General features: G+C 63.7%; 55 protein-coding genes, 1 other RNA gene and 1 pseudogene (2 of these 57 running past the window's edge). 20 read left to right on the forward strand and 37 right to left on the reverse strand.

The features are described from left to right. Together I6L39_RS12750 and I6L39_RS12755 are read left to right on the forward strand one after the other, a co-directional pair. A protein-coding gene (locus I6L39_RS12750; RefSeq protein WP_216989844.1) for a GNAT family N-acetyltransferase crosses the window boundary here: on the forward strand, positions 1-398 show its 3' end. 550 nt of this gene lie to the left of the window's left edge; 398 of the gene's 948 nt are visible here — the last part of the coding sequence; its start codon lies off the left edge, out of view; its stop codon occupies positions 396-398. Positions 399-489: 91 nt separating this feature from the next. Further along, the gene (locus I6L39_RS12755; protein ID WP_209793489.1) at positions 490-996 is read left to right on the forward strand and encodes a GNAT family N-acetyltransferase; all 507 of its coding nucleotides are present in this window, start codon (positions 490-492) and stop codon (positions 994-996) included. A 72-nt stretch (positions 997-1068) separates the two neighbouring features. Here the strand turns inward: I6L39_RS12755 and I6L39_RS12760 are convergent, their stop codons facing one another. Continuing rightward, the gene (locus I6L39_RS12760) at positions 1069-1569 is read right to left on the reverse strand and encodes an SRPBCC domain-containing protein (RefSeq protein WP_042076887.1); all 501 of its coding nucleotides are present in this window, start codon (positions 1567-1569) and stop codon (positions 1069-1071) included. 182 nt (positions 1570-1751) lie between these two features. Here I6L39_RS12760 and I6L39_RS12765 point away from each other — a divergent pair, with 182 nt between their 5' ends. Next, entirely contained in the window at positions 1752-2186 is a 435-nt protein-coding gene (locus I6L39_RS12765) for a GNAT family N-acetyltransferase (RefSeq protein WP_216989845.1), read from the forward strand. Positions 2187-2325: 139 nt separating this feature from the next. Here the strand turns inward: I6L39_RS12765 and ssrA are convergent. Beyond that, positions 2326-2685: a transfer-messenger RNA gene (ssrA, locus tag I6L39_RS12770) on the reverse strand. Between the two features lie 106 nt (positions 2686-2791). After that, complete coding sequence (smpB, locus tag I6L39_RS12775; protein WP_042076889.1) at positions 2792-3280, reverse strand: SsrA-binding protein SmpB; 489 nt, start codon at positions 3278-3280, stop codon at positions 2792-2794. Between the two features lie 169 nt (positions 3281-3449). On the opposite strand from smpB, the gene I6L39_RS12780 reads away from it, so the two are divergent. Together I6L39_RS12780 and I6L39_RS12785 are read left to right on the forward strand one after the other, a co-directional pair. Beyond that, positions 3450-3884: an SRPBCC family protein gene (locus I6L39_RS12780; RefSeq protein WP_042076890.1), complete on the forward strand. Its 435-nt coding sequence runs from the start codon at positions 3450-3452 to the stop codon at positions 3882-3884. Next, positions 3877-4236 carry an RnfH family protein gene (locus I6L39_RS12785; protein ID WP_209793491.1) on the forward strand — a complete coding sequence of 120 codons (360 nt, stop codon included), beginning with the start codon at positions 3877-3879 and terminating at the stop codon, positions 4234-4236. Before I6L39_RS12780 ends, I6L39_RS12785 begins: the two co-directional genes overlap by 8 nt. Before the next feature lie 69 nt (positions 4237-4305). Here the strand turns inward: I6L39_RS12785 and I6L39_RS12790 are convergent, their stop codons facing one another. From I6L39_RS12790 to I6L39_RS12805, 4 genes and pseudogenes are all read right to left on the reverse strand, one after another. Beyond that, positions 4306-4941, reverse strand: coding sequence for an NAD(P)H-binding protein (locus tag I6L39_RS12790; RefSeq protein WP_216989846.1), 636 nt, complete (start codon positions 4939-4941; stop codon positions 4306-4308). A gap of 113 nt (positions 4942-5054) precedes the next feature. Then, entirely contained in the window at positions 5055-5393 is a 339-nt protein-coding gene (locus tag I6L39_RS12795; RefSeq protein WP_005325779.1) for an outer membrane protein assembly factor BamE, read from the reverse strand. A 121-nt stretch (positions 5394-5514) separates the two neighbouring features. Further along, positions 5515-5912: pseudogene (locus tag I6L39_RS12800) on the reverse strand (iron-containing alcohol dehydrogenase); the annotation flags it as partial. 137 nt (positions 5913-6049) lie between these two features. Further along, entirely contained in the window at positions 6050-6904 is an 855-nt protein-coding gene (locus tag I6L39_RS12805) for a hypothetical protein (protein WP_167335708.1), read from the reverse strand. Positions 6905-7658: 754 nt separating this feature from the next. Here I6L39_RS12805 and udp point away from each other — a divergent pair. After that, entirely contained in the window at positions 7659-8414 is a 756-nt protein-coding gene (udp, locus tag I6L39_RS12810; RefSeq protein WP_042076893.1) for a uridine phosphorylase, read from the forward strand. 97 nt (positions 8415-8511) lie between these two features. Here the strand turns inward: udp and I6L39_RS12815 are convergent, their stop codons facing one another. Then, positions 8512-9276, reverse strand: coding sequence for an RluA family pseudouridine synthase (locus I6L39_RS12815; protein ID WP_216989847.1), 765 nt, complete (start codon positions 9274-9276; stop codon positions 8512-8514). A 159-nt stretch (positions 9277-9435) separates the two neighbouring features. Here I6L39_RS12815 and rihA point away from each other — a divergent pair, with 159 nt between their 5' ends. Continuing rightward, complete coding sequence (gene rihA, locus I6L39_RS12820) at positions 9436-10371, forward strand: pyrimidine-specific ribonucleoside hydrolase RihA (protein ID WP_216989848.1); 936 nt, start codon at positions 9436-9438, stop codon at positions 10369-10371. Positions 10372-10400: 29 nt separating this feature from the next. Next, positions 10401-10877 carry a hypothetical protein gene (locus tag I6L39_RS12825; RefSeq protein ID WP_042076899.1) on the forward strand — a complete coding sequence of 159 codons (477 nt, stop codon included), beginning with the start codon at positions 10401-10403 and terminating at the stop codon, positions 10875-10877. A gap of 98 nt (positions 10878-10975) precedes the next feature. On the opposite strand, the gene I6L39_RS12830 is transcribed toward I6L39_RS12825, so the two are convergent. The 3 genes from I6L39_RS12830 to I6L39_RS12840 all read right to left on the reverse strand — a co-directional run bounded on the left by I6L39_RS12830 (position 10976) and on the right by I6L39_RS12840 (position 13580). Then, positions 10976-11272: a helix-turn-helix domain-containing protein gene (locus I6L39_RS12830; RefSeq protein WP_216989849.1), complete on the reverse strand. Its 297-nt coding sequence runs from the start codon at positions 11270-11272 to the stop codon at positions 10976-10978. Beyond that, positions 11269-11799, reverse strand: a complete 531-nt coding sequence (locus tag I6L39_RS12835) for a DUF1523 family protein (protein WP_042076902.1) — start codon at positions 11797-11799, stop codon at positions 11269-11271. The genes I6L39_RS12830 and I6L39_RS12835 overlap by 4 nt, the downstream gene beginning before the upstream one ends. 158 nt (positions 11800-11957) lie before the next feature. After that, positions 11958-13580, reverse strand: coding sequence for a methyl-accepting chemotaxis protein (locus I6L39_RS12840; protein ID WP_209793499.1), 1623 nt, complete (start codon positions 13578-13580; stop codon positions 11958-11960). A 163-nt stretch (positions 13581-13743) separates the two neighbouring features. Between I6L39_RS12840 and I6L39_RS12845 the strand changes: the two genes are divergently transcribed. Continuing rightward, the gene (locus I6L39_RS12845; protein ID WP_216989850.1) at positions 13744-14376 is read left to right on the forward strand and encodes a LysE family translocator; all 633 of its coding nucleotides are present in this window, start codon (positions 13744-13746) and stop codon (positions 14374-14376) included. Positions 14377-14449: 73 nt separating this feature from the next. Here the strand turns inward: I6L39_RS12845 and I6L39_RS12850 are convergent, their stop codons facing one another. From I6L39_RS12850 to asnS, 10 genes are all read right to left on the reverse strand, one after another. After that, entirely contained in the window at positions 14450-15553 is a 1104-nt protein-coding gene (locus I6L39_RS12850) for a beta-N-acetylglucosaminidase domain-containing protein (protein WP_216989851.1), read from the reverse strand. Between the two features lie 45 nt (positions 15554-15598). After that, positions 15599-17326 (reverse strand): potassium/proton antiporter, encoded by a 1728-nt coding sequence (locus I6L39_RS12855; protein ID WP_216989852.1) that lies wholly within the window; start codon positions 17324-17326, stop codon positions 15599-15601. Between the two features lie 270 nt (positions 17327-17596). Continuing rightward, on the reverse strand, positions 17597-17743 hold the full coding sequence (locus tag I6L39_RS12860; RefSeq protein ID WP_084202797.1) for a hypothetical protein: 147 nt from the start codon (positions 17741-17743) through the stop codon (positions 17597-17599). Continuing rightward, entirely contained in the window at positions 17743-18429 is a 687-nt protein-coding gene (locus tag I6L39_RS12865) for a M15 family metallopeptidase (RefSeq protein WP_216989853.1), read from the reverse strand. Before I6L39_RS12865 ends, I6L39_RS12860 begins: the two co-directional genes overlap by 1 nt. A gap of 49 nt (positions 18430-18478) precedes the next feature. Beyond that, on the reverse strand, positions 18479-19606 hold the full coding sequence (gene dapE / locus I6L39_RS12870; protein ID WP_216989854.1) for a succinyl-diaminopimelate desuccinylase: 1128 nt from the start codon (positions 19604-19606) through the stop codon (positions 18479-18481). Between the two features lie 9 nt (positions 19607-19615). Further along, the gene (locus I6L39_RS12875; protein ID WP_209793504.1) at positions 19616-19966 is read right to left on the reverse strand and encodes an ArsC family reductase; all 351 of its coding nucleotides are present in this window, start codon (positions 19964-19966) and stop codon (positions 19616-19618) included. Between the two features lie 200 nt (positions 19967-20166). Continuing rightward, positions 20167-20481 carry a hypothetical protein gene (locus I6L39_RS12880; RefSeq protein WP_042077263.1) on the reverse strand — a complete coding sequence of 105 codons (315 nt, stop codon included), beginning with the start codon at positions 20479-20481 and terminating at the stop codon, positions 20167-20169. Between the two features lie 339 nt (positions 20482-20820). After that, complete coding sequence (locus I6L39_RS12885) at positions 20821-21477, reverse strand: adenine nucleotide alpha hydrolase (RefSeq protein ID WP_216989855.1); 657 nt, start codon at positions 21475-21477, stop codon at positions 20821-20823. Between the two features lie 126 nt (positions 21478-21603). Further along, positions 21604-22947 (reverse strand): anaerobic C4-dicarboxylate transporter, encoded by a 1344-nt coding sequence (locus tag I6L39_RS12890; protein ID WP_143237313.1) that lies wholly within the window; start codon positions 22945-22947, stop codon positions 21604-21606. 296 nt (positions 22948-23243) lie between these two features. After that, positions 23244-24644, reverse strand: a complete 1401-nt coding sequence (asnS, locus tag I6L39_RS12895; protein WP_216989856.1) for an asparagine--tRNA ligase — start codon at positions 24642-24644, stop codon at positions 23244-23246. A gap of 240 nt (positions 24645-24884) precedes the next feature. On the opposite strand from asnS, the gene I6L39_RS12900 reads away from it, so the two are divergent. Continuing rightward, positions 24885-25187 (forward strand): hypothetical protein, encoded by a 303-nt coding sequence (locus I6L39_RS12900; protein ID WP_254203778.1) that lies wholly within the window; start codon positions 24885-24887, stop codon positions 25185-25187. Positions 25188-25309: 122 nt separating this feature from the next. Here I6L39_RS12900 and I6L39_RS12905 read toward each other — a convergent pair whose 3' ends face one another. Beyond that, positions 25310-26131 carry a HAMP domain-containing protein gene (locus I6L39_RS12905; protein WP_216989857.1) on the reverse strand — a complete coding sequence of 274 codons (822 nt, stop codon included), beginning with the start codon at positions 26129-26131 and terminating at the stop codon, positions 25310-25312. Between the two features lie 156 nt (positions 26132-26287). Beyond that, positions 26288-27562 (reverse strand): adenosylmethionine--8-amino-7-oxononanoate transaminase, encoded by a 1275-nt coding sequence (gene bioA / locus I6L39_RS12910; RefSeq protein ID WP_216989858.1) that lies wholly within the window; start codon positions 27560-27562, stop codon positions 26288-26290. 192 nt (positions 27563-27754) lie between these two features. Between bioA and bioB the strand changes: the two genes are divergently transcribed. The 5 genes from bioB to htpX all read left to right on the forward strand — a co-directional run bounded on the left by bioB (position 27755) and on the right by htpX (position 32616). After that, complete coding sequence (bioB, locus tag I6L39_RS12915; protein WP_216989859.1) at positions 27755-28843, forward strand: biotin synthase BioB; 1089 nt, start codon at positions 27755-27757, stop codon at positions 28841-28843. After that, on the forward strand, positions 28840-30036 hold the full coding sequence (gene bioF, locus I6L39_RS12920; RefSeq protein WP_216989860.1) for an 8-amino-7-oxononanoate synthase: 1197 nt from the start codon (positions 28840-28842) through the stop codon (positions 30034-30036). Before bioB ends, bioF begins: the two co-directional genes overlap by 4 nt. Beyond that, positions 30026-30829: a malonyl-ACP O-methyltransferase BioC gene (gene bioC, locus I6L39_RS12925; RefSeq protein WP_216989861.1), complete on the forward strand. Its 804-nt coding sequence runs from the start codon at positions 30026-30028 to the stop codon at positions 30827-30829. Before bioF ends, bioC begins: the two co-directional genes overlap by 11 nt. A 120-nt stretch (positions 30830-30949) precedes the next feature. Next, positions 30950-31630: a dethiobiotin synthase gene (gene bioD / locus I6L39_RS12930; protein WP_216989862.1), complete on the forward strand. Its 681-nt coding sequence runs from the start codon at positions 30950-30952 to the stop codon at positions 31628-31630. A 113-nt stretch (positions 31631-31743) separates the two neighbouring features. Next, complete coding sequence (gene htpX, locus I6L39_RS12935) at positions 31744-32616, forward strand: protease HtpX (RefSeq protein ID WP_025326323.1); 873 nt, start codon at positions 31744-31746, stop codon at positions 32614-32616. A gap of 81 nt (positions 32617-32697) precedes the next feature. Here htpX and I6L39_RS12940 read toward each other — a convergent pair whose 3' ends face one another. Beyond that, positions 32698-34512: an MOSC N-terminal beta barrel domain-containing protein gene (locus I6L39_RS12940; protein WP_216989863.1), complete on the reverse strand. Its 1815-nt coding sequence runs from the start codon at positions 34510-34512 to the stop codon at positions 32698-32700. 337 nt (positions 34513-34849) lie between these two features. Here I6L39_RS12940 and I6L39_RS12945 point away from each other — a divergent pair, with 337 nt between their 5' ends. From I6L39_RS12945 to I6L39_RS12955, 3 genes are all read left to right on the forward strand, one after another. Continuing rightward, complete coding sequence (locus I6L39_RS12945) at positions 34850-36496, forward strand: NAD(P)-binding protein (protein ID WP_216989864.1); 1647 nt, start codon at positions 34850-34852, stop codon at positions 36494-36496. Continuing rightward, positions 36493-40098 (forward strand): pyruvate:ferredoxin (flavodoxin) oxidoreductase, encoded by a 3606-nt coding sequence (gene nifJ, locus I6L39_RS12950; protein WP_216989865.1) that lies wholly within the window; start codon positions 36493-36495, stop codon positions 40096-40098. The genes I6L39_RS12945 and nifJ overlap by 4 nt, the downstream gene beginning before the upstream one ends. Positions 40099-40347: 249 nt before the next feature. Next, positions 40348-41670, forward strand: coding sequence for a hypothetical protein (locus I6L39_RS12955; RefSeq protein ID WP_216989866.1), 1323 nt, complete (start codon positions 40348-40350; stop codon positions 41668-41670). Between the two features lie 316 nt (positions 41671-41986). On the opposite strand, the gene I6L39_RS12960 is transcribed toward I6L39_RS12955, so the two are convergent. From I6L39_RS12960 to I6L39_RS12990, 7 genes are all read right to left on the reverse strand, one after another. Beyond that, positions 41987-43027: an IS481-like element ISAs19 family transposase gene (locus tag I6L39_RS12960; protein WP_216989867.1), complete on the reverse strand. Its 1041-nt coding sequence runs from the start codon at positions 43025-43027 to the stop codon at positions 41987-41989. Between the two features lie 232 nt (positions 43028-43259). Further along, positions 43260-43475, reverse strand: a complete 216-nt coding sequence (locus I6L39_RS12965; protein WP_042077281.1) for a DUF465 domain-containing protein — start codon at positions 43473-43475, stop codon at positions 43260-43262. A gap of 276 nt (positions 43476-43751) precedes the next feature. Beyond that, positions 43752-44342: a hypothetical protein gene (locus tag I6L39_RS12970; RefSeq protein WP_209793516.1), complete on the reverse strand. Its 591-nt coding sequence runs from the start codon at positions 44340-44342 to the stop codon at positions 43752-43754. An 11-nt stretch (positions 44343-44353) separates the two neighbouring features. Continuing rightward, the gene (locus tag I6L39_RS12975; protein WP_161653425.1) at positions 44354-45700 is read right to left on the reverse strand and encodes an MATE family efflux transporter; all 1347 of its coding nucleotides are present in this window, start codon (positions 45698-45700) and stop codon (positions 44354-44356) included. 138 nt (positions 45701-45838) lie between these two features. Continuing rightward, the gene (locus I6L39_RS12980; RefSeq protein ID WP_216989868.1) at positions 45839-47662 is read right to left on the reverse strand and encodes a SulP family inorganic anion transporter; all 1824 of its coding nucleotides are present in this window, start codon (positions 47660-47662) and stop codon (positions 45839-45841) included. Positions 47663-47732: 70 nt separating this feature from the next. Then, entirely contained in the window at positions 47733-48317 is a 585-nt protein-coding gene (locus tag I6L39_RS12985) for a nucleotidyltransferase family protein (protein ID WP_216989869.1), read from the reverse strand. Continuing rightward, complete coding sequence (locus I6L39_RS12990) at positions 48307-48564, reverse strand: GNAT family N-acetyltransferase (protein ID WP_216989870.1); 258 nt, start codon at positions 48562-48564, stop codon at positions 48307-48309. Before I6L39_RS12990 ends, I6L39_RS12985 begins: the two co-directional genes overlap by 11 nt. Before the next feature lie 153 nt (positions 48565-48717). On the opposite strand from I6L39_RS12990, the gene cysM reads away from it, so the two are divergent. Next, the gene (gene cysM / locus I6L39_RS12995) at positions 48718-49608 is read left to right on the forward strand and encodes a cysteine synthase CysM (protein WP_216989871.1); all 891 of its coding nucleotides are present in this window, start codon (positions 48718-48720) and stop codon (positions 49606-49608) included. 6 nt (positions 49609-49614) lie between these two features. On the opposite strand, the gene I6L39_RS13000 is transcribed toward cysM, so the two are convergent. The 4 genes from I6L39_RS13000 to I6L39_RS13015 are packed head-to-tail and all read right to left on the reverse strand — an operon-like array spanning position 49615 to position 53336. Next, entirely contained in the window at positions 49615-50799 is a 1185-nt protein-coding gene (locus I6L39_RS13000; RefSeq protein ID WP_216989872.1) for an iron-containing alcohol dehydrogenase, read from the reverse strand. Between the two features lie 17 nt (positions 50800-50816). After that, positions 50817-51323, reverse strand: coding sequence for an SCP2 sterol-binding domain-containing protein (locus I6L39_RS13005; protein ID WP_216989873.1), 507 nt, complete (start codon positions 51321-51323; stop codon positions 50817-50819). After that, a complete protein-coding gene (locus tag I6L39_RS13010) occupies positions 51313-51903 on the reverse strand; it encodes a TetR/AcrR family transcriptional regulator (RefSeq protein ID WP_216989874.1) in 591 nt (196 codons plus the stop codon). The genes I6L39_RS13005 and I6L39_RS13010 overlap by 11 nt, the downstream gene beginning before the upstream one ends. 8 nt (positions 51904-51911) lie before the next feature. Continuing rightward, positions 51912-53336, reverse strand: a complete 1425-nt coding sequence (locus I6L39_RS13015; protein WP_216989875.1) for a coniferyl aldehyde dehydrogenase — start codon at positions 53334-53336, stop codon at positions 51912-51914. A gap of 213 nt (positions 53337-53549) precedes the next feature. Between I6L39_RS13015 and I6L39_RS13020 the strand changes: the two genes are divergently transcribed. Further along, positions 53550-53843, forward strand: coding sequence for a hypothetical protein (locus I6L39_RS13020; RefSeq protein ID WP_042077302.1), 294 nt, complete (start codon positions 53550-53552; stop codon positions 53841-53843). Positions 53844-53894: 51 nt separating this feature from the next. Here the strand turns inward: I6L39_RS13020 and I6L39_RS13025 are convergent, their stop codons facing one another. Together I6L39_RS13025 and I6L39_RS13030 are read right to left on the reverse strand one after the other, a co-directional pair. Further along, positions 53895-54344 carry a C40 family peptidase gene (locus tag I6L39_RS13025; protein ID WP_042077303.1) on the reverse strand — a complete coding sequence of 150 codons (450 nt, stop codon included), beginning with the start codon at positions 54342-54344 and terminating at the stop codon, positions 53895-53897. A gap of 115 nt (positions 54345-54459) precedes the next feature. Next, positions 54460-54526 carry the 3' portion of a hydrogen peroxide-inducible genes activator gene (locus I6L39_RS13030; RefSeq protein ID WP_042077305.1) on the reverse strand. 848 nt of this gene lie beyond the right edge of the window, so 67 of the gene's 915 nt are visible here — the last part of the coding sequence; its start codon lies off the right edge, out of view; its stop codon occupies positions 54460-54462.

Here is a 54526-nt window from a genome sequence, read left to right on the forward strand (position 1 = left end):
GCGGGCGCAAGGCGGCCCTCGGGCTGGGGCGAACCTGGGCCCTGACACTGCCGCAGGGGCGCGAAGACGAGCCCGCTCCCCTGGTCGGCACCCTCTCCCTGCACTGGCACGGGGAGCTGGCCTGGTGGGTGGGCGTGCCCTGGCAGAACCGGGGGCTGGCCACGCGCGCCGGGTTGCTGATCAGGGCGTTCGCGTTCGACCGGCTCCACCTGGCTGCCCTGACCGCCCGCCACCTGCCGGGCAACCTCGCCTCCGCCCGGGTGATGGCCAAGCTCGGCATGCGCCACTGCGGGCGGTGGCCCGACTCGGCTCGCCAGCCCCTGGTACTCGATCACTGGCGACTAGACAGGGAGCCCTCCCTGTCGGCGGCCAGGACGCATTCTCGCCCCTTTTCCTGAGTCCGTCCTCCCATTTTCAGACAAAGGCACTCAAGCCGGATGCCACTTCTGTGGAATAATGGCCGCCCTGCTGTACGAGGAGTAACTCTGTATGTTGAGAACCGAGCGTCCCGGCGACATGCTGCCAGTCTATGAGCTGGTGAGCGCCGCCTTTGGCCGTCCCGACGAGGCCGAACTGGTCAACCGCCTGCGCGAGTGTGGGGCTGCCGTGGTCACCATGGTCGAAGAGGAAGAGTACGAGTTCATGGGGCACCTGATGCTGAGCCCGATCACCATTGACGGGCAGGAAGGACCCTGGCTCGGACTGGCTCCCGTGGCCGTCCATCCCGACTGGCAGGGGCAGGGCATCGGCTCGGACCTGGTGCGGGAGGGGCTGGATACCGCCCTGGAGATGGACTGGAAGGCGGTGGTGGTGCTCGGCGATCCCGCCTACTACGGCCGTTTCGGCTTTCGGCCCGCCAGTGACTTCGGCCTGCACTGTATCTACGAGGTGCCCTCGGAGTGCTTCATGGCGATGGAGCTGCAGCCCGGCGGGCTAGACGGCGTGCGGGGCGAAGTGCTCTACCACCCCCTGTTCGATGAGGAGCCGGTGGCGTGACCGCCTGCCCATCCACGAAAAAGGACCCTGAGCGGGTCCTTTTTCGTGCCATGCCCATCGCTTGAATGGACGTCACTGGGCCAGGGATTTCAGCTGCTGCTTGCCCGGTGGATTGCTCCAGTCGATGGGGCCATGGGTGAAGCGGTACTGCAGCCTCGGCAGGCTGAGCTCCAGCCACTCCTCCCGGAAGTAGGCATAACCCTGATCCCAATCCGGGTCATTGGCCCAGCCGGTCTGGAGGAAGTGGAGCCGGGTGCCCTGACCTTCCGGCACGAAGCGCAGGCTGACCTGGGTCTTCTGCTGGCGGATATGGGGAAACTGGGGCGGAAAATTCCAGCTGAAGCTGAGCAGGTCATGGGGCATGACCGCCATCACCCTGCACCCCTCGCTGCCGCGCTCTCCCAGCGGGGCATCGGGTCTGAAATAGATTTCGAACGGTCCGTTGGGTTCCGGCACCATGAGGCATTCCGGCGCCAGGAAACTGCGCAGCCCGCTCTCCGTGGTCCAGGCGCGCCAGACATCGTCAATGTGGGCGGGTACCAGAATACTGCCTTCTATTTGCTTGTTATCCATAAATCAGTGAACCTCAAACCAGTCATGGACGGGACCTCGGCAGTATAGCCCGTCGGGCGATAAAATAGGCAGCCCTGTGTCACACCGTCATGTATTCAAGAGGGTCCAGATTGCCGATTTGACAGCACGGCAGGATCCATCGAGAGTGGGAAACCGTGAGAACCTAATTCAAGGATGGCACCATGATCAGAATGATGAGAGATGCCGACGAATCCCAGCTGGCACAGCTGTTTCTCAAGGGGAGGCGTCAGGCTTTTCACTGGGTCGATCCCTCCCTGTTCCGGCTGGAGGATTTTGCCGAGCAGACCCGGGGTGAGCGGATCTGGGTGGCGGAGAAGGGGGGCAACCCTTGCGGATTCGTCTCCATCTGGGGTGAAGACAGCTTCGTGCATCACCTCTACGTGGTGGCCGACTGGCACGGGCAGGGCATGGGGCGTGCCTTGCTGGCGGCAGGGTTGGCCGGATACCCGTCACCGGCCTCCCTCAAGGTGGCCACCCGCAACACCACGGCGATGGCCTTCTACCACCGCCTGGGCTGGCAGAACACGGACGAGACCGGCCACTGCGACATCACGGGGCCCTGGCGCAGGCTCATTCTGGAGTCAGGCCCGGCATGAGGGAACCCGACAGGCAACGCCATCTCCCCGCAGCCCGCGCCCCATGGTGGTGCCATGTCTGCGGCGACTGACAGGCCCTGTTTCCGACTACAGGCAGAAAAAAGGGCCACCTCTTGCGAGGTGGCCCTTTCCAAACGTTTGGTGGAGCTGGGGGGATTTGAACCCCCGTCCAAAATTACTACATCCTTGGCACTACATGCTTAGTCACTCTTTACATTCGCCAACCCGCTGCGGAGAGACACGCCACGCATTGACTAGCTCGATTGGTTTTAATGCTTCCGCCCCGAGCAGGACTTCCACACGATCCTGTGAAGGATGACCTTCCATTTCCCTAGGACACAGGCAAGCTAGGGGAGAAGGGCTCAGCGCAGGTTATTAAGCTGCGAGTGCGTAGTTTTCGTCGTTTGCGACTATTTTTTTGCGGTTTATTAACGAGGCCTACCGCACCTCGGCATGCACCTTGGGTTTCGTGAATCTTGTCGAATCCAGAATCAGCCCCAAGTTGTTAAGAGGGATTGTACGCAAAAAACCTGCCATGGCAAGGCGTTGATGGCAATCGACCGGCCTGGGCCGGTCGATTGCTGGTTTATTGGGCGTCTGGCGCATCAGCCGCGGTGCTTGTTCTTCATGATGCGGGCCTTCTCCCTATCCCATTCGCGGGCCTTGGTGTCCTCGCGCTTGTCGTGTTCCTTCTTGCCCTTCACCAGGCCGATCTCGACCTTGACCCAGCACTGCTTCCAGTAGAGGGCGAGCGGTACCACAGTGTAGCCCTGGCGGGCGATCAGGCTCTCGAGCTTGTCGAGCTCGCGGCGGCTCAGCAGCAGTTTGCGGGTGCGGGTCGGGTCGCACACCACGTGGCTGGAGGCTGCCTGCAGCGGCAGGAAGCTGGATCCGAACAGATAGGCTTCGCCATCACGGAAGATGACGTAGGCTTCGCTGATGTTGGCCTTGCCCGCCCGCAGGGATTTGACTTCCCACCCTTGCAGGGACAGGCCCGCTTCGATCTTCTCTTCGATGAAGTACTCGTGGCGCGCGGTTCTGTTGAGTGCAATGGTGTTGGACCCGGCTTTGTTTTTACTGTTTTTTTTGCTCATGACGGGCGATTTCCGGCAATGACTGGGAGGTTCGTATTATACGTAGGCAGGGACGGCTGTAAAACGCGCAGCGGCTCGAGTGGCGGCTTTGTGAGCAGTTTGACCGAGGTTTTACCTCCACAAGCCGAAACATGGTGATAAAATCGCGGCGATTGGATGAGGAAAACCCATGCCCCGTATTACTCGCAGTGCCCTGGTGATGTTCAGCGCGGAACAGATGTTCCGGCTGGTCAATGATGTTCACGCTTATCCCGAGTTTCTGCCCGGCTGCGTCGGCAGCCGCGTTCACGAGTCGGGAGAGGACTACATGATGGCGTCGGTCGATGTGGCCAAGGCGGGGATTGCCAAGACCTTTACCACGCGCAACCGGCTCGATGCCAACCGCGCCATCAAGATGGAGCTGGTGGAGGGCCCCTTCAGCAAGCTGGCAGGCTGGTGGACCTTTACCCCCCTCGACGAGGATGCCTGCAAGGTGGAGTTCGATCTCGACTTCGAGTTCACCTCCAAGCTGATCGAACTGGCGTTCGGCCAGATCTTCCGTGAACTGGTGAGCTCCATGGTGCTCGCCTTCTCCAATCGTGCCAAGGTGGTGTACGGTGTCTGAACTGCTCAATATCGAAGTGGCCTATGCCTTGCCCGAGCGGCAAACCGTGCTCAGCCTGCGCGTCGCCCCGGGTACCAGCGTGCTGGCGGCCATCGAGGCGTCCGGCATAGTGCAGAAGCACCCGGAGATCGATCTGGCGGTCAACAAGTTCGGCGTCTACAGTCGCCCGGTCAAGGGGAGCGAGCCGGTGCAGGACGGGGATCGCATCGAGATTTACCGCCCCCTCATCGCCGATCCCAAGGAGATGCGCAAGAAGCGGGCGGAGAAGGCCAAGGAAGAGGGGCGGGCCGATGTGGTCACCGGCGGGCGACCCGACGTCCACCGCAAGCGGGACGACGGCGAATCGGCCTGACGAAGGATGCAATGACAAGGGGCGCTGCGGCGCCCCTTGTTGATCCCGCACTCTGATGCCGAAGGCCGCTTACAGCGTGAGCAGGCGCTCGTTCTCCACCGTCTCGATGCCGCGCTCCTGCCGGGCGAGCATCGCCATTGCGTGGGCTACCTGGCTGGCCTCTATGGCCCGCCAGCGCCTGAGAGGGCCGCGCAGCAGGGGCTTTATCAGCGGATAGACAGCCTGGGCTAGCTGCTCAGACAGGCGAGGTGGCTGGCGATAGCCGAGCAGCATGGCGGGGCGCAGGATGACGAGTCGCTGCCACTCCTGTGCCAGCAGGGCCTGCTCCATCTCCCCCTTGGTGCGGGGATAGAGGGCGGGAGCGCGCGGATTGGCCCCCAGGCTGGAGATCACCAGCAGGCGCCGACAGCCGTGGCGGCGGGCCAGATCGGCAAAGGCCAGCACATAGTCGAGGTCGACCCGGCGAAATCCTTGCGCCGAGCCGGCCTCCTTGCGGGTGGTGCCGAGGCAGCAGAAGGCGAGATCGATGGGGGTGGGCAGCGCGACCTCGTCGAGGTGCTCGAAGTCTACCGGCAGCCAGTGTCGACCGGGGGCCGGCTCGCCCGGCTTGCGGCAGAGCAGGGTCAGCGAGTGCGCCGGGCTCAACTCGCGGACTAGGGCCTGGCCAATCAGACCGGTTGCCCCCGCGATCAGGATCTGGCTCATGATGATCTCCTTGGTGGGTCCTGTGTCTTTGAGCATGGCCCGGCGGGGGCGCCTTGGTCGTTTTCCCGGTCCTGACAAGACAAAACCGGCCTTGGCCGGTTTTGTGATGCAATCTAGAGCGGTGTGGTGAAGGCGGCAGGTAGGGGGAAATCGCCCGTGGCGGTGGCCAGCCTGTCCCCCACGAAGTTCAGGGTCAGCTCCTTGCGCTCCTTGTCGCCCCGACCGGGCTGGAACTCGTAGAGGTAGTACCAGGTGTTGGGGTCGAAGCCGTCGCGCAGCATGGGGGAGCCCAGCACGAACTCGACCTGTTCGCGGGTCATGCCCTGGCGCAGCTTGTCGACCTGCTTTTGTTCCACGTAGTTGCCCTGGGGAATATCGATGCGATAGACCAGGCTGCAACCGGACAGGGTGAGGGCGGTCAGGGCCGCGGCAATCAGGTGTTTCATCCGCATATCGGGTTCAGATCATCCATACAGTCTTTTTAGCTCGGCAAATCATACCCACTCCCCGGGCGGAAGTAAAAAGCCATTGATCCATCAGCCAATAAAAAGGGCAGGACGGCGGTCCTGGCAACGCCTGCTTGGGGTTGGTGAAGCCGCAGGCATCTTTCAGGGCGTTCTCGGCCAGCACGTCGAAGTCATCGGCCCAGATCCCGAGCTGCGCCAGCCCGGCCGGGATCGCCACGTCACGGGTCAGCTGCCGGATGCGGCAATGGCTGCGGCCCCTTGCTCGTCGTTCATGGCGCTCACCTGGGCGTTGTATGCCTGGACATGGGGCTGCGGCACGGCGTTGCAGACCCCGTGGGGCTGGTCGTAGAAGCCGCCGGGCTGGTGCGCCATGGCGTGCACGTAACCCAGGCTCGCGTTGTTGAAGGTCATGCCGGCCAGGAACTGGGCGTAGGCCATCTGCTCGCGGGCGTGCAGATCATCCCCCCGGTCGACGGCGGTACGCAGGTGTCTGGCAATCAGCTGGTTCACCCGGAGACGGCGTGACGGGTGGGGAAGGGAATGGAAGACGGCGGGAAAATCCGCGGCTTTTCATATATCGTGACCGTCTTATTATGCTTCGTTAATCTAAACGACGGCCCTATCAGTCCGTGGGGGTTAGATTAGGGTTTTTCGGTGTGAAAAGAATAGAGATCCATTAGTTTAACTGCTCTGGGTTTTGAGTAATAAAATCCCTGGATCGCCCAACTGCCGCTGGACAGAGCAATATCGTGTTGTTTTTTTGTCTCAATTTTACTGATGATAGTTGTTAGGCTGTATTTTTCCTGAAGTGATAGCACGCAATCTTTGAAATCATTTATCTCTTGCTGCGATGATGGAGGCGCGCCAAATTTTACGCAATTGAATATCCCGCTTGAAAGATACCGTTTACGCCAATCCCCCCCTTGCCACAAGAAGTTATCGACAGCCAAATTAATGTCATGCTCTTTGAGTCTCACCAAGCTATTAATGGTGATGTTGTTGTCAATAATCGGGCAGTGGCTTATCTCAATGTATAAAGAAATATTATATGAAGAGAAAATGTTGGAGAAATAAATTAGAGCCTCTTCAACAGCGTGTAGTATTCGGTATTCAACTTTAAAGAAAAACATGGTGACTTTTTCTTTTAAAGCATTAATAAGTGCGTCACTTAATTGTAGAAGAGTTAACTCAATAAGTGATATTGAGTCACATGAATTATAAAAACTGGTGGGGGGGACAGCCTCCTGTGGTCGATATAAAATCTCCAATAGCCGTGGCTGACCTTCAATGGCGATGGACGGGAGATTGACTTGGCGTGATCTAAATATTGATGCTATATGAATGTCCTGAACCACAGGCTGGAAAAGATTTATGATAGTAGGGTTAAATGATAGCTTGCGTTTGCTGTTGAATGATTCAATACGTTCAATCCCGATCATTCGGTAGGTTAAAATATCAACACCATGATCTTTTAGCTGCTTAAACAGACCAGTCATACCATGTTCCTTATGTGTACTGGTGATCGATGCGTTAAAGTATGGCAGCGTTCAATAAAAAGACTCTATTGGCACTTTATCATCGAGAGGTTTCGGTGTCACGGAGAAGATGTAGCACACCATCCCCCCCGGCCCTCTGAAAGGGTTGCAGAAGATGTTTCAAGATCGGCAGCCCATGGATCCTTTAGTGCCCTCTACACTGCCTGCCAGAAAGCCCCGAGTGTAGCGGTCACCTGGGGCTGGGAAAGTCATGACTTGCTGGTTGATTTGGGCAACAACGCCCGTTTTACCCACCACTGTTTTTCATTTTTCGCGGCGGGCTACAGCTTGATAGCGGGAATGTAGAACTTGAATGTGGCCATGATGGACTCCGGTTGATTAGCCATTAAGTGGCATGCGGGCGCCAACATAGCAGGGTCGGAGGGGATGAGAAGGGGTCGATGGTATCTTGTTGGCAACTTTGTGGGCTCGATCGAGATCCAGTTATGTGGGGCTGAGAGGGGTTTGACAAGGGGGAGGGGTGGCAAAAGAACGCAAAAACGTTTTTCAATAAATTCATCACGTTAGCAAACGTTTCGCGCCGTTTTTGTCATCTTGGAAGCACAGAAGTGTGAGGCGCATCAAGGAATTGGAAAGCGCTTTCGACCATAGTTGGCGCCTCCCCGGACGAGGGGGTACAGGCTTGAAAGTACCATAAAGAATCACCTTAACTGCACTCGGCTGCCAGGCGGCGGGGCGCAACCAGGAGTCCACTATGTCTGATGTATTTCACTTGGGTTTGAAGAAAGCGGATCTGCAAGGCGCCACCCTGGCGATCGTTCCCGGTGACCCCGAGCGCGTGAAGCGCATCGCAGAGCTGTTGGACAACCCGGTGCACCTGGCCAGCCATCGTGAGTTCACCACCTGGCGCGGCGAGATGGACGGCAAGGCCGTGATCATCTGCTCCACCGGCATCGGCGGCCCGTCCACTTCCATCGCGGTGGAAGAGCTGGCCCAGCTGGGCATCCGCACCTTCCTGCGCATCGGCACCACGGGGGCCATCCAGCCGCACCTGAACGTGGGCGACGTCATCGTCACCACCGGCTCCGTGCGCCTCGACGGTGCCAGCCTGCACTTCGCGCCGATGGAGTTCCCGGCCGTGGCCGATTTCGAGTGCACCACCGCCCTGGTGAACACCGCCAAGGAGCTGGGCTCCAGGCTGCACGTGGGCGTGACTGCCTCCTCCGATACCTTCTACCCGGGTCAGGAGCGCTACGACACCGTCTCCGGCCGCGTGGTGCAGCGCTTCCAGGGGTCCATGAAAGAGTGGCAAGCCATGGGCGTGCTGAACTACGAGATGGAGTCCGCCACCCTGCTGACCATGTGCACCAGCCAGGGCCTGCGCGCCGGCATGGTGGCTGGCGTTATCGTCAACCGTACCCAGCAGGAAATCCCGAACGCCGAGACCATGGCGAAAACCGAATCTGATGCCATCAAGATCGTGCTGGGCGCCGCCCGCAAGCTGATCTGATAGCACCACACCGAGTGGGGGGTGGGGGCCGTTGCGAAAGCGCGGCCCCTATCTTTATCCGCCGCTTACCGCCCTGCTCACTCTCCCTCGACCCGCCTTACTCCTGCTGCCCCGTCATGGCCGCCAACGCCTCCCCAAAGGGGGCCTCGCATCGGATCTGCATGGGCTCACCGCTCACCGGATGGACAAAATCCAGGGCGCTGGCGTGCAGCATCAGCCGTGGCGCCCGCGCGCAGCCGGGCAGCCGCAGGCCACCATAGAGATCGCAGCCCAGGATGGGGTGGCCCAGCCATTGGCTGTGGATGCGCAGCTGGTGGGTGCGGCCGGTCTCGGGCACCAGCCGTACGCGGGTCAATGGCACCAGCTGGCCTTGCACCTCCCGTGTCAGCCGCTCCACTACCCGGTAGCGGGAGCGGGCGGGCTTGCCGCTGGCGGCGCAGATGCTCATCAGCGGGAAGAGGGCCGGATCCTTGGCGATGGGGGCGTCGACCACCCCCTCGTCCGCTGCCAGATGGCCGCACAGCAGGGCATCGTAGGCCTTGTCGACCTCCCGCAGGCTGAACTGCTGGCAGAGCCGGGCGTTGATGGCCTTGTTCCTGGCCACCACCATGATGCCGGAGGTGCCGAAGTCGAGGCGATGGACCAGGGTGCAGCCGGGGTAACCCTGTACCAGGCGGTAATGGACCGAATCGAGGTTCTGCGGGTTCTTGCCCGAGAGGCTCAGCAGGCCGCTCGGCTTGTTGATCAGCAGCAGGTGCTCATCCTCGAACAGGATCCCGATGCCGGCCTCGCAGGGCTGGGCAACGAAGGTATCGACGATGACGGACATAGGGCACCCGGGCTGAGAAGGGGGAGGGATCATACCCGAATGACCGGACAGAGGCGACTACTGGACGCGCTACCGACATGGGGCGGCAAGTGATTGATCTGGCGGGTGAAGCCGTTTTGTGACTCCCTCCAGAGTTCATCCGGCCGCGGCTTGCTAAGGTAGGGGGCCTGTCAGGTTGCACGGAGTCTGTCCATGGCGTTGCCCCTTATTCTCGATTGCGATCCCGGCCACGACGATGCCATCGCCCTCATCCTGGCGCTGGCTAGCCCGGAGTTGAAGGTGCTGGCGGTCACCACCAGCGCCGGCAACCAGACGCCGGACAAGACCCTCAACAATGCCCTGCGCATCCTCACCCTGCTCGGTCGCCACGACATGCCGGTGGCGGCGGGGGCGCCCAGGCCCCTGGCCCGGGAGCTCATCATCGCCGACAAGGTGCACGGGGAGTCGGGCCTCGATGGCCCCAGGCTGCCGGATCCCGCCTTTGCCCCCCAGGCCATGACGGCGCTGGAGCTGATAGCCCAATGCTTGCGCGAGAGCCCGGAGCCGGTCACCCTGGTGCCGACCGGCCCCCTCACCAACATCGCCCTGCTGCTGGCGGCCCACCCCGAGCTCAAGCAGAAGATCGCCCGCATCGTGCTGATGGGCGGCGCGGCGGGACCCGGCAACTGGACTCCGGCGGCAGAATTCAATATTTATGTGGACCCGGAAGCGGCCGATATGGTGTTCAAGTCGGGGCTGCCCATCACCATGTGCGGGCTCGACGTGACCCACGAGGCCCAGGTGATGGAAGAGGATATCGAGCGGGTGCGCGCCATCCCGAACCCGGTGGCGCAGTGCGTGGCACAGCTGCTCGACTTCTTCATGATCTATCATCGGGATCCCAAGTGGGGATTTGCTGGCGCACCGCTCCACGACCCCTGTACCATCGCCTGGTTGCTGGCACCCTCCCTGTTTCATGGGGTGGAGTGCCGGGTCGACATCGAAACCTGCGGTACCCATACCCTGGGCATGACGGTGGTGGATCGCTACGATCTGACCGGCAGGCCCGCCAATGCCCTGGTGCTGCTGGGGCTGGACAGGGTCGGCTTCATCGAACTGCTGGTGCAGCGGTTGCAAACATTTGGCTAACATCTCGGACATCGGATAAGGGGTTGGGAATGTGGAAAGGGACGTTGGCGCTGCTGACATGCATGCAACTGGCGGGTTGTGCCACCCCGTTCGAGAAGATGTGGCAGGGGCTGGCGACCTGCGAGCTGGACTCCCTCCATCTCGACAGCGAGACGGGGCGCCCGGCGAATCCACAGCTTGCCATCTACACCCCCGACAAGGTGAGCGACGGCTTTGCCTGGTACAAGCTGCATGAGGAGCTGCACGGCCTGCCCATCGTCGGTTTTCTCGTCCCCGCCTCCACCTTCGAGGTACACGCCCTCTTCGTGGACACCCCCATCGCCAACGCGCGCAGGCTGACCCACAACGCCTATGGCAGCGAGTTTGCCGACGAGCAGCTGCACGATGAGGGGATGGCCCCCCTGCTGCTGCGCGATCCCAACAACCCCAAGCGCTCCATCATCGATTGCACCCGGGGCGAGTCGGCGGAGCCGCTGCCGGAAGAGTCCTTTGACGAAGGGGATTAAGCGCCCGGCGCTCGCAGAAGGGTGACCCGGCCAGACAAGAAAGGGGCCAGCCGCAAGGCTGGCCCCTTTCTATGGGAGGCAGACCAGGGGCCTGGAAATCAGGGATAACCCAGGGTCTGCTTGATGACGGGCAGCTGGGCCTGGATCCAGTCAGGATTGATGGGCCCCCAGTCGCTGATGCGATAGTGACCCTGGAGATGGCGGGCCCCCTCGGTCTGCTCGAAGGCGCAGCAGATGTCGAGCTCCGCCAGGGCGCTGAGCGTGTCCTGGGCGGTGCGGCGCGGCATGCCGGTGGCGGCCATGATGGCGGGCACCGTATCCGTGCCCTGGCTGATGAGGTGAGCCACGTAGAGCCGGCGGTAGAAGCTGGTGCGCGTCTTGCTCGGCTCGCTCATATCTCGTCCTCGAGGCGATCGAAGTAGCGCCAGGTGGCGATGGCGGCCTTGCCCATCACCAGGGCCCAGACGCCGAACCAGAACCAGCGGAAGAAGCTCCAGGTGGAGGCATCGGGCTCGGCGCTCTCGATCTTGGTGACGTTGGGGAAGAGGGAGAACATGTTCACCCGCCAGCCGTAGGAGGTGATCATGGCCAGGCGTTTCTCGAACTCCATGGACTTGGCCTTGGCCTGGACGTCGGCGGCGTTGAACTTGAAGTAGAAGGGCCAGCCCCAGAGGGTATCCTCGTTGCGGAATACCCGGATCTTCTCGCCGGGGCGCTCGGTATAGATGTAATAGACATCCACGGTGGGGCCGTCGGCCGGGTTCTTCTGGCTGATGGGGCCGTCCTTGTCGGTGCGTTTCACCTCGACCCCTGTGATGGTGGCGATGGTGTGCTCCGGCAGATAGAAATCGAGCCAGAGTGCGGAGAGCAGGGCGATGAGGCCGAGCGCGACAAAAGCGGGTTTCTTGAACTTGAGGCTCATGGTGTTCTCTGGGGGAGGGGGAGTGACGTGCCTCTACCATACCCATATTTGCGGATGCAGCCCAGCCCCCAATGACACCTTAAAGGCAAAAAACCGTTTTAAACGTGAGGGGGCAGACCCCGGGGCGGGGCCCGGAGTCTGTCAACGAGAGGGGAGTATTACAGCTGGAACTGGGCGAGCTGCCTGCGCTGCTGTTCGGCGAGCTGTGACAGTTCGTGACTGGCGGCGGCGCTCTGACTGATGCCGGCGGCGTTCTGGTTCACTATCTCGTGGATGTTGGTGAGGTTGCGGCTGATGTCGGCGGTGACGCAGGACTGCTCCTCCGCCGCGGTCGCCACCTGGGCGTTGGCGCCATTGATCTGGTTGACCGCCTCGGTGATGCCCCCCAGCAGATCCTGCACCTCGGCGGAGAGGCGCTGGTTGTGGCCGAGGATCTCCAGGGTCTCCTGCACGCCGCTGTTGGCGGAGAGGGACTGGCTCTGCAACTGCTCGATGATGACCTGGATCTCCTTGGTGGAGTCCTGGGTTCGGGCCGCCAGCAGACGCACCTCGTCGGCCACCACGGCGAAGCCGCGACCGGTCTCGCCGGCGCGGGCGGCCTCGATGGCGGCGTTGAGGGCCAGCAGGTTGGTCTGCTCCGAGATGCTCTGAATCACCTCGATCACCTTGCCGATCTGCTCGGACTGGGACTTGAGTCTGGCCACCACGGTGGCGGCCTGCTCCAGGCTGCCCGCCATGCGGCCGTTGGCCTGGATGCTCTCGGTAAAGAGCGCCAGCCCCTGCTCGACCCGGCGGTTGGCGTCCCGCGCCAGCTCGTCGGCCAGGGCGGCATTGTGGTTGACGTTGTCGGCGGTGCTGGCCAGCTCGGTGACGGCGGAGGCCACCTGCTCGGTCTCGCTGCGCTGCTGCTGGGCATTGGCCTCGGACTGGGTCATGACGGCGGCCAGCTCGGTGGCGGCGGAGGCCACGTTGCCGCTGATGCCGGTCAGGGTCTGAATGGTGTTGCCAAGCTGGCTCAGGGTCTGGTTGATATCCCTGGCGAGCTGGCCCAGCTCGTTGTCGCCCTCGGCCCTGGCGCGCACGTTGAAGCGGCCGAGGGCGACGGCGTGCATCACCTCCTGCAGCTGGCCGATGGGTTGGACGATGCGCCCGGAGAGCCACCAGCCGCCGCAGAGCGCCGCCACCAGGGTGGCTCCCATCAGCAGCAGGGTCTGCAGCAGGGTGGCGTGGTAGTGGGCCTGCTCCAGGGCGATCTCCTGCTGGCTCAGCTGGCTGATGTGGGCCGACAGGGTGTCGATCTGCTTGATGAGCTGCTCCCCCAGATCGCGAAAGCGCAGCCTGGCTTGCTCATAGCCGGCGGGCTCGCCGCTGCCCTGATGTTTGGCGGCCAGCAGCGGCAGCATGTTGCTGCGGGTGTGGCCGAGGTAGGCCTGCAGGGCTGCGGCCACCTGGGTGTTGTCCTGCTCGGCCCCCGGGATCACCAGCCGTGACAGTATGGTGCCTATCTCCTGCTCGGCGGCGGAGAGCTGGGCCGGCAACTGGGCGAAGCGCGCCTGATCGTAGAGGCCGTAGATGGCGTTGGTGCGCAGCCGGTAGGTGGCGTGGATTAGGGCGGCGATGTCGTCCTTGTGGCGGGTGACGCTGGCGGTGGTGTCGTTCATGTCACCGATCGCACCGTCTATCTCCTGCTTGCTGACAACGGCCATCAGCAGCATCAGCAGGCTGGCAAGCAGCAGAGGGATGAGCACTTGAAGGCGAATGGAGAGATTGTTCAAAGACATGAAAGATCCTAACCCGAAAGAGGAGCAAGGCCGCATCTTACACAGGTGCGACAATCCTTGTCACAGGGTTTTTTAGTCTGAATTCGGGCTGAACGAAAAGGTTTTTCTTGTGTTTAAAGAGTGTGCTGGGCATGATCGTCTGCTTGTTACCTGGAGGTGTAGTGTGTCCGACTGGATTGATCCCGCCATCTTGGCGCTTTTTGTTCCCACGTTCTTCTTTGTCTCCGTGACCCCCGGCATGTGCATGACCCTGGCGATGACCCTGGGCATGAGCCTGGGGGTGCGCCGTACCCTGCACATGATGTGGGGCGAGCTCATCGGCGTCGGTCTGGTCTCCGTGCTCTCCGTGGTCGGGGTGGCGGCGGTCATGCTCAACTATCCGGCCCTCTTCTCGGCGTTCAAGTACGTGGGGGGCGCCTATCTGGTCTGGCTCGGCATCCAGATGTGGCAGGCCAAGGGCAAGATGGCCATCCCGGCCGACCTGTCGGCGGAACAGGAGACCAGGCCGCTCGGGCTGGCGCTGCAGGGGTTCGTCACCGCCATCGCCAATCCCAAGGGCTGGGCCTTCATGGTCTCCCTGCTGCCCCCCTTCATCAGCGCGGCCAAGCCCATGGCACCCCAGATAGGGGCCTTGGTGACGCTCATCCTGGTCATCGAGTTCTCCTGCCTGCTGCTCTACGCGAGCGGTGGCCGCACTCTGCGCCACTTCCTGGCGAAAAGCGGCAACGTCACCCTGATGAACCGGATCGCGGGCTCGCTCATGCTGTTTGTGGGCGTCTGGCTGGCCTTCGGCTGAGGCTCTCGGAATGAAAAATGCCACCTCCCTGGTGAAGGGGAGGTGGCATTTTTATTGGGCGTTTGGCGAGGTGTCAGTCGGTCAGGCAGTCGGGATCGAACACGTATTCGCCGTCCAGCCAGCGCAGGATCTCGGCGACGCAGGCCTGATCCTGGAACGGCAGGTAGCGGGTCTTGAGATGGCTCACCTGATCGGCCGTGAGCTGGGCCAGGCCGATGTCCTGGAACAGCGGCAGGTCGGCCTGGATCATGGCGGAGATCTGCGGCCCGCAGGTGGCGTTGAGGGAGGCGTGCAGCGCCTTGTCCGGATCGTACTGGCGGCCGAGCCGGTAACTCATGGGCAGGGTGGCGAGTGGCAGCACCGAAAGGGCGGCCTGCTTCATGGGGTTGACCGCGTGGCCGGCGGTGAGATCCGCGAGCTCTGCCGGGCGGTTCTCGAAGGCGCGCAGGTGCAGGAAGCTGCTCGCCTTGCTGCCGTCGTTGACCGGGTAGTTGTCCCACAGGAACGGCTTGCGGTGCAGCCAGTCGGCCGCCTGCCTGAGGTGCGCCGCCGGGTATTCGGTGGAGCAGACCCTGGGGCCCGTCCAGAAGATGTCGATGCGCCTGTCCAGCCCCTGGCCGAGGTCGGTGAGGTAATGGGGGGGCATGGCGCCGAACACCTTCTCCAGCACGGGATCCGTCGAGTAGTAGCTGGGACAGAACAACAGCCGGCCTGCGCCGGTGTGGGCCGCAATGTCGTGGGTGATGGTGAGCTGCCAGTGGGCGAGATCCGGGGTATCCCCCTTCATGTCGTCAAACAGGATCGCCAGGATGTCGGGCTTGAGCTCCTGCTCGATGAGGCGCACCTTCTCCAACAGGGCGGGGCGCTGGCGCTCATAGTCGTGGTGGGCGCCCATGGGGCTCAGACCCACCCCGAAGGCGAGCCCGTTGTCCCGGCACTGCTGGGCTAGGCGACGCAGCGCCTCTAGCTGGTCGGCGGGCCAGGGCTGGGCCCAGTGCTTGCGGAGGTAGCCGTCTTCCTTGGGGGCGTAGAGGTAGAAGCCATAGCCGTGGCGGGGCAGCCACTGGGCATAGCGGGCGCGGGCCTCCCAGCTCCAGCCCTTGCCGAAGAAGCCCTCGATAAGGCCCAGCTTGGGCGAGGGAGGATACAGACCAGACAACAGGGTTTGATAAGGCATGGGTCACTCCCTTCTCACTGAGTAATGGCAACTTATGGCCGGTGCCTAGACGGGGTCTTCTTCCAGGAAGCGCACCCCTATCTTGCGGGGCTCGCCCTCTTCCATTTCCGCCACGGTCCAGAGCAGCCCCTGCCAGGCGACGTGGTCACCGACAACCAGATTATCGCCCAACTGATGGGCAATAAAATCGCCGAGCGTCTGATCCGCCACCTCGCTCACATCCAGCCCGTAGAGGGGGGCCAGATCCACCAGCCTGGCGGCGGCCTCCAGCAGGAAGTCGCCGAAGAAGCGCGGACCCAGATCCTGCTCGGGGGCCTGGCTGAACAGCTGGCCGAGGGCGGGCAGATCGCGCTCGTGGCCGATGACGCAGAGGATGTCGTCGGACTGCAGCCGGGTACTGCCCGAAGGGTGCAGCAGCTCCTGGCCGCGGAACAGGGCGCAGATGCGGGTCCCCTGGGGCATGCGCAGCTCCCGCAGGGGGGAGCCGATGCACCACTTCTCGGCGCTCAGGCGATAGACGAAGGTCTCCCACTGGCTGTCGAGATCGATCTCCAGGCCCGAGCGGTTGATGGGGGAGGGCGGCGCCGGCACCTCGACCCGCGCGAGGCGGGAGGCGAGCGGCAGCGAGCTACCCTGCAGGATGAGGGAGACCAGCACCACGAAGAAGGCGACGTTGAAGTAGAGCTGGGCGCCCGGCAGTCCCGCCATCATGGGGAAGACCGCGAGGATGATGGGCACGGCGCCGCGCAGTCCCACCCAGGAGATGAACCAGCGCTCCCGGGGGGCGAAGTTCTTGAACGGCAGCAGCCCGATCCACACCGACACCGGGCGGGCAAAGAGGATCATCCACATGGCCAACGCCAGGGCCGGCAGGGCGATAGGCAGCAGGTTGCTCGGGGTAGCGAGCAGCCCCAGCACCAGGAACATGCCGATCTGGCTGAGCCAGGTCAGACCGTCCAGCACGGAGAGGGTGGTGCTGCGGCTGCGCAGGGAGAGGTTGCCGAGCAACAGGCCGGTAAGGTAGATGGCGAGGATGCCGCTGCCCCCCACCGCCGTGGTGAGGGCGAAGATGAGCAGGCCGCCGCTCACCGTGAGCAGGGGGTAGAGGCCCGGGGCCAGGCGGGCCGTATTGATGAGCTTCCACAGCAGCCAGCCCCCCGCGAGGCCGATGCCGGCGCCCAGGCCGAACTGCTTGATGAGTTGCAGCAGCAGGAAGCCGGCGTCCAGCCCCTGCTGGGCGGTGGCCAGCACCTCGATCAGGGTGACGGTGAGGAAGACCGCCATGGGATCGTTGCTGCCCGATTCGATCTCCAGGGTCGCGCTGACCCGCTCGTTGAGGCTGCGCCCGCCGAGCAGGGAGAAGACCGCCGCCGCGTCGGTGGAGCCGACGATGGCGCCGATCAGCATCCCCTGCAGCAGGTTGAGATCGAACAGCCAGGCGGCGGCAAGACCCGTCAGGCCTGTGGTGATGGCCACCCCGACGGTGGCCAGCGACAGGGCGGGCCAGAGCGCCACGCGAAACGAGGAGACCCGGGTGCGCATGCCGCCGTCGAGCAATATGATGGCGAGCGCCAGGTTGCCCACCAGGTAGGCGACCGAGTAGTCGGCGAAGTGGATGCCGCCGGGGCCATCCTCACCGGCCAGCATGCCGACGGCGAGGAAGATGACCAGGATGGGAATGCCGACCCGGGACGAGAGTGCGCTCAACAGGACACTGGCTCCCACCAACAGGGCACCGATAAAGAAGAAACTGTTGATGGTGGTGGCATCCAATGGCGAACTCCTCGTAGCGGTCGGCAAAACAGGCACATTATATGCAGTTTGATCCCCCTTGTGTGGCTTAATTGTGCATCGTTTTGCAGTTTTTTACGTTTTCAGCGTCGTTTTCAGGCGCCGGCCGCGATCGGGCGTTCGGGGAGGGGGAGGGGATAAAAAGGGGGCAATCGGCGCGGGATTGAGGGGCAAAACCAGGGTGACGAGAGGCCTTTGTCGGCCCCTGGCCGTGTCGGGATGCAGGAGCGCCTGCGGGCTCCTGCAAAGGGGTCAGTCGTCCTCGTCGTCCTTGACGTCGCGGATCTTGTCCCTGTATTTGGGCAACTGCTTCTCGAGCTGTTTCATGTCCTTGATGGCATTGAGAAACAGGCCGAGCAGAAACAGCAGCGGCAGGCCTATCCATAACCACAAGCTCATCAGATCCTCCTTTCGTGGTGTGCCAGGGTGACATAACGGGCCAGGATCTCGTCGAGATGGGCCAGTATGCACGCCTTGCCTTCAATATCCGCCCCTTGCAGGCAAAGCGCCAGCGCCGCCGGATCCAGGGTCAGCTCGTCGGACTCGGGGGCGAAGCTCAGGTGCCAGGGTTCGTAGGCCACCCCCTGACCCGGTTGCGCCCCCCTGGCATAGGGCAGGAAGAAGCCGAAGTCGTTCATGTGATCATCCAGCCACTCGCTCAAGTCGGCAAACCAGCCGCCCGCCTCATACTCCCAGGGCTCCAGCGCGAGCTTGGTGCCTGCGGGCAGGCAGTCCGGATCGTAGATGTCGAGATCCGTGCCCCAGTGGTGGCGGCTGGTGCCGGGCAGGGCGCTCCAGCGCAGGATGGCGTGCAGCCGCTCCATATCGCCGAGCTGCAGCGCATCGAGGGGCTGGTTGTCCGCATCCAGCAGGGGGCGCTCTCCGCGCCACTTGCCGTTCCAGATGGCGAGCTGGCGCTCGAAGCTGCGCCAGCTGGAGGCGGCCTGCAGGTTGAACCCCGCGTGGGCGGCGGCTACCTGCATGTCGTTGAAGGCCGCCGCGGTGGCGGCGGTCAGGCGATGGGGGCCACGCCCCACCAGGATGAGGTGGCTCTCATCCAGTCCAAGCAGTTGATCCTGGGTCATGGTTGCATGGTCTCCCTCTTGGGCTGTGCGGCCAGGCGGTGAAAGGCGTTCATGCCAGCAGCCGGGCCAGCACTCCCTGGTACATGTCGGCCAGGAGATCCAGATCGTCCGCCCTCACGCACTCGTTCACCTTGTGGATGGTGGCGTTGACCGGGCCCAGCTCGATGACTTCCGCCCCGGTCGGAGCGATAAAGCGCCCGTCCGAGGTGCCGCCGGTGGTGAGCAGGGCCGGCTGCTGACCGTTGACCGCCGCCACGGCGGCCACTGTGGCCTCCAGCAGGGCGCCGGTGTCGGTCAGGAAGGGCTGGCCGGAGAGGGTCCACTTGATCTGGTAGTCGAGGCCGTGACGATCCAGCAGGGCTTCGACCCGCTCGCGGATCTCACTATCGGTGAGCTCGGTGCTGAAACGGAAGTTGAATTGGACGTGCAGCTCCCCCGGGATGACGTTGGAGGCGCCGGTGCCGCTCTGGATGTTCGCGATCTGGAAGCTGGTGGGGGGGAAGTAGGCGTTGCCCTCGTCCCAGACGGTGGCGGCGAGCTCGGCCAGGGCCGGGGCCGCCTTGTGAATGGGGTTGTCCGCCAGATGGGGATAGGCCACGTGGCCCTGCACCCCGCGCACCACCAGATCCCCTGTGATGGAGCCACGGCGGCCGTTCTTTACCACGTCCCCCACCACGGCAGTGGAGGAGGGCTCGCCGACGATGCACCAGGTGATCTTCTCGTTGCGCGCCTCCAGGGTGTCGATGACGCGCACCGTGCCGTTGATGAAGGGCCCCTCCTCATCCGAGGTGATGAGAAACGCGATGGAGCCCTTGTGGTCCGGGTGTTCGGCCACGAAGCGCTCGGTCGCCACCACCATGGCGGCGAGGGACCCCTTCATGTCGGCGGCGCCGCGCCCGTACAGCACGCCATCCTGGATGGTCGGCTCGAACGGCGGGGTGTGCCACTTCTCCAGCGGGCCGGCGGGCACCACGTCGGTGTGGCCGGCGAAGCAGAACAGCGGCCCCTCGCTGCCGCGGCGGGCCCAGAGGTTGGTGGTGTCTTCGAACACCATGGGCTCGATGACGAAACCGAGGCGCTGGAGGCGCTCCGCCATCAGGGTCTGGCACCCTTCATCCAGCGGGGTAACGGAGGGGCGGCGGATCAGATCCTTGGCCAGTGCGATGACATCCGACATCGTTTTTCCTTAACGAGAGAAGAGGGATTGGTAGTGATCGGCCTTGAAGCCCAGGGTCAGTTCGCCGTCCTTGTCCAGCAAGGGGCGCTTGATCATGGCCGGGTGGGCCAGCAGCAGGGCGCGCGCCTTGGCGGTGTCGAGATCCTGTCTGGCTTCGTCCGGCAGGGCGCGGAAGGTGGTGCCGCGGGTGTTGAGCAGGGCCTCCCAGCCGAGGCGCTCCAGCCAGCTATCGAGCTGCTCGGGAGCCAGGCCGTCGGCGCGGTGATCGTGGAAGCGGTAGTCGATGCCCGCCTCCTCTAGCCACTTGCGGGCCTTCTTGATGGTGTCGCAGTTCTTGATGCCATAGAGGGTGGTGGCCATGGGGGATCCTTTGTCTGCGGGCCTGCGGCCCTGAAATCCGGGGTGGAATCATACAAGGGCCCGATTCTGGCATTGTGGCCCCCCCATGGCAACGCTCATGGCCAGGCTCGCTGGTTTTACCAGTGCAGTAGGGGGACGCCGATGGGGGCAAGAGACGAAAACGCGCCGGCCGGCGCGTTTCGAGGGGAAGGGGATGCCTGTCAGTGCAGGGTGGTCCACTCGTGGTCGAAGACCCTGGCCCGCTCCCAGGGCGCATCCGGCAGGCTGGAGGAGAGGCCGGTGTACTTGCCCACGTCATCCATCACGATGGCGGAGAGGATGGGGAGGTTGTTCTCGGTGCAGTACATGCGAATGCGTTGCAGCAGGGTGCGCAGTTCATCCTGGCACTGCTCCAGCCCGGCCTGCCTGGCCAGTTTGGAGTAACGAATGGTGGTGCGTTCCTTTGCAGACTCGACGAGGATGTCCCACAGCTTGTAGTCGCAGGCCGAGGTGCCCGCGGTGGCTTGGTTTGTCATAACTCTCTCCGGTGCGAAATGGTCGCTCTGTGTCGACGGGCATCTTGGCCAGTTCACCCCGGATGGATGTTGATCCAACGCAAACAAAGTGGAGGTTGTCGGTCAGGGATACCCTGGGGCACATTCTAGCGCCTCCAGGTTGGCGTTAAATATCGTTCTTGTGCCTATTTGTGGGATTTGCATCCATCAATGTGCGGTTTGGTAACTTTTGTGGGTGTCGGTCAAAGAAGACCGGAGCTATCCCCACGGGAGGGCCACGCTCGGCGACCCGCAGGCGGTGCAGGTCGGTATGAGCCAGCTTGGTCTCTTCCGGGCGTGGTGACGGTGGCCCGCGTCCTGTCAGGGCTCTGCCTGCGCCAGATAGGCCAGGTGATCCTGACGGGCGACCCGCCAGGGGCCGAGGTGCACGGGCGCCGCAAAGCCCGGGCCGTCGGTCACCATGGTGTGGTACTCCCCCTGCTCGCCGCAGGCATCGAATCCTTGGGCGTTGGCGAGCCGCTGCAACTCGGCCAGGGTGGCGGCATCGAGCCTGCGTCCGACCCACTCGGGGGCCAGCATCCGGGTATCGACGCAGGAGAGGTGGGCGACGATGCCGCGTGCCAGCAGGTCCGCCAGCAGCGCCTCGCGGGTTTGCTGCCAGAGCGGGGTGTGGACTTTGATCCCAAGGGGGCGGCAGCGCTCGCGGATCCAGTTCGGCGCGCCGCCCACGCTGTCGATATCGCCGGTGACCACCCCATCGAGGTGCCACTGCTCCTTGAGCCGTATCAGCGCCCGCTCATAACCGAGATCGAACGGTGCCTCTATGGTGACAAGCTGGTGAGGCAGGCCGAGGGCCGCCGCCTGACGGCGCACCAGCGGCAGGGGATGGGCGAGGAAACGGGGTTCGGGTGGAGCAAAGGTGACCAGGGCCACCACCTGATGACCCGCTTCGCGGGCATGGCAGAGGGCCTGCATGGCATCCTTGCCGCCGCTCCAGAGCAGGATGACGCGAGACATGGGGAGATTCCGCAAAGAAAAAGAGGGCTCATGCTACCCAGAGTACGGGCGGTTGGCAAAGCGCGGGCCGGTGGCGGGGGATAAAAAAACGGCCCCCGTGCGGGAGCCGTTCGAACTGGGGGCCTGTCACAGCAGTATGCTGGTCAGGATGAAGCCCAGGGTACAGGAGGTTACCACCCCGATGAGGCCGGGCAGGATGAAGCTGTGGTTGATGATGAACTTGCCGATGCGGGTGGTGCCGGAGCGGTCGAAGCCGATGCAGGCGAGATCGCTCGGGTAGGTCGGCAGCACGAAGTAGCCGTAGCTCGCCGGCAGGAAGGCGATAAGCAGCTTGGGCTCCACCCCCAGCGCCAGCCCCATGGGGGCGATGGCGGTGAGCGCCGCCGCCTGGCTGTTCACCAGCTTGGAGATGAGGAAGAGCACCAGGGCGTAGGTCCAGGGCTGGGCCTGCACCACGTGGGAGAGGGACTCCTTGAGCAGCGGCATGTGGGCCTGGAAGAAGGTCTCGCTCATCCAGGCGACCCCGAACACGGAGAAGATGGCGACCATGCCCGCCTTGAAGACGGCGCCGTTGGCGATCTCCCCCGGCTTGACCTTGCAGCGCATCAGTATGATGGCGCCGGCGATCAGCATCATCATCTGGATCACCAGGTTCATGGAGAGGGGGCCCGTCTTGTCCTTGATGGTGAAGACAGGGCGCAGCGCCTCGTCGGCACCCAGCAGCACCACGGCGGCGATGGCGGCGAAGAAGATCCAGGTGGACCAGTAGGCCTCTTTCGGGAACTTGGTATTGAGCAGGGTCTCGCCGCCGCCGTAGATGAAGTCGCGCTGGGCAGGGTCCTTGAGTTTGGCCTGGAACTCCTCGTCCTTGTCCAGATCCTTGCCGCGGCGCAGGCTCCAGAGGGCCGCCACCATGACACCGGTGAGGGAGGAGGGGATGGCGATCATCAGGATGTCGAGCAGACCATAGGCCTGACCCACGCCGTGAGCCGCCGCCAGGATGGAGACCATGGAGACCACGGCCACCGAGACCGGCGAGGCGCAGATGGCCATCTGGGAGGCAACGGACGCCACTGCCATGGGGCGCTCCGGGCGGATGTTCTTCTGCAGCGCGATGTCGGCGATGATGGGGAACATGGTGTAGACCACGTGGCCGGTGCCGCACAGGAAGGTGAGGGTCCAGGTAGTGAGCGGCGCCAGCAGGGTGATGTACTGGGGGTGGCGGCGCAGCAGGCGTTCGGCCACCTGCATCATCAGGTTGAGGCCGCCGGCAGTCTGCAGGGTGGCGGCGCAGCCGATCACCGCGAGTATGGTCAGCATCACCTGCACCGGCGGCTCGCCCGGCACCAGGCCGAAGACGAAGGTCAGCAGGAAGAGGCCGATGCCGCTGATAAGACCAAGCCCCATGCCCCCAAAGCGGGTACCCAGCAGCAAGCAGCCGAGTACCACCAAAAATTCCATCAAGATCATTCCATTACCTCGTGTGTTTTATCCATGTTCCCATCGGCCAGCTGCCCGGGATCCGCTGTCGTCAATTACCCCTGAAGGGTTATGGATATTCTGTCACCCCTAAAGGGGTAAAAATTTGCGTTGCTTCAACAACCCGCTTTTTTCCGATTTAAGTGCATAAAAACTACGGTCGACCCGCTTTACCAAAGGAAAAACCGGGCCAGGGTCGTGGGAAGGAGGGAGACAAGGGGGAAACGACAGGCATAAAAAAGCCGACCCAGAGGTCGGCTCTTGCACTGTGCGAGCAGGCGGTCGCCTTAGAACTCGGCGGTGCGGGGGGTACGGGGGAAGGGGATGACGTCGCGCACGTTGCCCATGCCGGTCACGTAGACCACCAGGCGCTCGAAGCCCAGGCCGAAGCCGGAGTGCGGCACTGTGCCGTAGCGGCGCAGGTCGCGGTACCACCAGTAGTCTTCCTTGTTCAGGCCCATCTCGGCCAGACGGGCATCCAGCACCTCGAGACGCTCCTCGCGCTGGGAGCCGCCGATGATCTCGCCGATCCCCGGGGCCAGCACGTCCATGGCGGCGACGGTCTTGCCGTCGTCGTTGAGGCGCATGTAGAAAGCCTTGATGTCCTTCGGGTAGTTCTTCACCACCACCGGGGACTTGAAGTGCTCCTCGGCCAGGTAGCGCTCGTGCTCGGAGGAGAGGTCGATACCCCAGGAGACCGGGAACTCGAAGCTCTTGCCGCAGTTCTTCAGCACTTCGATGGCGTCGGTGTAGTCAATCTGGGCGAAGTCGGAGGCGACGAAGCGCTCCAGACGGCCGATGGCGTCCTTGTCCACGTGCTGGGCGAAGAATTCCAGATCGTCCCGGCGCTCCGCCAGCACGGCGTTGAAGACGTACTTCAGCATGGCTTCGGCCAGGGCGGCGTTGTCTTCCAGGTTGGCGAAGGCCACTTCCGGTTCCACCATCCAGAACTCGGCCAGGTGGCGGCTGGTGTTGGAGTTTTCGGCGCGGAAGGTGGGCCCGAAGGTGTAGACCTTGGACAGGGCGCAGGCATAGGTCTCGACGTTGAGCTGGCCGGAGACGGTCAGGAAGGTCTCCTTGCCGAAGAAGTCCTTGTCGTAGTCCACCTTGCCTTCGGGGGTGCGCGGCAGGTTTTCCAGATCCAGGGTGGAGACGCGGAACATCTCGCCGGCCCCTTCGGTGTCGGAGGCGGTGATGAGGGGCGCGGCGATCCAGAGGTAGCCCTGTTCGTGGAAGAAGCGGTGAATGGCCTGGGAGAGGCAGTTGCGCACCCGGGTCACGGCGCCGACGATGTTGGTACGGGCACGCAGGTGGCCCTGCTCGCGCAGGTATTCGATGCTGTGGCGCTTGGCGGACATGGGGTAGGTGTCCGGATCCTCGACCCAGCCCACCACCTTGACCTCGGTGGCCTGCAGTTCGAACGCCTGGCCGCTGCCCTGGGATTCGACCACCAGACCTGTCACTTCCACCGAGCAGGCTGTGGTCAGACGCAGCACTTCATTCTCGTAATTGGCCAGGGTATTGGGGACGACTGCCTGCACCGGATGGAAGCAGGAGCCATCGGAGATGGCCAAAAATGAGATCCCCGCCTTGGAATCGCGGCGGGTCCGGATCCACCCTTTCACTGTCTGGGTGGTGCCGACCGAATACTTACCGGCCAGCACATCTACTACGGATGCGTGCGTCATCGAAATATTGTCTCCAGCTTGTTCTTGCAGCGCTATTTGCAACACTAGGGGTCTGGCCCGGGCACAGTTGGCCCACCATGGCAGACTAAGCCGTTCATCTTACCCGCGCGGGTTTGATAAACAAGCAAAAATGTCGGACCCTTGCGGGGATTTCCCCATGCATCCTGCATGGATCCTGACGGTTGGACGGGGGTGAGGGTGAAGGAGCGCAGGCGGGGGCCGGATGGCCGGGTACGGCTACTGAGGGGGCTGGTGATCCTCTGCTGGGGCGGTTTCATCGCCCTGCTCTCCCTCTATCACTTCGCCAGGCCGCAGACTGCCTATGGTTTTCTGGTCTATGGCGGGGTCAGGGTGCGCCAAAGCTGGGATCCCGCCCTCACCCCCTGGCTGGAGCGCGGGCTCTGGGCCTGCTGCCTGCTGACCCTGGTGGTCCTGGCGCTGGAGCGCGGCCGCAGCCGCCGGCAGGAGGATGCCCTGCACGCCAACCTCTTTATCCTGCTGCTGATCCTGGTGGCCAGCCTGCTGTTTTACTACCTGGGGTGATAGTCTGACGGCTCGTCCTACGGCGAGGCGCTGGAGCGCAGGCGCAGCCTACTGCAAGAGGATGCGCTGCACATCAATCTCTTGATCCAGCAGCGGATCCTGGTGGCCAGCCTACTGTTTTACTACCTGGGGTGATAGTCTGACGGCTCGTCCTGCGGCGGGGCGACCGAGCGCTTGCCGAGCTGGCGCTCCACGCTGTCGAGCATCTGGTTGTAGGCGAGTGCCACCCGGCCAATCTCGTCCCCTTCATCCCCCTCCAGCCGATGGCCGAAGTCGTTGCGATCGGTCGCCTCCTCCATGGAGCGGGTCAGCTGGTTCAGGGGGCGAACTATCCAGGTGCGGATGACCCAGAGGGTGAGCAGCAGCCCCAGCCCGAAGATGAGGGTGAGGCTGAGCGCCGAGGTGAGGATGTTCTGCTCGACCCGGGTGAACAGGGAGTCGAGGGAGTAGTCAAAGCGCACCGCCCCCAGCACGGTATTTTCCGGCACCTGGTGGCAACTGGTGCAGTCGGTGCCGCGAAAGTCTTTCTGCGCCAGCAACGGGCGGGTCACCACCAGCCGGCTGTGCATGCCGTCATGCTCCACCTCCAGGCTGCCCTTGCCCGCCAGGGCCAGGGCGTCAAATCTGTCTTTCGGAGCCTCCACGTCACGGCCCGGCCCGAACTGCTTGTTGACCGCCGCCCCGCGCACGATGCGGGCATCCTCCACGTGGGCGTGATCGAGAAACTTGGCGCGCAGGGTGTCGCGGGCCTCCATCTTGCCGGTCAGCATCAGCATGTTGAGACCGTCGAAGTAGGCCTCGGTCTGCTCGCGGCTCTGCTCCTTGATGAGGGTCAGGATGAGATCCCGCTCGCGCACCGCCTGATAGGCTGCGGAAAACACCAATACCATGGAGAAGATGAAGAGCAGGAAGAAATTGATCTTGGCAGCAATGGAGAGGCGCATGGGACTGGTACATCTGTTGGGTAAAACGCGCGCAGTCTACTCTCCTCGCCGGACGGGTTTTGATGACTTGCTCACATTCTGATGAAAAAGAGCCAAAAGGCCCCGTCGCCATGACGGGGCCATTGTGACGGGGTCTTGTGCCGAGCCTCTTCTGGCTCAGAACTCCCCGGCGGTGATGGCCTCGCGGATGGCGCAGGTCAATACCCGCAGCTCCTCGGGGGTGATGACGAAGGGAGGCATCAGGTAGACGAGCTTGCCGAAGGGGCGGATCCAGGCCCCAAGCGACACGAACTTGCGCTGGATGCGCGCCACATCCACCCGCTCCTTCATCTCCACCACCCCGATGGCGCCGAGCACCCGGACATCGGCCACCGCCGGGTGCAGGGTCAGCTCCACCAGCTCGGTGCGCAGCTGGTGTTCGATGGCTTGCACCCGATCGCGCCAAGGTGAGGCCAGCAGCAGCTCGATGGAGGCGTTGGCGACGGCGCACGCCAATGGATTGCCCATAAAGGTGGGGCCGTGCATAAAGACGCCCGCCTTCCCATCACACACGGTGCGGGCGACATGCTCTGTGGTCAGGGTGGCCGACAGGGTCAGATAGCCCCCGGTAAGCGCCTTGCCCAGACACATGATGTCGGGGCTGATCCCCGCCCAGTCGCAGGCGAAGAGCTGGCCGGTGCGGCCAAAGCCGGTGGCGATCTCGTCGGCAATCAGCAGCAGGCCGAACTCGTCGCACAGGGCGCGCACCCACTGCAGGTAGCGGGGGTGATAGAAGCGCATGCCGCCTGCCCCCTGGACTATGGGTTCGAGCACGATGGCGGCGATTTCCTCGTGATGATCCGCCACCAGGGTGGCGAGCTCCACCACGCAACGCTCGTCCCACTCGGCGTGGAAGCGGCAGCCGGGGGCTTCGACGAAATGGTGCTCGGGCAGGAAGCCCTTGTAGAGCTCGTGCATGCCGCCATCGGGATCGCACACGCTCATGGCGCCGAAGGTGTCACCGTGATAGCCGCCCCGCAGGGAGACGAATTTGGCGCGGGGCGTCCCCTTGGCGTGCCAGTACTGCTGGGCCATCTTGAGGGCCACCTCCACCGCCACCGAGCCGGAGTCCGCCAGAAAGACCCGATCCAGCCCCTTTGGCGTTATATCAACCAGCTTGCGGCAGAGCTCGACTGCGGGGGCATGGGTCAGGCCGCCAAACATCACGTGGGACATCTTGCCGAGCTGGGCGGTGGCGGCCGCGTCGAGCTCAGGCACCTGGTAGCCGTGCACGCAGGCCCACCAGGAGCTCATGCCATCCACCAGCTCGCGCCCGTCCGTCAGGGTGAGGGTCACCCCCTTGGCGCTGGCCACTTCGTAGCAGGGCAGGGGATGGGTGAGGGAGGTATAGGGATGCCAGACGTGGTGCAGGTCGAATTCTTGATTGGTCATTTTGTGTTCTGTTGTCAATTAATTTGATCTGGTCGGTGTTGACAGTCTACGCGCGCTCTCTACACTAGCCAACAATTTCAGCCACTTGGCTTCGCTCACGCCCTTGCGGTGCATAGTCCAGCTGGCGGGTTCTGCGGCCATCTCTCCATGAGCGCGGCGCAGGATCCCACCTATAACAACCGGAAGCCATGTATGAATGCTCTCACCGCGGGCGCCCACGCCCTTCGTCACGACTGGACCCTGACCGAGGTTCAGGCCCTGTTCGCCCTGCCATTCAACGATCTGCTGTTCCAGGCCCAGACGGTGCACCGCGCCCATTTCGACCCGAACGAGGTGCAGGTGAGCACCTTGCTCTCCATCAAGACCGGTGCCTGCCCGGAGGATTGCAAATACTGCCCCCAGAGCGCCCGCTATCACACCGGGCTCGAGACCGAGCGGCTGATGGAGGTGGAAAAAGTGCTGGAGCGGGCCCGGGAAGCCAAGGCCAACGGCTCGTCCCGTTTCTGCATGGGGGCCGCCTGGCGCAACCCCAAAGAGAAGGACATGCCCTACATCATCCGGATGATTGAAGAGGTGCGCGGGCTCGGCATGGAGACCTGCATGACACTAGGGATGCTGACCGCGGATCAGGCGGCGCGTCTCGGGGCCGCGGGCCTGGATTACTACAACCACAACCTCGACACCTCGCCGGAGTTTTACGGCGACATCATCACCACCCGTACCTATCAGGACCGGCTCGACACCCTGGAGCACGTGCGCGGCGCCGGCATGAAGGTCTGTTCCGGCGGCATCGTCGGCATGGGGGAACAGGCTAAAGACCGTGCGGGCCTCCTGATGGCGCTCGCCAACCTGCCGCGCCACCCGGAGAGCGTGCCCATCAACATGCTGGTCAAGGTGAAGGGGACGCCCCTGGAGAACCAGGAGAACCTGGACCCGTTCGAATTTATCCGCACCATCGCAGTGGCGCGCATCATGATGCCCGCCTCCCACGTGCGCCTCTCCGCCGGGCGGGAGAAGATGAACGAGCAGATGCAGGCCATGTGCTTTATGGCGGGGGCAAATTCGATATTTTATGGCTGCAAGCTGCTGACCACTCCCAATCCGGACGAGAACAGCGACATGCAGCTCTTCAAGCGCCTCGGCATCCGCCCTGCCCAGCGGGCCCAGAAGCCGGATCAGGTTCAAGAGGAGGAGCTGCTGGCCGAGGTGAACCGCCAGCGCGAGCCCAGCGAGCTCTTCTACGACGCCACCCGCTCCCGCACAGAAGCCGTCCGTACATGATGACCCCTGTTGTCACAGGCCCCTTTGCACTGGGGCAGGCCCTGGCCGAGCGTGAGCAGGCCGCCCTGCTGCGCCGCCGCACCCCGGTAGAGGCCGCGAGCGGCGGGCGGATCCGGGTCGGGGGGCGGGACTACCTCAACGTCTCTGGCAACGACTACCTGGGGCTCGCGGGCCATACCGCCATCAAGGCCGCCTTCGCGGCGGGCGTGGCGCAATATGGCGCAGGCGCTGGCGCCTCGCCCCTGGTGACCGGCTACAGCCGCGCTCACCAGCAACTGGAGGAGACGCTTGCCGATTGGCTCGGGGTGGAGGCGGTGCTGCTGTTCAACTGCGGCTTCTCCGCCAACCAGGCGGTGCTCAAGGCCCTGCTCGGCAAGGAGCATCTGCTGTGGCAGGACAGGCTCAACCATGCCTCCCTGCAGGAGATGGGCAGCCAGCTCCCCTGCAAGATGAAGCGCTTCGGTCATAACGACATGGCGGCCTTGGAACGGCTGCTTGAGCCAAACCGGGGCCTGATCGTCTCGGAAGGGGTCTTCAGCATGGACGGGGATCAGGGCCCCTGGGTTGAACTTGCAACATTGGCTGCCCAGAGCGGCAACTGGCTGATGATCGACGATGCTCACGGCCTCGGCGTGCTTGGTGCCGAGGGGCGCGGCACCCTGGCGGCCCAGGGGGTGAACCCGGCCAGCGTGCACATCCAGATGGGGACCTTCGGCAAGGCGCTCGGGGTGGCCGGCGCCTTTGTGGGCGGCAGTCGCGAGCTGGTGGAGTACCTGGTCAATTTTGCCCGCCACTATGTCTACAGCACCCATATGCCCCCCGCCCAGGCGTGCGCCGTGCGCCAGAGCATCGAGCTGGTGCGCGCCGCCGACGAGGCCCGTGCCCAGCTTGCCCGGCTGATCGCCCGGTTCAGGCGAGGGGCAGAGGTGCTGGGCTGGCAGCTGGGGGCAAGCGACACCCCCATCCAGCCGCTGCTGGTGGGGGAGAGCGGCGCTGCCCTGCAACTGGCCGAGCGGCTGCGGGAGCGCGGCGTCTGGGCCGGGGCCATCCGCCCGCCGACTGTGCCGGTCGGCACGGCGCGCCTTCGCATCACCCTGTGCGCCGCCCACGGCGAGGACGACGTGGATCGCCTGCTCGAGGCCCTGGGTCCGCGCCCGGCCACCGACGAGAGAGGGGGCGACCATGCTCCATGAGCGTTTCCAGTCGGTGGACAAGGCGCAGCTCGCCCGCCGCTTCGGGGCGGCGGCCCGTCACTACGACGCCCACGCCCGCTTCCAGCAGGAGGTGGGGCAGGCACTGCTGGTGTGCATGGACGAGGGGGGCGTGAAAGAGGTGCGCTCAGGGGCCGGGCTGGATCTCGGCTGCGGCACCGGCTTCTTTCTGCCGGATCTGGCCTCGCGCTGCGACGCGCTGACCGGGCTGGATCTCGCCCCCGGCATGCTGGCCCAGGCCGCCCTTCGCGGCAGTGGCGCCCGCCTGGTGTGCGGCGACGCGGAGGCGCTCCCCTTTGCCGACCAGAGCCTGGACTGGGTCTTCTCCAGCCTGGCCCTGCAGTGGTGCGAGCGTCCGGCCCAGGCCTTCGCCGAGCTCAACCGGGTGCTCCGGCCCGGTGGTCAGGTCTTCTTCTCGACCCTGCTTTCGGGGTCCCTGTGGCAACTGCGGGAGGCCTGGCGCGCCGTCGATGGCCGCGCCCACGTCAATCGCTTCCTGACGCTGCCCCAGTTGCAGCAGGCGGCCCGTGACGGGGGCTTCGATGCCCCTGAGCTCTGCCCGCTGACCTGGTCCCTCGCCTACCCGGCGCTCAGCGGACTGCTGCGCGACCTCAAGGGGATAGGCGCGAGCCAGGTCAACGACGAGCGGCCCGCGGGCCTGGGTCATCGCCAGCGCCTGGTGCGCCTGGGGGAGGCCTACGAGCGTTATCGCCAGCCCGACGGCCTGCTGGCCGCCAGCTACGAGGTTTGCCTCGGGCGCCTGATCCGGGCATAAGCCGTTCGCCAACCAAGCGTCATCACCGGGTCCGCAGCTCAACGCGGCCCGATCTTGTCACCGAACATCATCAATGTGCGCAGGCAGGCATGTCGCCCGCCATCGCGCCGAGGAGTCATCATGACCAGATCCTATTTCATCACGGGCACGGACACCGATGTGGGCAAGACGCTGGTCGCCCGTACCCTGCTGCAGGCGTTCGCCGCTCAAGGCATCCCCTGCGCCGGCTACAAGCCGATTTCCGCCGGCTGTGCCCGCACCCCAGCGGGGCTGCGCAACCTCGATGCCCAGTTGCTGCAGGCGGCCGCCAGCCTGCCTCTGCCCTACGAGCAGGTCAATCCCTATGCCTTCGAGCCCCCCATAGCCCCCCATATCGCCGCCCGGGAGGCGGGGGAGAGCATCCCCTTCGCCGGACTGTCGGCGGGGCTGAGGAAGATAGAGGCGAGCGGGGCCGATCTCGTGATCGTCGAGGGGGCGGGGGGCTGGTTGCTGCCGCTGGATCACCAGCATCTGCTCTCGGACTGGGTCGCCCTTGAGCGGTTGCCGGTGATCCTGGTGGTGGGGGCCAGGCTGGGGTGTCTCAACCATGCCCTGCTCACCGTCTCCGCCATTCGCCAGCAGGGGCTGACCTTGGCGGGCTGGGTGTCCAACCGGGTGGATCCGCACATGAATCGTTATCCGGAGAACCTGGCGACCTTGAAAGCCTTGCTGCCGGCCCCATTTTTGGGTGAGATACCCTTCGTGGAGGCACCGCACGAGACGGACTTGCGCGACTGCCTCGACATCTCGCCCCTGCTCTGAGGCCAGACATTCAGCAATCATTCATCGTGTCTGTCTATTATCTGGGGCAAGTGTGGCATCGGTCGCCCCTGGGGTGACCCGAGCCATGCATCCATATCTCACAAGGAGTCAATATGAAGCGAATTATGCTATTCCTGGTGACCAACCTGGCCGTCATGCTGGTGCTGGGGGTGGTGCTCAATATCCTGTTCTCGGTTCTGGGGATCAACAAGTCCAGCATTTCCGGGCTGTTGGTGTTCTGCGCCGTGTTCGGTTTTGGGGGTTCCTTTATCTCCTTGCTGATGTCCAAGTGGATGGCCAAGCGCAGCTATGGCGTCCAGGTCATCGAGCAGCCCCGCAACGAGACCGAGCACTGGCTGGTGAGCACGGTCGCCCGTCAGGCCCGTGAGGCTGGCATCAAGATGCCGGAAGTGGGGATCTACGACTCCCCCGAGATGAACGCCTTCGCCACCGGCGCCCGCCGCGATGACTCCCTCGTGGCCGTGTCGTCCGGCCTGCTCTACAGCATGAGCCGCGACGAGGCGGAGGCCGTGCTGGCCCACGAGGTGAGCCACGTGGCCAACGGCGACATGGTGACCCTGACCCTGATCCAGGGGGTGGTGAACACCTTCGTGATGTTCTTCGCCCGCATCGTGGCCGGCGTCATCAGCAACGTCTTCAGCTCCAACAACGACGAGGAGAGCAGCAGCTCCGGCGGCTTCGCCTACATGATCACCGTGTTCGTGCTGGAGATGATCTTCGGCGTGCTGGCCTCCATGATCGTCATGTGGTTCAGCCGTCAGCGCGAGTTCCGCGCCGACGCCGGTGCCGCCAAGCTGGCCGGCCGTGACAAGATGATCGCCGCGCTGCAGCGTCTCGCCCGCGGTGCCGAGCCGCAGCTGGAAGGTTCCATGATGGCCTTCGGCATCAACGGCAAGCGCTCCATGAGCGAGCTGTTCATGAGCCACCCGCCCATCGAGCAGCGCATCGCCGCCCTGCGTGGCTGATTGCCAGACACCACAAGAAAACGGCTGCCCAGGGGCAGCCGTTTTGCTTTTCGGGGCGGGGCGTTTTGCCCCCCGATCACCCTATTCGACCACGAGATCCGTCAGGGGCACGGCGCAGCAGGCGAGGAACTTGCCCTGGGCCCGCTCTGCGGCTGTGATGGCCGGTGCATCCGGGTGATCCACCTCTCCCGACAACAGCGTCTGCTTGCAACTGCCGCAGATGCCGGCGCGGCAGCTCCAGGGCAGCTCCACCCCCTGCTTGTTGGCCTGATCCAGCACTGTGCTCTGGTTGTTGCCGGCAAACTCCCGCTCCCCGATACGCAGGCGCACCGCCTGGTGGGGACGGGCCACCGAGAGGATGGCGCCGCCAAAGCTCTCCTGGCGGATGCGATCGGCGGGCACGCCGAGGGCGGTCAGCCGGTTGGCCGCGTCGGCCATAAAGCCCTGGGGACCGCAGACGAACACCTCTCGTCCGGCCAGCCCCTTGACCTGGCCGAGGTGGCTGTCATCCAGCCGTCCCTTGAGCCCCTGCCAGTGCGCCTCGGGCTGGCTCAGGATCAGGGTGAGGGTCATCCCCTGCCGCGCCAGTGCGTGCAGCTCGGCGGCGGCGGGGATGTCCGCCTCGCAGCGGCACAGGTGCATGAAGTGAACGTCATCCAGCTCCCCGCGCAGGGCCAGGGTGCGGGCAATGGAGAGCATGGGGGTAACGCCGGATCCCGCCGAGAGCAGCAGCAGGGCGCGCTCGGCCCCCAGGTGAAACTCGCCGGCAGGGGCGGCCGCCAGCAGGCGGTCACCCACCTGCAACTGCCGGTGCAGCCAGGGGGAGATGCGGCCCTCGCCGAGGCGCTTGACGCTGATGCCGTAACGCTCGGGCCGCTCCGGGGTGGAGCTCAGGGTATAGCGGCGCTGGACCCGCTCCATCTTGATTCCCTGGCCGATGTCGAGGCTGATGGGCAGGTGCTGGCCCGGCAGGTAGTCGGGCAGGGGCTCGCCGTCGGCAGCCTCGAACCAGAAGGTCTCCAGATCCCGCGCCAGGGGCTCCCGGGCCACGCACACCAGCTCGCGTTTTTTGGGGGCGGCGTTGGGGTAGACAGGCGGGCGCACCCGCTCCAGCACCTCGATCTCGCTGCCCGCCTCGATCCACCCTTCGTTCAGGGCCACCAGATTCTGGCCGAAGTAGACCTCCCCATCCTCGCCACGGCGATAGCGGCTGAGGGTGGCGAGCGGCTCTTTCAGGGCGTTGAAGCGATCCGTGCCCGGTTCCACCGTGGTCATGATGCAGCGGCTGCACGGTTTGGCGACCCGAAACTCCACCTCGCCGATGCGGATCCGCTTCCAGCCGTCCTCCTCGAAGGGGCGGGTGCCGCTCGCCACCAGGTTGGTGCGAAACTGGCTCATCTGGTGCAAGGCGTCGGATCTCAGGTTGAGATCCTCAAGCGAACCCTGGCTGATGAGCAGCAGGGGATAGCCGTCGGCAAAGCTCACCCGGGTGCCGGTCTTCTCCCGGAAACGCGTGGACTCCTCGCCGAGCCAGAGCAGCGCAACCGGTTCGCCAGCCACCCGACTCAGCCAGCTGTCGGTGATCGGCGTGGTATGCAGGGCGGTGAAATGGTCGCTCCAGACTCCGGTGGCCCGAGGGGTGCGGGAAAAATCCCGTTCTTGCAGGGTGAGGGGCTCAAGGCCCGGATAGTGCAGTTGCAGGCCGCCGTCCATGGGGGTCGCCACCACCTGTTGCAGCTGCGGATGGGTGCGGGCTGTGATGAAGCTGCCGTCCGGCTTGACCACCATGTAGCGGCGATCCCCGGCAAGACCCTCTTCGGTGACCAGGGCGCGGCTCAGCGGCATGCCGGCCGTCGACTTGATGGGGTAGAGATGTATGCTGGCGAGGGTCGGCATGTCCTGGTCCTTGTGCTGTGGCGAATCCGGTGAAGAGGGGAAGATAACGATTCCTGCCCCGAGCGGCAATCCTCTCTTCTCCCCCCATGATGGGGGGCGGCGCATGGCCTCTGCCGCTCCGCCCTGTGATCGGGATCCGGTTGTGGGGGCCGGGCACCATAAAATGCAACATTTATTGATCCTGATCCGCCATGTCGTACAAAAAACGGCCCATCATCGAACCAGCTTCCAGTTTCTGACGCTTTCGCTTCTTCCCCTCCGGCCACCGTCCGCCCAGGCGACACGGTATCAAGTGCATTCGGATGGGGCCTGTCACACAAAAAGAAGAAAGCAATCTATGAGCAAACAACTGGACATGACCCCACAGCCGGATCTCTCCCTGAAGACGGGAACAGGCCCGGTGCGTACCCGGCTGCCCGTCTGGCGGGCGGCCCTGCCACCTTGCAACCACGCCTGCCCGGCCGGCGAGAATATCCAGGCCTGGCTTGCCCTGGCCGAAGCGGGCCGCTTCGAGGCGGCCTGGCAGCGACTCATCGAAGAAAATCCCCTGCCTGCGGTCCACGGGCGGGTCTGTTATCACCCCTGCGAGAGTGCCTGCAACCGCGCCCAGGTAGATGAGGCCGTCTCCATCCACGCCATCGAGCGCTTCCTCGGCGACGAGGCGCTGGCCCGGGGCTGGCAGCCCGCAACCCCCGCACCCGCCAGCGGCAAGAAGGTGTTGGTGATCGGTGCCGGCCCCTCCGGTCTCTCCTGCGCCTGGCACCTCAACCGGCTCGGCCATCAGGTGGAGATCCGCGAGGCGGGGCCGCTCGCCGGCGGCATGCTGCGCTTCGGCATTCCCGCCTACCGCCTGCCCCGCGACGTGCTGGATCGGGAGGTGGCCCGCATCCTGGCGGCCGGGGTGACGCTGACCCTCAACCACAAGGTGGAGGATGTGCTGCGCGAACGCGACCAGGGGGGCTTTGACGCCGTCTTCATGGCCATCGGCGCCCATCTGGCCAAGCGGGTCGACATTCCGGCCCGGGAAGCGGGCAAGATCCTCGATGCGGTGAGCTTCCTCGAACAGGCCAGCCTGGCGGAGGAGCAGGGCTTGCCGCCACCCAAGCTGGGACGACGAGTAGCCATCTACGGCGGCGGCAACACCGCCATGGATGCGGCCCGTACCGCTCGTCGCCTCGGTGTGGAAGAGGCGATGATCATCTACCGCCGCGACCGGGATCATATGCCGGCCCACGCCTTCGAAGCCCTTGAGGCCGAGGAGGAGGGGATCAAGATCAACTGGCTGCGCACCATCCGCCAGCTCGACAGCACCAATATTGAAGTGGAGGTGATGGCGCTGGATGCCGAGGGCAAGCCGGTGCCCACCGGCCAGTTTGAAACCCTGGAAGCGGACTCCCTCATTCTGGCGCTGGGTCAGGAGGTGGACTTGAGCGTGCTGGAGAGCATCCCCGGCGTGCGGGTCAGCCAGGAGGGGGTGGTGCAGGTTGGCGAGAACCTGATGACGGACGTGCCGGGTCTGTTTGCGGGCGGCGACATGGTGCCGAGTGAGCGCACCGTCACCATCGCCACCGGCCACGGCAAGAAGGCGGCGCGCCATATGGATGCCTGGCTGAGGGGGGGGCAGTATCGCAAGCCGGACGCCCACCCGCTGGTGGGGCCAGAGCAGTTGCAGCTCTGGTTCCAGACCCAGGCACCTGCCAGCAGCCAGCCGGTCAAACCGCCCTCGGCGCGGGACGACTTTGGCGAGATCATCGGCGGGCTGGACGAGACGGCGGCCCGCTACGAGGCGGCGCGCTGCTACTCCTGCGGCAACTGCTTCGAGTGCGACGGCTGTTATGGCAGCTGCCCCGAGCAGGCCATCGCCAAGCTGGGGCCGGGTCTGGGGTATCAGGTGGATGCCGAGCGCTGCACCGGCTGCGGCGCCTGCCATGACCAGTGCCCCTGCCACGCCATCCTGCTGCGCCAACCTGAGGAGTCCCTATGAAACACGAACTGATCATGGTCGACGGCAACGAAGCCGCGGCGCGGGTGGCGTACCAGCTGAGCGAAGTCTGTGCCATCTACCCCATCACCCCGAGCTCGACCATGGCCGAACTGGCCGACGCCTGGGCGGCCGAGGGGCAGCGCAACCTGTGGGGCAACATCCCCACAGTCGTGGAGATGCAGAGCGAAGGGGGGGCGGCAGGGACGGTACACGGCGCCCTGCAGGCGGGGGCACTCGCCACCACCTTCACCGCCAGCCAGGGGCTGATGCTGATGCTGCCCAACATGTACAAGATCGCAGGCGAGCTGACCTCGGCGGTGTTCCATGTGGCGGCCAGATCGCTGGCGGCCCAGGGGCTCTCGATCTTTGGCGACCATCAGGACGTGATGGCGGCGCGCAGCACCGGCTTTGCCATGCTGGCCTCCGGCTCGGTGCAGGAGGCGCAGGACCTGGCCTTGATAGCCCACAGCGTCACCCTGCAGTGCCGGGTGCCCTTTATCCACTTCTTCGACGGCTTTCGTACCTCCCACGAGGTGAACAAGATCACCGCCCTGCATCGGGATGAAATTCGCGCCCTTGTCGACAACGACTGGGTGCGTGCCCACCGCGCCCGGGCACTCAACCCGGATCATCCGGTGATGCGCGGTACCGCCCAGAACCCGGACACCTATTTCCAGTCCCGCGAGAGCGTCAACCCCTTCTACGAGGCGGTGCCGGCGCGGGTGCAGCAGTGCATGGAGAGCCTCGGCAAGCTGACCGGCCGCCACTACAAGCTGGTGGAGTACCACGGCGCAACCGATGCCACCGATGTCATCGTGCTGATGGGCTCGGGGGCGGCCACCGCCCGCACCACTGTGGATTGGCTCAACCGGCAGGATCGCAAGACAGGTGTCTTGGTGGTGCGCCTCTATCGCCCCTTCCCGGTACAGGCGCTGCTGGACGCCCTGCCCAAGCGCGTGCGCCGCATCGCCGTGCTGGATCGCACCAAGGAGCCGGGGGCCAGCGGCGAGCCCCTGCTGCTGGATGTGCAGAGTGCGCTGATCGACGGCTTGCAGCGCGGCCTGCTCAAGCGGCTGCCCTGGCTCAGCGGCGGTCGCTACGGCCTCTCCTCCAAGGAGTTCACCCCGGCCATGTGCGCGGCTGTGTTCGAGGAGCTGGCTTCCGATGCGCCGCGTCCACGCTTCACCGTGGGGATAGTGGACGACGTGTCGGGCCTCAGTCTGGCCTGGCACCCCATCGGCGATCTGGAGCCCCCGAGCCGGGTGCGGGCACTGTTCTTCGGCCTCGGCGCCGACGGCACGGTCGGCGCCAACAAGAACAGCATCAAGATCATCGGCGAGCTGGAGGGCTTCCACGCCCAGGGCTACTTCGTCTACGACTCCAAGAAGTCGGGCTCGCGCACCGTCTCCCACCTGCGCTTTGGCCCCGAGCCCATCGACGCCCCCTGGCTCATCGAGCAGGCGAGCTTTATCGGCTGCCACCAGTGGGGCTTTGTCGAATCGGTGGATCTGCTGGAGCACGCCGCCGAAGGGGCGACCCTGCTGCTCAATGCTCCCCATGAGGCTGACAAGGTGTGGGGCCAGCTGCCCGAGCGGCTGCGTGCCCGCATCCGCGCCCTCGATATCCGGCTCTACTGCATCGATGGGGATCGGGTAGCCGAGCAAAACGGCATGGGCAATCGCATCAACACCATCATGCAGACCTGCTTCTTCGCCCTGGCCGGCATCTTGCCGCGGGACGAAGCGATTGCGCTGATCAAGGAGAGCATCGAGAAGAGCTATGCCCGCAAGGGGCCCGAAGTGGTGGCGCGCAACTTCGCGGCGGTGGACGATACCCTGGCACACCTCCATCAGGTGGCCATCCCGGACGGTGAGGAGCAGATCAGCGACTACCCCCTGCCACTGGCACCGGGCGGCAGCGAGTTTGTCCAGCGGGTCACAGGCCCGATGCTGGCGGGGCGCGGCGATCTCATTCCGGTCTCCATGCTGCCGGTGGATGGCACTTACCCCACCGCCACCAGCCGCTTCGAGAAGCGGGACATCGCCCGCGAGATCCCAGTCTGGCACTCGGATATCTGCATCCAGTGCGGCAACTGCGTCTTCGTCTGCCCCCACGCGGCGCTGCGGGCCAAGTTCTACCATCAGGACTGGCTGGCGAGCGCCCCCGAGGCAGCCCAGTCGGTACCCGTCACCGCCAAGGGCTTCCCCGACAGCCGCTACACATTGCAGCTCTATCCGGAGGATTGCACCGGCTGCGGTCAGTGCGTGCAGGCCTGTCCGGTGCGGGTCGGAGCGGATGCCCGCCATCAAGGCGAGAGTGCAGAAGGAGAAAGCCATGAAGGCGAGCGCGCCATCGCCATGATGGACAAGGCTCCGCATCTGGCTGGCCAGAAGCAGGCGTTGCGCTGGTTCGAGAGCCTGCCCTGGCCGGCCCGCGAGCGGGTGGATTTCTCCACCGTGCGCGGCACCCAGTTCCTCGAGCCCCTGTTCGAGTTCTCCGGTGCCTGCGCCGGCTGTGGCGAGACCCCCTACCTCAAGTTGCTGACCCAGCTGTTTGGCGATCGCATGCTGGTGGCCAACGCCACCGGTTGCTCCTCCATCTATGGCGGCAACCTGCCGACCACGCCGTGGGCCAAGAACGGCGAAGGGAAGGGACCGGCCTGGTCGAACTCACTGTTCGAGGACAACGCCGAGTTTGGCTTTGGTTTTCGCCTCACCGCCGATCAGCACCACGGTCAGGCGGTGGCGGCCTTGCAGGCGATGAAGGGGGAGATCGGGGCCGAGCTGGTGGAGACACTTGTCAGCGCCCCGCAGCGGCTGGAGTCAGAGATCCGCGCCCAGCGCACCCGGGTGGCGCAAGTGCGGGAACGGTTGGAAGAGGTGAAATCCGGCAAGGCCCGCGAGCTGCTGTCGCTTATCGATCAGCTGGTGCGCCGCTCGGTCTGGATAGTGGGCGGCGATGGCTGGGCCTATGACATCGGCTCGGCGGGGCTCGATCACGTGCTCGCTTCCGGGCGCGATGTGAACGTGCTGGTGATGGATACCGAGGTCTACTCCAACACCGGCGGCCAGATGTCGAAATCGACCCCGCTCGGTGCCGTCGCCAAGTTTGCGGCGGGGGGCAAGACGCTGGCCAAGAAGGACGTGGCGTTGCAGGCCATCTCCTACGGCAACGTCTATGTTGCCCGCATCGCCTTTGGGGCCAACCCGCAGCAGGCGCTGCAGGCCTTGCGTGAGGCGGAGGCCTATCCTGGCCCGTCGCTTATCATCGCCTACAGCCACTGCATCGCCCACGGCATCGACATGGAGTTCGGACTTACCCAGCAAAAACGCGCCGTGGCCTCGGGGCACTGGCCGCTGATGCGCTACAACCCGGTATTGCGCAGCGCCGGGCAGAACCCCTTCAGCCTCGACAGCCTGCGCCCCTCCATTCCGCTCGCCGAATACCGGCAGGAGGAGACCCGTTATCGGGTGCTGGCCCAGAGCCATCCACAGGAGGCCGAGCGGCTGATGCAGGTGGCGCAACAAGTGGCGTGGCAGAAGTGGGCCACCTACGAGGAGATGGCCACCCGCGAGGCCAGCCAGTTCCATCCGCCGGTGTGATGGTAGGGGTTAATCGATGAAGAAAAGCGGGCCATTGGCCCGCTTTTTTACAGGGATATGCGAGTGAGCTAATGCGCATTTTATAAATGTATAACTGGAGTGGAGTTCTTCTGCCTTCATTTTTGGTATTAACGCAACATACAGAATTTATTAATTTACTTCGAAATGAGGTGCTGACTGCTGTCAGCATTGAAACTTGTTGTAGTATCGTTATAAGATTTCTTCATTTTTAATGTAAAAGGGAGTTGCGTGGAGATACTGAATAATCGAGAGTGTGCAGTTATATTTTGGCTAGCTGTGCTATCACTTTATATTTTTACATCATCAAAAGTAGCTGGTGTTAGGGGCAGTTTTATAAACTCGCTCTCCACATCATTTGTAAAGAAAATAATCATCGTGCTTTTTTATATGTTCTGTTATGTGGGGGTAGTCGTTTATTGGCTTGCTGAGTTAGATCTATGGAATGCTGAACAGCTTAAAAATACGATTTTCTGGTGTGCTTCTGTAGGTTGTATGTCGTTATTTAAGCTTGAAAGTATTAAAAAGGATAAACACTTTTTTAAACGCTCAGTTATAGATAACTTGAAATTATTAGCAGTATTCCAATTTGTTGTCGGTGTATATACGTTTCCTCTTTGGATTGAAATTCTGCTAGTTCCAATTTTAGCAATGGCAGGGTCTATGGTCTCAATTGCCGAGTCAGATCAAAAATACCATCAAGTTAGAAGTCTGCTCGAACATATATTTTCATTGTTTGGTTTTTTGTTGATTGTTTACACTATTTATAAGTTAACAACAGACTTTGCTGAATTTGGAAAGATAAATACGGTGTATGATTTCTTTGTTCCACAATTACTAACCTTTTGCTATTTGCCATTTATATATTCCATGCTTATCTATTCAACATATGAAAAAGAATTTTTTAATCTTGAACAGTCCATAAGTAACGAGCGACATGTATATCTGGCTAAAATCTATGCTATTTTATTTTTTAATGTTCAGCTTCAGTTACTGGAGCGATGGAGGCATCGAGTCAGGATGGTTAAGGTTGATTCACATGCTGAATTATGGGACACGTTTAAATATATATTTAAAGTTAGAGCTGCTGAAAAATCCCGAAAGGATATACCTAAAGAGTTGGGCTGGAGTCCTTATAGAGCCAAAGATTTTTTGATTGATGAAGGGATTAAGACAGGATTCTACAATGAATTGTTTGAAAATGAATGGTTTGCAGCATCCCAAATGAATGATATTAGTGAGGGTTTTCTTCCTGATAATATTTCCTATTATATTGAAGGTACTGAGGATGTGGTCAAGACACTTAAAATAAAACTTAATGTTAATGATGCAAAAAGAACACGTCAAGCTCTTAATAAATTATCTGCATTAGCAGAGAGATTAAGTTTTTATAGCTTAAATGATAATGTGTCAATTAGAATGAAAGATGCTATTTCACAATGCGAACCATACACTGAAAAACATCAAGGTAAAACAGTGTCACTGCTTGTGGAAAAATGGCCAGACCATAAATCTAATGGATATGAAGTCAAATTTATAATATCAAGCATGTAACAGAGTTGAATCATCTGAAACATTTACATGGTGCTCTAGCTATGGCTTGAGTTAGCTGCTTGGAAATGAAGCTCTGCTGTCCTAGCGGCATTTTTCTATCTGTAGGCCAAAGCTTTCTTTTTATTCTTAGGCAGGTAAGCTGCGGGGGAAATGGCGTCAAGCAGGAGAAGAAACGAGATAACAGAGCAATATATAGCGGGGTGGCATGGGCTGCCGCTGGCGCGTTCCTTGTTGGCGGTAGGCAGCAGGTAGTTATCACGGTCAGCATGTACAGATCTAGTTATCACCTGACACCGGCCTCAAACCGGTGTCTTGTTTACGCTACTTTAGTGCGCATTTCCTTCGGTATCAATTTCAGACCCTTCTTGAACATGCTGTAAGGCGTCTGTCCCTCCATCATCCTGCCTTGATGTGGCCGCTGGGTGTTGTAGTGCTCCAGGTAGCTATCTAGGTCTGTCTGCATCTGTTCTACCGACTCATACCAGGTCGTCCTCCCCTTGATACGGAAGTGTTCATCCAGCAGTGTGCGATGCAGCCGTTCGATAAAGCCGTTGCTCTGTGGCCTGCGTACCTTGGTGGTCCGGTGCTCAATCCCCTCCAGTTGCAGGAACAGCTCGTAGGGATGGTGGTCAGGACGTCCACAGAACTTGCGCCCGTTATCCGACAGGATGGTATAGACCCGTGCCTCGTGGGCCTCGAAAAACGGCAGTACCGTTTCATTGAGCACATGAACCGAGGTCACCGGCAGCTTGCTGGTGTAGAGCCGTCCCCAGGCGTGGCGGCTATAGCAGTCCAGCACGGTTTGCAGATACACCTTGCCAACCCCCTTGAGCGCGCCGACGAAGAAGGTGTCGACCGCCACCAGTTCTCCGGTGTAGTGAACCTCAATCTGGCGTTCGCGAAACTCGGGGCTGAAGCGTTCGAGCAGGCGAATCTGCTCGTCATTGAGCTCAATGGTCTGCTCCCGGTGAGTTTTCTCAAGGCGCAGCAAGCGGTCGTGTTTGGAGAGCAAGTCGTGCCGTTGCCACACGCCACGCACACCGCCCGCACTGACATTGATGCCTTGCAGAGCCAGTTCTTGCGCGACCCGCAGCGGGCCATGAGTTGGTCTGGTGAGGGAGTAATCGAGGATGGCGTGTTCAATCTCGGGAGCGACCCGATTGGGATGAGCCCCTTTACAGCCGGGCAATTTGTCGAGCAATCCCTCGGCGCCATAGGTCTGGTAATTACGGCGAATTTCGTAGAACTGCTGACGGCTGTAGCCGATGAGCTTGCAGGCTTTGCTGACGTTATTGAGCTCTTTGGCGAGCTCTAGCAGGCTGAGTTTACGACGTGCTACTTTCTCGTTGGTGGTCATACGGTGACTCCGGATAACACGGTAGGGGTACCGTTTTGTTATCCGGTTTGAAGCCGTATGACCACTCCCTTTTGTGGGCAACTGTCAGGTGAATACCATCTCCATACAGTCAGCAGCGCCGAGGGTACCGCCTGATATGGCCTGCTCAGCGTTGTTGTGGGCGGCCAACAAAAAGCCCGGCGTCGGGCCGGGCTGGGGGATAAGTTGCTTATCCGGGTATTCGTCGAGGCGTCTAGTGTGGATGTTGTCTGAGGATGTCGTATATCTCCTCTTTCAGTTTAAGTTTCTGTTTTTTCAGATCCTTCACCTCGGCGCTGTAGTCGCTGGCATGGTGTTTCTCCAGCTTCCGGATCTCCGCATCCAGGTCGGTGTGCAAGTCAAACTTCTCTTGGAATTGGACATCACTGCTCTTCAGTTTCGAGATGAGATCTCTGTACTCCGGAAACATGTAATGAAGCCTCCTTGTTGTCGTTTGATGTGCCTTGACCTTCAAACTACCCCTTCCATCGGGAGATAAACGTGATCCCGATCCAATTCGGGGCCATCCCTTCGCTGCAGGCCGTGACCGATTTTTAACTGATTGAATCGCAAGTGGATTGACTGCCAGAGTGCAGAGAGGAGAGGCGAAAACTGGGATCGGCTTCACAGTCTGGCACTAGGCCGTGCCGGGGAGGCGGGCAGCAAGAAGGGGCGCGAGGCCCCTTTTTGCTAACAGGTGTGGCGTTTACTCTTTTTTCTTTTTCTTCTCCGGCAGCGGCTGACCGCCTCGGGCGATCACCTTGCCCACCTCGAAGCCGATCTGTGCCGCCAGCTCTTCCAGATCCGGGGCCTTGGCCTCGTTGCCGATGGCGTACTGGTAGTTGGCGATGGTGATCTTCTCGGCCACCGGGGTGCCCGGGACTATGGGCTCGCGCCAGCCCTGGCCCACATGGGCCACCAGGGTGCCGTTCATGATGAGCTCGCCGACGATCTCCTGGGTGGGGATGCCCTTGCCATAGGTCAGGCCCTGGGGGTGCTTCTTGCCGACCAGGGGCTCGCTGCTTGCGGGCATCAGCTTGGTGCGGATCAGCCACTTGGGCGATTTGGTCTTGCCCACCGCCTTGCCGGTCTGGTACTCGTTGATCTTGATGGTCTTGATCATCTGGGCCATGAACTCCTTGGTCAGGGCCTTCTGGGCATCGCTGGTCTCGTCGATGACGATGGGGGCCACATACCAGGTCTGGGGCGCCTGCGCCTTGGGGGCCGCCGGGGCGGTTTGCGCCATGGCGAGCGGGCTGAGCAGGATGGCCGTCAACAAGAGTCCGATTTTCTTCATGGTGATTCCGCTTATGTTTCGACAAGAATTTTGTTTTGCCAGCGACGACTGCGCCAGCGCCAGAACATGGCCAGACCGCGCACCCACTCGTCGCAGGCGAGGGCCAGCCAGATGCCTACCAGGCCATAGCCCTGCATGATACCAAGGAAATAGGCCAGGGGAACGGCAATGCCCCACATGGAGATGAGCCCCATGTAGAGCGGGAAACGGGCATCCCCGGTGGCGCGCAGGGCGTTGATCACCACCAGGTTGAAGGTGCGGCCGGGCTCGAGGATGAGGCTGATGAGGAACAGCTGGGCCACCTGGGTGATGATGTCGGCGTCGTCGGTGAACAGGCTGATGATGGCGCGGCCGTTGAGAGCGGCGGCGATGGCGATGGCGGCGGTGACGATGAGGCCGAGCTTGAGGCTCTTCATCAGCTGGCGATAGGCCTGATCGAAGCGTCTGGCCCCCGCCAGGTGCCCGATGATGATCTCGTTGCCAAGGCCGATGGAGAGGCCGAACAGCAGGATGAAGAGGCAGATCTGGAAGAAGTAGGACTGGGTCGCCAGCGCCTTGTCGCCGAGCAGGCCGACGAAGGCGGTCACCACCATGAACTGCAGCATCCAGGAGAGGTTCTCCCCCGCCGCCGGCAGACCGATGTGCAGCACCTTGTCCAGCATGGCGCGGCTTGGGCGGACGATCTCCGGCAGGCGCAGCCGGATGCCGGTCTTGCGGGCCACCAGCCACACCAGCAGCACCACCCCGACGATGCGCCCCGCCACCGTGCTGATGGCGACCCCGGCCACCCCGAGCTGGGGCAGGCCGAACCAGCCGTAGAGCAGCAGCAGGTTGCCGACGAAGGTGATGAGGTTGACGATGAGGGTCACGTACATGGCCTGGCGGGTGTGGCCGTGGGCGCGCAGGGTGGCGGCCAGGCAGAGGGCCGCCGCCTCCGGCAGCAGGCACAGGCCGATGATCTGCAGGTAGAGACTGCCGTCGCTCATCAGGTGGGCGGGCAGGTTCATCAGCGCCAGCATGGTGCCGGCCCCGGCGATGACGCCGACCGCGGCCACCAGCCCCACCAGCAGGTTGAAGCCGATGGCGGTGTGAATGACGACGCGGGCCTTCTCCTTGTCGCCGGCCCCCAGGTACTGGGTGATCACCACGCTGGTGCCGATGCTGACGAAGCTGAACAGGGTGATGGCGAGATCGAACACCTGGTTGCCCACCGCGAGCGCCGCCACTCCCTGGTAGGAGACATGGCCCACCATGAAGGTGTTCAGGGCCCCGGTCAGGAAGTGCAGGGCGAGATCGATGAACAGTGGCCAGGTCAGGGCGAAGAGGGTGCCCGGCCCGGCGTGGGATTGAGTCTGCATGGGATATCCGGATGCTGGTGATGGCCCTCGTCAGGGCCAGCTGGACGGGCATTTAACACCAAGCGGGGGCGGGGTGCAATCCTGCTCTCGGGGAAGCGAGTGCGGGCCGGCGCTCGGGAGGGGCGCCGGCCCGCCGTGTCAGACCGGCGTGGCGCCCGCCTCCTGCTCGCAGGGATGGGTGAGGAGCGCCGAATCGGGCAGCTCGTCGTCCCGCGGCCAGCGGGTGAGCAGGGCGTCCGTGGTGCTCTCCACCACCTCGTCATCCCTGAACACAGGCTCCCGGTAGCAGCGGGTCAGGCGCAGAGCCTGGTACATGTCGGGGCACAGGACTATGCCCTCGTCGCCGACCCGGATCCCCGCCTGCTGCAGCCAGTGGGTCATCTGGCTGTGGCGGCCGGCCATCACCATGTGGATGCCCCGTCGCCTGAGCTCCTTGTGCAGCTCCCCCACCATGGTCATCACGCTGATGTCCTGGTGGGTGAAGCAGGCCACCGCATCCACCACCAGGCATTGGGGGCTGCGGGGATCCTGTACCAGCAGCGCCAGCACCCGGCGCTTGAAGTAGGGGGCGTTGAAGTAGGTCAGCGGCGAGTTGAAGCGGTAGACCAGGATGCCGGGAATGGCCTTGGCCTGTTCGTTGTCCCCCAGGGTGCGCACCACCCCCTCGTCGTCCATGCCGAGCAGCTGGTCGGTGGGGCGCATCACGTTGCGCAGGAACTGGAACAAGCCCAGCAGCACCGCGAGGGTGATCCCCGGAATGACCCCCATGGCCAGCACGCTGACGAAGGTGACCAGGGCCAGCCAGAAGGCGGCGCGGTCGGAGTCGCGCAGGGCCCAGAGACCGCGAAAATCGGTCAGCGACAGGGAGGCCATCACCAGCACCACCCCGAGGGCGGCGGTGGGGATGTATTGCAGCGGCGCCGTCAGGTAGAAGGTGACCAGGGCGATGACGGCGGCGGCGATGATGGAGACCAGCTGGCTCTTGCCGCCGTTGGCATCGTTGACCGCGGTGCGCGAATCCGCCCCGCTGATGGCAAAGCCCTGGGAGGCGGCCGCCGCCAGGTTCGCCATGCCCAGCGCCCGGAACTCCTTGTCCGCATCGATCTCGTAGCCGTTCTTGGCGGCGAAGCTGCGGGCGGTGAGCATCATGGAGACGAAGCTCACCATGGCGAGGTTGAGGGCGGGCAACACCAGCTCGCGCATCAGGCCGGGGGGAAACTCCGGCATCTGGAACGCGGGCAGGCCCGAGCCTATGGTCCCCAGGGTGGCGATGTCGAACTGGCCGAGATTGAGGGCCCACACCAGGGCCGCCGTCACCACCATGGCCACCATGGAGGAGGGCCAGGCCGGCTTGTAGCGTTTGGCCAGCAGCAGGGTGAGCAGGGCGACCAGACTCATGGCCAGGGTCGGCAGGTGGGTCTGGGTGAGGTAGTCGGTGCCGTTGAGGATCCGCTCGATGAGGTAGCGCTCGTCGAAGGTGAAGCCGAAGATCTTGGAGAGCTGGCTCACCATGATGGTGATGGCCACCCCGTTGAGCAGCCCCATCAGGATGGGGCGGGAGAGGAAGTCCGCCAGCACCCCCAGCTTGAAGCGGCTGGCGATGAGGCACCAGAAGCCGGTCATGGCGGTCATGGTCATCACCAACTGCCACTGGCGGGTGGGATCGCCGGCGGCGAGCGGCGTCACCACGGCGGCGATGACGGCGCAGGTGGCGGCGTCCGGGCCGACGATCAGCTGGCGGGAGGTGCCAAAGAGGGCGTAGACCACCATGGGCAGGATGCAGGAGTAGAGGCCGACGATGGCGCCCACCCCGGCGAGCTCCGCATAGGCGATGGCCACGGGCAGTGCCACAGCCGCCACCGACAGGCCAGCGCGAAGATCCGGCATCAGCCAGGCCCGCTGGTATTGCAGCAGGGCGGCGAGCCCCGGCAGCCAGCGTTCGAGAGAGAAGAAGTCGCGCATTATTTAACCCATTGAGTTACAAACAGCTTTTCCTTAGTGTGCCCAAGGTTGTCAAAATATTGCAATCCGGTCATGGCCAGTTCACGACCAGGTCAGGCCAGATCTGCTGCCACCCCTTGGCCCTGACCCGTTCGGTAAAGACCCGGCTCTCCTGGCGACAGCGGGGGTTGGGGTCCACCTGCAGGGACCAGTTGGGGGCAAAGCCGTAGGGGGCCAGCCACTCGACCCCGTCGTCTGCCAGCAATCTGACCCCGATGCAGGTGGGCACCTCCACCCAGTGGCCGAGGGCCGAGAGCGAGCTGGCAAAGGGAGGCACCCGCTGGCGCAGGTGCATGCGAGCCTGGTTGCGCACCTCCCAGCGCTGCTCAGGCAGGCGGGCGTTGAGCCAGGCTTCGTGATCGGCCTCCTTCAATCCAGTCGGATCAGCACTGTCCAGATAGATAAGATCGATGTCGTTGAGGGGGGTCGGCGCCGGTTTGCGATGCAGGTGATCCCAGATGAGGTTGCGCACAAACCCCGCCCCCAGCGCCCAGTCGGGCAGGGCCAGCTCCCGCGCAGCACGGAGGCAATCCATGCGCCGGTCATCCGCCCGCAGCAGGGCTTCGGTTTGTGCCTGGAGGTGCGCCTCTCGGGCCGTCCCTGTCTCAGCCGGCATTGCGGCGCAACCAGACGTCGATGTAGCTGCAGGTCGGCACTATGGTCAGCCCCTCTGCCCGGGTCCAGTCGTAGAAGTTGCGGGCCAGCCGGTCGGCGATGCCCTGTCCGCGCAGCTCGGCGGGCACCTGGGTGCTGTAGGCTTCGACGGTGACTGCGTCCAGCCTGCGATAGGCGAGGCGGGCGAGCTTGCCGTCCACGGTGCAGACAAACTGCTGCTGATCGGCCTGGTGAAGAATGTCGCTCATCTTGGCTCCTCTCTGGGTGAATGGGGGGATCAGAACATGTCGGGCACGCTTTGCCAATGTCATTCTTTGCCGCCGTGGCGGGCTCGCTTACACTGGCCAGCCTGCGAATGGTCGCAAGGCAAGGTATAGAACATTGACAGAGGATGGATCCCCATGGCCTTCGCCACCCTGGAAGATCTGATCGGCAACACCCCGCTGCTGGCGCTGCGCCGCATCAACCCCTATCCCGACGTGACCCTGCTGGTGAAGCTGGAGGGCAACAACCCCGCCGGCTCGGTCAAGGACAGGCCGGCCCTGAATCTCATCAAGCGTGCGGAGGCGAGCGGTCACTTAGCGCCCGGGGCCCGCCTCATCGAGGCTACCTCGGGCAACACCGGCATCGCGCTCGCCATGGTGGCGGCGGCCAGGGGCTACCGGATGCGGCTCATCATGCCGCGTACCATGAGCCAGGAGCGGCGCGACGCCATGCAGGCCTATGGCGCCGAGCTGGTGCTGGTGGACGATGGCATGGAAGGGGCGCGAGACCTCGCCCTTGCCATGCAGGCGCGGGGGGAAGGGCTGGTGCTGGATCAGTTCAACAACCCCGCCAACCCGGATGCCCACTACCTCTCCACCGGCCCCGAGATCTGGCGCCAGAGCGAGGGGGCAATCACTCACTTCGTCTCGGCCATGGGCACCACGGGCACCATCATGGGGGTCTCACGCTACCTCAAGGAGCAGAACCCGGCGGTGCAGGTGATCGGCCTGCAACCGGCCGAGGGGAGCCAGATCCCCGGCATCCGCCGCTGGCCCGAGGCCTATCTGCCCGCCATCTTCGAGCCCGCGCGGGTCGATCGGGTGCTGGACGTGACGCTCGACGAGTCCCTCGCCACGATGCGCCGCCTGGCCCGGGAGGAGGGGATCTGCTGTGGCGTCAGCTCGGGGGGCGCCGTGGCCGGTGCCCTGCGGGTGGCGGCCGAGCTCAAACAGGGGGTGGTGGTGGCCATCATCTGCGATCGGGGGGATCGCTACCTCTCCACCGGGGTCTTCACCCCGGCGCCCTGATCCCCGCTAGGCCCACACCCGCTCCAGCAGGGCCAGCAACTGGTCCCTGTCCGCGTCCTTGCGGTTGTAGAGCAGGGCGCCGTCGTCGATGGCGAGATCCCGTATCTCGGTGAGCAGTGAGCGGTCGGTCACCCCGGCCTCCGCCAGGGTGCGCGGCAACCCCACCGTCTGCCAGAGGTGGTCCCGCAGGCGGTTCAGGGCATCCAGGCTGGCCTGGGGTCGCAGCGCCTGTGGGGTCGCTGCGAAGCGCTCCGGTCCCGCGAGCGGCAGCAGCAACCGGGCGAGCTCCTCATCGATCTCGGGCCTGTTGTAGTCGAGCACCGCGGGCAAAAACAGGTTCATGCACAGGCCGTGGGGCAGGTGGCAGCGCGCCCCCAGGCTGTGGCCGAGGGCGTGTACCAGTCCCACCATAGAGTTGGAGAAGGCCATGCCCGCCAGGGTGGAGCCCTCCGCCAGTTGCAGCCGCAGGCGCTTGTCCTGCGGTTGCTGCAATACCCTGGGCAGGGCGTCGGCTATCTTCTCCACCGCCATCAGGGCCAGGGCGTCGCTGACCGGGTTCTTGCCGTTACCGATGAAGGCCTCGATGGCGTGGGTCATGGCGTCCATGGCGGTGGCGGCCGTGATGGGCAGCGGCAACCCCAGGGTGAGGCGCGGGTCGAGCACCGCCAGCCCGGGCAGCAGGAAGGGGGAGGTGAAGGGCACCTTGCGCCCGCTCCCTTCGTCCCTGATCACCGCCACCAGAGTCACCTCCGAGCCGGTACCCGCCGTGGTGGGCACCACCGCCAGGGGATTGAGGGGCCGGGTCAGGCAGCCCGCCCCGGCGTGATCCAGCAGCCGCTCCCCGCCCAGGGTGACCAGGATATTGACCGCCTTGGCGGTGTCGATGACGGAGCCGCCCCCCAGGGCCACCAGGCTGTCGCAGCCGAGCTCCCGCCACCGGGCGGCGATCCGCTCCACCACGGCGGTGGAGGAGTCGGCCAGGATCTCGTCCCAGATGGCGGCGACCGGCAGCCCCCCCTCGGCCAGCACCCCGGCCAGCAGGTTGGCCAGGCCCGTACCGCCGACCCCCTTGTCGGTGAGCAGCAGCGGGCGGCGCGCCCCCAGCGCCATCAGCTCGTCCGGGAGCTGTTCCAGCGCCTGCTCCCCCGCCATCAGTTTGACCGGGCAGAAGAAATCGTAATAGCGGCTCATGGTGTTCCTCTTCGTGTTCAACCGGTCAACAGACCCAGGTAGATGTGGCAGGCCCGTGCCAGCTTGCGCGGCGGGTGCGGGTAGTGGCGCAGCAGGTGCCGCACCACCAAGGCGGGCAGGATCAGGGCCTGCAGCTGCTCCAGCGCCCGCACCAGGTGCATGGCCGCGCCGGGATCCCCCTCCACCTGCAGTCGGTTCTCGCAGAAGGCCTGATTGATGCCGAGGCGAAAGCTGAGGACGCGAAAGGCGACGGCGGGGTGCTTGAAGCGCACCCGCAGCGGGTGCAGCCCGCCGGAATCGGGCGCAGGGCCGCATCGCCAGCGGCCCCCCGACTTGTGCAGGGTCAGCCCCCGTCTCATGCCGCTCACCTCCAGCCGGATGACAAGGCCGTCCGGCAGGGGCGCGAGCTCGCGGCGCACCGCCTCGTCGACCCGGGCGGCGCGGCACAGGGTGCGGCCGATGATCCAGAGCAGGCCCCCCATCCAGAGGCGCCTGCCTGTGGCAAGCAGGGCGTCAGGGCGCATGGGAACCTCCGCTGATGGCGGACCAGAACAGGGTGAAGGCGCTCTCCTGCCAGTGGGGGTCCTTCCCGAGCTCCGGCTGATCCACGAACAGGGAGGCGCAGGCCAGAAACTGGCTCTGGCACACCTCCAGCATCAGGACGGGGGGCGCCGGCGCCAGCTCGCCGCAAGCCTGCCCCAGGGCCAGCAGGCGCGGCAGGAAGGGCAGGGTCTCCCCCAGGATCTGGCTGCGCAGGGGGCGGGCCAGCAGGGGGGAGTGGAAGAAGCCCAGCACGAACCTGAGCTCCCTGGGGTGGGCCTGCATCCAGGCCATCGCCTGGCCCCAGTAGTGGCGTGCCTGCTCCTCGAGGGGGAGCGCGGGGTCGGCCTCGCTGATGGCGGCGCCCAGGCGCGCCTTGATCTCCTGATAGAGGCTCTGGATCAGCACCTCCTTGCTGGGAAAGTGGTGAAACAGGGTCCCGTTGGCGACCCCGGCCGCCTTGGCGATGCGGGCGGTGGCGGCACCCTGCAGGCCGTCTTCGGCGCACAGGGCGAGGGCGGCCTCCAGGATCTGGCGGCGTTTGTCGGTCATGGGGTCTCGCATGTCGCCTCCTAGCGCAGGAGCAGGGCCATCATCAGCCGCTGGTACCAGCGCCGATAGGGGGGGTGAATGAGGCTCCCCGTGCTGAAGCGCCCGCGGCGCAGCACCGTCTTCGCCTTGGAGAAGGTGAGGAAGCCCTCGCGGCCGTGGTAGTGGCCCATGCCGGAGGGGCCCAGGCCGCCGAAGGGGGCGTCGTCCGCCGCCGCCTGGAACAGGCTCTCGTTGATGGCCATGCCCCCGGCGTGGGTCTCCCGGATGAGGCGGCGCTGCAGGGGCTCGTCCAGGCTCATCAGATAGAGCGCGAGCGGGCGGGGCCGTGCCGCCACATAGGCGATGGCCTCGTCGATGTCGTCGTAGGGCACCAGGGGCAGCAGGGGGCCGAAGATCTCCTGCTGCATCACCTGGCAGTGCCCAGGCACCTCGGTCAGCAGGTGGGGCACCAGCCGGTGGGCACCGTCATCCCGGGCGGGCGTCGCGCAGGGGTGCACCTGGGCGCCCGCCTGGCTCGCCTCGTCCAGCCAGGCGGTGAGCCGCTCATACTGGACCGCGTTGATGATGGAGCCGTAGTCCGGGCTATCCAGTCCCTTGGGGTAGAGGCGGCGAAAGTGCGCCTGATAGGCCTCGATAAAGGCCTGCTCCTGCCCCCTGGGCAGCAGCACATAGTCGGGGGCCACGCAGATCTGGCCGGCGTTCAGGCTCTTGCCGAAGATCATCCGCTCCACCGCCAGGGCCAGGGGCATGTCGGGGGCGATGAGGCAGGGACTCTTGCCACCGAGCTCCAGGGTCAGCGGCGTGAGCTGGGGGGCGGCGGCGGCCATCACCATGCGCCCCACCGCGGTGGAGCCGGTGAACAGCAGGTGATCGAAGGGCAGGGTGCTGAAGGCGGCCGCGAGCCCGGCGTCCCCCTCGATGACCACCACCTCGTCGTCGTCAAACACCGTCTCCAGCAGGGTGCGCAGCACGGCATTGGAGTGGGGGGTGAACTCGGAGAGCTTGATCATGGCGCGATTGCCGGCGGCCAGGGCGGTGATGAGGGGGCCGAGGCTCAGCATCACCGGGAAGTTCCAGGGCACCATGATGCCGACCACGCCGAGGGGCTGGTAGTGCACCTCGACCCTGGCAGGCGCCAGCAGCAGGCCCGCGTGGCGACGCTCCGGCCTCATCCAGCCCTTGAGCCGTCTCAGGCTGTAGTCGATCTGCATGACGCAGGGCAGGATGTCGGCGATCAGGCTGTCATAGCCGCTGCGCTGGCCGTAGTCCAGGGCCAGGGCGTCGCACAGGGCCTGCCGCTGGGCGAGCAGCGCCCCCTTGAGCCCGAGCAGCAAGGTGCGGCGCTGCGCCAGGCTCGGCATGGGGTTGGCCTGACAGGCCTGCCTGAGGCGGATCAGCTGCTCGGGCAGGGAGAATTTGTCCGGTGGGGAGAGAGGAGGGGTCATGGCAGGCTCCGCACATAAAATGACCGACTGATTAGTCGGTCCAAATCTAACGGGTCGTTGCCAACTTGTAAACCGGCTGGCGACACGGGGTGGGCCGACGACGGACCTCTTTCCGTGGAACTGTGCTCGAGGCCACAGTTTTGGGGCATGTCGATTGGTTGTCTATCCAATAAGGGGTATTTGTGACTCATCGACTCAGAGGGAGAACCGCACATGACCAGGGAATTGCACTGCCTGCTGGCCCGGCTGGACGACGTGATCGCGCGCATGCCGGACAGTTTCACCACCTATGAATTTGCCCAGAAGCTGGCGCTGCAGCATCAGCGGGAGTATTTCGCCGCTGGCCACTCCCTGGCGGCGCAGGAGAAAAACCTGCTGCGCCTGCTCCACGAGAAGATAGCCCTGGCGCTGGCGAGTCATGATGGCGTCATCGAGGGGGCCCTGCTGCCCTGCACGACCCCCTGGGGGGAGCGTGCCACCTCGCCCCGCTGGCACCGCAAGCACTGAACCGGCAGCAACATGAAAAGGCCCCGAGGGGCCTTTTCTGTTGGGGATCGCCTATTGGATCAGGCGGCGGGCCTGCCAGTAGCGGCTGTTCCAGTAGACGTTGTCGAGGCGCGAGCGGATCACCCCCTTGCTGGTGGAGGCGTGGATGAACTCTCCGGCCCCGGTGTAGACCCCGACGTGGTACTGCTGCCAGCCGGTCTTGAAGAAGACCAGATCCCCGTGCTGCAGCCGGTATCTGTCCACCGGGCGGCCGAGGCTGGCCTGGGATTCCGTGGTGCGGGGCAGGGTGAAGCCCAGCACCTGGCTGTAGGCGAGCTGGGTGAAGGCGGAGCAGTCGAGACCGGCGCGATCCGAACCGCCCATGCGATAGGGGACGCCGCGCCACTGCTGATAGAAGCTGTCGAAGGCGCTGCTCTGGCGCGTGGGGGGGGGCGGCTCCGGCGTGCTGGAGCAGGCGGTGACAAGCAGGGCCAACAGGGGCAGCAGCAAGGTGCGAAACATCTCAACTCCTTGATAGGGTTCGGGATTCATCATAGACGATGATCCTGCCTGGAACCTGAATGACGGCTGCATAGCGGATTGGCGCCCCTTGCAGGGGGCGCCGGCAATCCCGGCCTCAGCTCGCCGCCTTGGGGCTGATGAGGGGGGTGAGCAGTTCGGCAATCTTGTAGAAGGTCTGCACC

The sequence above is a fragment of the Aeromonas sp. FDAARGOS 1409 genome (assembly GCF_019048705.1).
Lineage (GTDB): Bacteria > Pseudomonadota > Gammaproteobacteria > Enterobacterales > Aeromonadaceae > Aeromonas > Aeromonas sanarellii.

Excerpts from the sequence above, each read along its gene's own strand:
- I6L39_RS12940 (WP_216989863.1), bottom strand. The coding sequence starts at position 34,512 with ATGCCGACCCTCGCCAGCATACATCTCTACCCCATCAAGTCGACGGCC.
- I6L39_RS12970 (WP_209793516.1), bottom strand. The coding sequence starts at position 44,342 with ATGAAGAAAATCGGACTCTTGTTGACGGCCATCCTGCTCAGCCCGCTC.
- I6L39_RS12840 (WP_209793499.1), bottom strand. The coding sequence starts at position 13,580 with ATGTCTTTGAACAATCTCTCCATTCGCCTTCAAGTGCTCATCCCTCTG.
- I6L39_RS12880 (WP_042077263.1), bottom strand. The coding sequence starts at position 20,481 with ATGACAAACCAAGCCACCGCGGGCACCTCGGCCTGCGACTACAAGCTG.
- I6L39_RS12830 (WP_216989849.1), bottom strand. The coding sequence starts at position 11,272 with ATGAGCGAGCCGAGCAAGACGCGCACCAGCTTCTACCGCCGGCTCTAC.
- I6L39_RS13015 (WP_216989875.1), bottom strand. The coding sequence starts at position 53,336 with ATGACCCCTCCTCTCTCCCCACCGGACAAATTCTCCCTGCCCGAGCAG.
- cysM (WP_216989871.1), top strand. The coding sequence starts at position 48,718 with ATGGCCTTCGCCACCCTGGAAGATCTGATCGGCAACACCCCGCTGCTG.
- I6L39_RS12835 (WP_042076902.1), bottom strand. The coding sequence starts at position 11,799 with ATGAGCCTCAAGTTCAAGAAACCCGCTTTTGTCGCGCTCGGCCTCATC.
- I6L39_RS12780 (WP_042076890.1), top strand. The coding sequence starts at position 3,450 with ATGCCCCGTATTACTCGCAGTGCCCTGGTGATGTTCAGCGCGGAACAG.
- I6L39_RS12875 (WP_209793504.1), bottom strand. The coding sequence starts at position 19,966 with ATGGCCACCACCCTCTATGGCATCAAGAACTGCGACACCATCAAGAAG.
- I6L39_RS12760 (WP_042076887.1), bottom strand. The coding sequence starts at position 1,569 with ATGGATAACAAGCAAATAGAAGGCAGTATTCTGGTACCCGCCCACATT.
- I6L39_RS12815 (WP_216989847.1), bottom strand. The coding sequence starts at position 9,276 with ATGATCCCTCCCCCTTCTCAGCCCGGGTGCCCTATGTCCGTCATCGTC.
- I6L39_RS12965 (WP_042077281.1), bottom strand. The coding sequence starts at position 43,475 with ATGTTTCCGGAGTACAGAGATCTCATCTCGAAACTGAAGAGCAGTGAT.
- I6L39_RS13000 (WP_216989872.1), bottom strand. The coding sequence starts at position 50,799 with ATGAGCCGCTATTACGATTTCTTCTGCCCGGTCAAACTGATGGCGGGG.
- bioD (WP_216989862.1), top strand. The coding sequence starts at position 30,950 with ATGACCAGATCCTATTTCATCACGGGCACGGACACCGATGTGGGCAAG.
- bioA (WP_216989858.1), bottom strand. The coding sequence starts at position 27,562 with ATGACCAATCAAGAATTCGACCTGCACCACGTCTGGCATCCCTATACC.
- I6L39_RS12825 (WP_042076899.1), top strand. The coding sequence starts at position 10,401 with ATGTGGAAAGGGACGTTGGCGCTGCTGACATGCATGCAACTGGCGGGT.
- I6L39_RS12860 (WP_084202797.1), bottom strand. The coding sequence starts at position 17,743 with ATGAGCTTGTGGTTATGGATAGGCCTGCCGCTGCTGTTTCTGCTCGGC.
- I6L39_RS12850 (WP_216989851.1), bottom strand. The coding sequence starts at position 15,553 with ATGCCTTATCAAACCCTGTTGTCTGGTCTGTATCCTCCCTCGCCCAAG.
- bioC (WP_216989861.1), top strand. The coding sequence starts at position 30,026 with ATGCTCCATGAGCGTTTCCAGTCGGTGGACAAGGCGCAGCTCGCCCGC.
- I6L39_RS12790 (WP_216989846.1), bottom strand. The coding sequence starts at position 4,941 with ATGAGCCAGATCCTGATCGCGGGGGCAACCGGTCTGATTGGCCAGGCC.
- I6L39_RS12755 (WP_209793489.1), top strand. The coding sequence starts at position 490 with ATGTTGAGAACCGAGCGTCCCGGCGACATGCTGCCAGTCTATGAGCTG.
- I6L39_RS12805 (WP_167335708.1), bottom strand. The coding sequence starts at position 6,904 with ATGACTGGTCTGTTTAAGCAGCTAAAAGATCATGGTGTTGATATTTTA.
- I6L39_RS12975 (WP_161653425.1), bottom strand. The coding sequence starts at position 45,700 with ATGCAGACTCAATCCCACGCCGGGCCGGGCACCCTCTTCGCCCTGACC.
- rihA (WP_216989848.1), top strand. The coding sequence starts at position 9,436 with ATGGCGTTGCCCCTTATTCTCGATTGCGATCCCGGCCACGACGATGCC.
- I6L39_RS12990 (WP_216989870.1), bottom strand. The coding sequence starts at position 48,564 with ATGAGCGACATTCTTCACCAGGCCGATCAGCAGCAGTTTGTCTGCACC.
- I6L39_RS12795 (WP_005325779.1), bottom strand. The coding sequence starts at position 5,393 with ATGCGGATGAAACACCTGATTGCCGCGGCCCTGACCGCCCTCACCCTG.
- htpX (WP_025326323.1), top strand. The coding sequence starts at position 31,744 with ATGAAGCGAATTATGCTATTCCTGGTGACCAACCTGGCCGTCATGCTG.
- dapE (WP_216989854.1), bottom strand. The coding sequence starts at position 19,606 with ATGTCGGATGTCATCGCACTGGCCAAGGATCTGATCCGCCGCCCCTCC.
- nifJ (WP_216989865.1), top strand. The coding sequence starts at position 36,493 with ATGAAACACGAACTGATCATGGTCGACGGCAACGAAGCCGCGGCGCGG.
- I6L39_RS12885 (WP_216989855.1), bottom strand. The coding sequence starts at position 21,477 with ATGTCTCGCGTCATCCTGCTCTGGAGCGGCGGCAAGGATGCCATGCAG.
- I6L39_RS13025 (WP_042077303.1), bottom strand. The coding sequence starts at position 54,344 with ATGTTTCGCACCTTGCTGCTGCCCCTGTTGGCCCTGCTTGTCACCGCC.
- I6L39_RS12980 (WP_216989868.1), bottom strand. The coding sequence starts at position 47,662 with ATGCGCGACTTCTTCTCTCTCGAACGCTGGCTGCCGGGGCTCGCCGCC.
- asnS (WP_216989856.1), bottom strand. The coding sequence starts at position 24,644 with ATGACGCACGCATCCGTAGTAGATGTGCTGGCCGGTAAGTATTCGGTC.
- I6L39_RS12905 (WP_216989857.1), bottom strand. The coding sequence starts at position 26,131 with ATGCGCCTCTCCATTGCTGCCAAGATCAATTTCTTCCTGCTCTTCATC.
- I6L39_RS12865 (WP_216989853.1), bottom strand. The coding sequence starts at position 18,429 with ATGACCCAGGATCAACTGCTTGGACTGGATGAGAGCCACCTCATCCTG.
- I6L39_RS12960 (WP_216989867.1), bottom strand. The coding sequence starts at position 43,027 with ATGACCACCAACGAGAAAGTAGCACGTCGTAAACTCAGCCTGCTAGAG.
- I6L39_RS13005 (WP_216989873.1), bottom strand. The coding sequence starts at position 51,323 with ATGCGCCCTGACGCCCTGCTTGCCACAGGCAGGCGCCTCTGGATGGGG.
- I6L39_RS12985 (WP_216989869.1), bottom strand. The coding sequence starts at position 48,317 with ATGCCGGCTGAGACAGGGACGGCCCGAGAGGCGCACCTCCAGGCACAA.
- bioF (WP_216989860.1), top strand. The coding sequence starts at position 28,840 with ATGATGACCCCTGTTGTCACAGGCCCCTTTGCACTGGGGCAGGCCCTG.
- udp (WP_042076893.1), top strand. The coding sequence starts at position 7,659 with ATGTCTGATGTATTTCACTTGGGTTTGAAGAAAGCGGATCTGCAAGGC.
- I6L39_RS13020 (WP_042077302.1), top strand. The coding sequence starts at position 53,550 with ATGACCAGGGAATTGCACTGCCTGCTGGCCCGGCTGGACGACGTGATC.
- bioB (WP_216989859.1), top strand. The coding sequence starts at position 27,755 with ATGAATGCTCTCACCGCGGGCGCCCACGCCCTTCGTCACGACTGGACC.
- I6L39_RS12945 (WP_216989864.1), top strand. The coding sequence starts at position 34,850 with ATGAGCAAACAACTGGACATGACCCCACAGCCGGATCTCTCCCTGAAG.
- smpB (WP_042076889.1), bottom strand. The coding sequence starts at position 3,280 with ATGAGCAAAAAAAACAGTAAAAACAAAGCCGGGTCCAACACCATTGCA.
- I6L39_RS12890 (WP_143237313.1), bottom strand. The coding sequence starts at position 22,947 with ATGATCTTGATGGAATTTTTGGTGGTACTCGGCTGCTTGCTGCTGGGT.
- I6L39_RS12765 (WP_216989845.1), top strand. The coding sequence starts at position 1,752 with ATGATCAGAATGATGAGAGATGCCGACGAATCCCAGCTGGCACAGCTG.
- I6L39_RS13010 (WP_216989874.1), bottom strand. The coding sequence starts at position 51,903 with ATGCGAGACCCCATGACCGACAAACGCCGCCAGATCCTGGAGGCCGCC.